We start from the raw sequence: 56,467 nt of genomic DNA, 5'->3' as shown, positions 1-56,467 counted from the left end.
GCGCCCTTGGCGCCGAGTTCGGTGTCGCCGGAGCGGGCGGTGGGCATGCCGGTGGCGTCGGCGATCAGGGCGCACCAGGCGTCGCTGTTGGCGCCGCCGCCGCACAGCCGCAGTTCGCTGATGTCCGTGCGGGCGGCGGCGAGCGAGTCCCGCAGGACCAGCGAGAGCCCGTCGAAGACCGCGCGGGCCAGGTCGGCGGGGGTGTGTTCCAGGGACAGGCCCCAGAACGAGCCGCGGGCGCCCGGGTCGAGGAACGGGGCGCGTTCGCCCGCCGGGGACAGGTAGGGCAGGAACATCAGCCCGCGCGCCCCCGGCTGCGACTCGAAGGCCAGCTGGGCCAGTTCCGGCGGGCCGGGGAGGTGGAGCAGCCGGGCCGCCCAGCCGAGGACCTCGGCGCCGTTGAGGGTGGGGAAGGCGCGCAGCACCCGTTCCCGGCCGCGGTAGGCGATGTGGATGCCGGACGGTTCGCCGGTGGTGTCGATTCCGGTGGTGACGATCTCGGTGCACAGGGTCGTGCCGAGGATGCTGCAGGCCTGGCCGGGGTTGACCACGCCGACCCCGCGGGCGGTGGCGGCGATGTCGTACGGCGCCATCACGACCGGGAGGCCGGCCGGCAGCCCGAGTTCGTCCGCGGCCGTGGTGGTGAGTTCGGCGATCCGCCGGTCCTCGGCCAGGACGGTGGGCAGCAGCCCCTCGTACGCGCCGAGGCCGAACAGGTCGATGATCTGCGGGTCGTAGGTGCCGGTGGCGTGGTCGAGGAAGGGGGCGGAGGCGTCGGACTCGTCGCTGGCGCGGACGCCGGTGAAGCGGAGGAAGAGCCAGCCGGCGGCGGTGAGCGAGGTGGCCGAGCGGGCGAGGCGGTCCGGGTCATGGGCGGCCAGCCAGCTGAAGATCGCGTTGGGCATGCCGGCGCAGGTCAGCGAGCCGTTGCGGCGGAACGCGGCTTCCAGGACGCCGTCCCGCTGCCAGGCGGTGAGGTGGTCCCCGGCGCGGCCGTCGGACCACAGGACGGCGGGTCCGGTGGGGCGGCCGCGGTCGTCGACGAGCCAGGCGCCGTCGCCCTGCGCGGTGAAGGACACCAGCCACACCGGGTCGGCCAGGCCGTCCAGCACGGTGCGGACGGTGTCGACGACCGCGCTCCAGACGCCGTCCATGTCCTGTTCGGCCCAGCCGGGGTGCGGGCGGAGGACCTCGGTGGCGCGGCGGGCGACGGCGATCTCGGTGCCCTGGTCGTCGAAGACCACGGACTTGATCACCGTGGTCCCGACGTCGATGGTCAGTACGGACATCAGTGCGTCCCTCTCATGCCGGGGCCGAGGCGGCGGCGGGCTCGGGGCCGCGCCGCGCGGTGTCGGCGGTGCCCGGCTCGTCCGGCAGCTTCAGGAAGTGGGCCAGTGCCCAGCTCACCGCGTACATCCCCGCGAAGATCCAGACCACCCCTTCGACGCCGAGCGGGCCGACGAAGAGCGCGACGACCGCGGGGCCGACGAAGGTACTGGCGCCCGCGCCGAGGTTCAGGGCGGCCAGTGCCTGGCCCTGGTGCCGCGGCTCAAGAGTGGGCACCAGCGCCGAAAGCGGTACATAACCCGCCAGCGTAGCGCCGTAGAACGCGGCGACCAGGAGGGCCAGCGAGAAGTTCGCGCCGGCGGCGTGCGGGACGTAGAAGAGCAGCAGGGTGCTGACCGTGCAGCCGGCGCCGCCGAACCAGGCGATGGTGCGGCGCCAGCCGAAGCGGTCCCCGACCACGCCGAACAGCAGGTTGGCGAAGATGTTGGTGGCGAACATCGCGCTGAGCAGGTGCAGCCACTGGGTGAGGGTGAAGCCGACGGTCCGGGTGAAGTGGATCGGCAGGATCACGAAGAAGCCGAACTGGGACGCGGTGTTGATGACCCGGACGACCGAGCCGACGCCGACCCGGGGGTTGCGCCACAGGATCGTGATGCTGCCGACGAGGGTGGCCACCGGTCCCTGGCCGTCCCCGTCCCCGCGCGGCCGTCTGCCGCCGCGGTCGTCGCGGACCAGCAGCAACGCGATCAGTCCGCCGGCGGCGACCAGCACGAGCGCGGCCCACAGGGTGGCGTAGGCGCCGATGTGCGGGATGAGGCCGCTGGCGACGAGCGAGCCGAGGGTGGGCAGCCCGCCGGTGAAGGCGAACCAGAACCAGCCCATGGCGGTGCCGAGCCGGGCCCGCGGCGCCACCCCGGCGATCCAGACCAGGAAGCCGTACGCGAACAGCGGATAGCCCAGCCCGCGCAGGCCGTAGCCGAACATCATCAGCGGATAGCTGCCCAGCGGGAGGGCGACGGTCAGGAAGAGCAGCTGGAAGACGCCCCAGATGCCCAGGCCGGCCCACATCACACGGCGCGGGCCCCACAGGTCGGAGAGCACTCCGGAGAGCCAGGCGGCGATGCCGGCCGCGATCCCGTAGACGGTGAACAGCAGGGCCACCCGGGACTCGGAGAGGTGCTGGTCCAGGAGGTACGGCGAGAGGTACCCGGACTCGACCCCGTCTCCGATCATGAAGAGCAGCAGTCCGAGGTAGCCCCAGGCGAGGGTCGGTGGAATGCCCAGGCGGGTGGTCAGTGAACGCGGCGGAGAGTTCGTCATCGGAATCTCCCTTTCTGCGGCGGCTGCGGCGGCTCAGCAGGGCGAAGGGGGGTGGACGCAGCGATGGAACCGCCGTGCGGAAAGCGCCGTCAATGGCCGCCGGAATCTTCGCACCACCGCTCCGACCAGCCGTGTTGCGTCGTTGCGGAACCGCATGTGGACACCGTGACGGGCGGGCGCGCAGTGTGAAATCCGTGCGAACATAACGCGGCGAATTCACCCGGCGGGTGCCCGCGGGGACGCCGCCGGCACAAAAGGGAGCTAAGCCATGGACCGGGTCGAGGCCCAGGAGGAGCGGCGCCGCCGGATGCGCGAGACCGTCATCGCCCGCGGATTCGTGCGCACCGCGGACCTCGCCGAGGAGTACGGCATCAGCCTGATGACCGCGCACCGCGATCTGGACGCGCTGCAGGCGCAGGGCTGGCTGCGCAAGGTCCGCGGCGGGGCGACCGGGCTGCCGTCCGCGCAGTTCCACGGCAGCGTCGCCGAGCGGATGGCGACCATGGCGCACACCAAGCAGCAGCTGGCGCGGGCCGCCGCGACGCTGCTGGTCCCTGGGCAGACGGTGCTGCTCGACGACAGCACGACCTGTCTGCTGCTGGCCCACCAGGTCGCCGAGCACACCCCGCTGACCGTGATCACCAACTCCCTGCCGGCCATCACCACCCTGGCCAAGGAGCCCGGGATCTCGCTGATCACCCTGGGCGGCGCCTACTTCCCCGCCTACGACGCGTTCATGGGCCCGTACACCGCCGACGCGGTACGGGCCTTCCGTGCCGATGTGCTCTTCCTGTCGACCACGGCGGTCACCAACGGCCGCTGCTACCACACCTCACCGGAGACCGTGCAGGTCAAGCGCGCCATGATGGAGAGCGCCGGCCGCCGCATCCTGGTCGCCGACCACACCAAGTTCGCCAAGGGCGGCCTGTACGCCCTCGCCCCGCTGACCGACTTCGACCTGCTGATCGTCGACGACGGCCTACCGACGGACGAGATCCGACGGGTCCGGGCGGCGGGCACGGAGGTGATGGTGGTGGAGGGGAGGGGATAACAGCCCCCGCACCGAGGGGCGCCCGTGCCGGGAATACCTCCCCAACTCCCTGCGTTGTGGGCCCAACAGGGGGCTCGCGTAACCCTTAGGGGATCCGTTCGACTCCCCCTTACGGGTAGCCTCACTCCCCGCGGCTCCCCGTTGCCGTCCTCCCTTTACGGGCCTCACCACCCGCGTGGCAGGCCGCCCCCGGCGTCCCGGATCACCACCTGGCCCGCCACGGCTGACCGGCCCCGGCGAGCCGGATGATCACCCGGCCAGGCCCATCAGCGACGGGTCCTCGGCCAGTTCGCGCAGGGCCGCCCGCGGATCCGGCAGCAGCTTGCGCTCCGCAAGGTCCAGTACTCCGCAGACCGCGCTGACCTCGGCGGCCACCGTCCCGTCCGTCCTGCGGACGGTCTGCTCGATCCGGAAGGTCCGGCCCTCGCCCCATACGAAGGCGCAGCTCACGTCGACCTCGTCGCCGGCCCGCAGCTCCCGCCGGTAGCGGATGGTGGTCTCCAGGGTCACGGGCCCGATGCGCCGGTCCACCATGGCGCTCTGCCGGATGCCGCTCGCCTGGAGCAGCGACCAGCGGGCGTGCTCGGCGTACTGGAGGTAGACACTCTGGTTGAGATGGCCCTGGGTGTCCGTCTCGTATCCCCGTACGGTGACCCGCACGGCGAACGGCTCCGCCGCCTCCGGCCCGGCCACCGGCTCCCCCGCTCCCGCCACCGTCACTCCCACTGCCACTCCCCGCGATTCCCTGGCCATGGCGATGACCGTCGGTGGCCCATCGTAGGCGCGGGTGATCGACGCCGGGGGGCTTTTGGTCCTGCCGGGGGCCGGGCGGGTCAGCCGGGCCGGGCCGTACCGGGCCGTGCGGTGCCGCGGGCCCGTCAGGGGCTCCCCGTCTTCAGGCGGAGGTTCCACTTGGTGAGGGGCTTGGTGATGGGCTGGAAGATGGTGACGGTGTCGCCGCCGAAGTTGCCGCAGGTCGCGGCGCCGCCGCCGGAGTGGACGCCGACCGCCATCGGGGCGTTGGGCTGGGTGACGTAGGAGCCGCCCGAATCCCCGGCCGCGGAACAGGCGTTGGTGTAGCCGAGCCCGTCGATGATCGTGGTGCCGTAGTCCACGGTCTGGTCGACCCGGGTGATCTCCCCGCAGTGCCAGCCGCTGGACTGCCCCGAGCGGCAGATCGACATGCCGGCCAGTCCCTCCTGCGAGCCGGTGACGGCGACGGGCGTGCCGCCCTGCCCGGCCACCGCCGAGCCGACGGTCCACCCCGGCTGATCGACCCGGACCAGCCCGAAGTCGCCCTCGTGGCCGTTGACGCTGTAGTTGCCGCCCGGATTGGAGGTTCCCATCCGGGTGCCGTCCTTGCCGAACGCGGCCTGATCGGGTGTCAGGGTGCAGTGGCCGGCCGTCAGGAAGCCCTGGAACCCCTGCGGGCCGGTCACCGAGAAGCCGATCGAGCAGATGCCCTCGTTGCCGGGCATCCAGCGCTCGCCGCCGACGACCGTGCCGCCCTGCTGGCGCGGCGTCTGGTTGCTGCGTTCGACGGTGATCCTCACCTTGGCGCGGGTGCCCAGGTCGCGGAGGCCCTTCTCGAAGGCGTCGGTCCGGGCGGTGTGCCTGGTGCGGTCGACGCGGACCACGAGACCGTTGGCCCGCTCGTCCACGCCCCAGCCGGTGACCCCGGGGACGCCCTTGCCGACCCGGCCGGCGACCTTGTGCACCAGCGCGGTCAGCACGGCGCGGCTGTGCCGTACGGTCTTGGGGATCGCGCCGGCCGCCTTCACCCGCTGGGCGTCGGCGGGGCCGGTCACCGCGACGACGAGCTTGCCGCTCGTCCTGTCGAACCACATCCCGGCGGGCGGCGTGGCGAGCGCCCGGCGGACCGCGGCCGCGGCGCGGTGCGCGTCGGCCTCCTGCGCGAGCCGGGTGCGCACCTGTTCCGCGGTCAGCCGGAGGTCCCGGCGCATCGCGTCGAGCAGACCGCGCGGGGCGGGCCGGTGCGTGGGCTTGGGGAGCGGTACGGAGTGCGCCGGGCCGAGCGGGCCGACGGTCGCCATGACGGCGGCGACGGCCGCGCACCGTAGTGCTGCCTTGCGGAAGCGGGGTTCCATCGGGGGTCTCCTCGCGGTGTCGGGTGCACGTCGGATCCGATGGGCCGAGCGTGCGGGACACCGGCGCGGGCGGCACGAGGAGATCCCCCGCATCATGGGGGAATGACCACCGATCGGAGCCGCCAAGTCCCCGCTGTGCACGGCCCGGTGGCCTTCGGGGACCTGCCGCCCGCGCTGCGCAACGTGACCTACTCGGGCGCCCGCCATCCGGGAGCGACGGCACCTGAATGCCCGTCAGGTGGGAACGGCCCGGGCGGCTTCGACGGCCTGGGCGGTCCGGGCGGTCCGGGTGATCCGGGCGGTTTCGGTGGTCCTGGTGGCCCGGGCGGTTTCGCCGAGCTGGCCGGGGGCGCCAACTGCCAGCGCTACGCGTACGCCGTGCTGCGCCACTTCGGGCTGGAGGTGCCGCCGTTGCGCTCGGCGGAGTTGTGGGCGGACACCCGGGCGACCCGGCGGGCCGGGCGTCCGCGGCCGCTGGACCTGGTGCTCTTCGACGCCGGGCCGAACGGTGACCGGCCCGAGGGGTACGGCGCCCATGTGGGCGTGCACCTGGGACCCGACGCGGTGCTGCATCTCTGCCGGGAGGTGGGCCGGCCCGCGGTCTGGTGCTACGCGGACTTCGCGGCGCGGACGCGGTACGCGCGGTTCCTCGGGGTCAAGCGGGTGCGGGGCGCGACGCCGGACCGGTGAGCACCCCGGGCGCCGGGCCCCTCAGAACCCTCCGTCGCCCCCGCCGCCGAAGCCGCCCCCGTCGAACCCGCCGCCGTCCCCGAAGCCACCGCCGTCGCCGAAACCGCCGCTGAAGTCGTCGGGGTTGAAGTCGGCGCCCGAGTAGTCGCCGCCGTCGACGCCCGCGGGCCCGCCGAAGTCGGCGCCGTAGGCGGAGGAGGACATCATGACGTTGCCGAGCAGCGTGCCGACGAGCAGGCCGGGCAGCAGGCCGCCGCCGAAGTAGCCGCCGGCCCAGGGGGCGTACGCCGGGCCCGCGTCCCAGTACGGGCGGTCGCCGCTCTCGGTGCGGACCGTGCGGGCCAGCGGCTCGCGGCCGTCGTCCAGCCGGCTCTTGTCCGCGGCGCAGACCGGGACGATGCGCTCGGCGCCGCCGGGCGGGGCCCAGGCGACGTCGACGACGGACGGGCCGTGCCGCGGGTCGAAGAAGCAGGGCAGCCGGCGCTCGGGCAGCGGCCGGCCCTCGCGGCGCGCGGCGAGCGTGGCCAGCGAGAACCGGCCGTCCTCCAGGGCCCGGGTCACCGCCTGGACGTCGCCGGGGTGCTGGGCCGCCGCCATCGCCGACTTCGCGTTCTCGTACGCGTCCAGCGCGTGGCTGTAGTCCGCACGCATCGCATCGTCGGCGCCGGGCTCGTCGGGCCGGAAGTCGAGCCGGTCGAGTTCCTCGCCGAAGGCGGTGATGTCCTCGTCGACGACGGTCCGCAGCTGCTCCAGCGCGGCCCGCTCCTCCTCCTGGCGCCGCCGGCGGTTGCGGCGGGCGATGGCGTACGCGCCGCCGCCCCCGACGACCAGCAGCACGCCGAGGCCGATCGCGGTCCCCGAGTCGAAGCCGGCGCCGCCGGTGCCGCCCCAGGAGTCGGGGGCGTGGCCGCGGGCCGACTGGTTGGCGGTGTCGACGAAGCTGTTCAGCCGCTCGCCGACGGTCGGGTAGGTGGTGCTCTTCACCGACGCGACGAGGTTCTGCACCGCGTTGCGGGACATCACCTGCGGGTCGGCGCCGGCGTTGAAGCCGTTGCCGAGTTCGACGGCGTAGACCCCGGCGATGCCGACCTTGGTGCGCAGGGCCCGCAGCAGGGTGCTGGGCGGGTAGTCCGCGGTGCGCGGCAGCACGGCCACGAAGACCGGCTTGTCGGCGTCCTTGATCTTCTTGGCCAGCGCGTCCGCGTCGGCCGTGGAGAACTGCCCCGCGGCGCGCGGATCGACGTAGACCGGGCCCTTCTTCAGGGCGGCCGCGGCATCGTCCAGACCGCCCGCGGCGTGCGCGCCGGGCGCCAGCACGGCGGCCACCGCCAGCAGCGCGGCCACCAGCAGCAGAACGGGTCCGATCAGCGCACGGCGAGTTGCGGTGTTCATGGGTTCGACGCTACCCGAACCGCACTTTCAGGACATCACCGGTCGGGTTCGGGACATCATCGGTCGGGTTCGGGACCCTCGCACGTCGGGTGCGGGACGTCTCCGGTCGAGGTGCCCTGACGGGTCCGGGTCGGGGGGATTCTCCTGCCCCGCCCGGGGTCTGTCGCGTCGGAAATGGCCATCGGGGTGGTCGCTCCGCGCGTCGTTTTTGGCGGTCGGAGTGCCGGGGATGCTCCGGCTCGTCCCTCCCCCGAGGAAACGAGGAGACGATGTCCAGGGCGATCTCGATAGCCACGAACCTCGCCGTCGCCGTTGCCGCCACCGCCGTCGGTTGCATGACGGTGGTCACCCTGGCGCCGGGGAATCCGGACGACGGAACGAGCCGGTTCCGGTCCGTGAGCGCGCCGGCCGCGGCGGCCGGGCCGGGCGGTCCGGCGGCGCGGGCCGCCACCTCCGCCCTCGGCGTGCGCGCCGGCCGCCCGGGCGCCTCCGGACCGGCCGGACCGGATGCGGGGGCGGGACCGGAGGCGATGACCGGGCCGGACGCGGTGGCCGGAGCGGACGCGATGACCGGGCCCGATGCGGTGGCCGTGGGCGGGCGGATCGAGGTGACCGCGCCGCCGGCCGGTCTCAGCTACCGCCCGCACGGCAGCCTCCCGGTCGCCTGGAAGAACAGCACCGGGCGGCAGGTGGACGTCTGGCTCAACGCCGGGATGGGCCACGGCCGGCCGCCGCAGCGGCTGGCCGTGGTGGCGCCCAAGGCGGGCGACGGGCCGACGGGCGAGGCGCTGGTGACACTGCCCCAGGTGCCGCCGGGACCGCACTACTTCCTGGAGGTGGCCACCGCCGGTGACGCCGCGGTCCACGCGTTCAGCAAGCCCTTCGCCGTCACCGGCTGACCGGGGGAATACCCTCCACCCGGCCGACGTTGGGGCCCCGAAGGGGGGCGTCCGTCCCCTACGGGATCTGTTCGACCACCCCCTACGGGCCCCTCGCCGCGCACCCCCTACGGCGCCCCCAGGTCGACCAGCGCCGCCAGCGCCTCCTGGTGGCGGCCCGGGGTGCCCAGGGTGAGCTCGTCGCTCTTGGCCCGCTTGAGGTAGAGGTGGGCCGGGTGTTCCCAGGTCATGCCGATCCCGCCGTGGAGTTGGATGCATTCCTCGGCGGCGCGGACCGCGACCGGCGCGCAGTACGCCTGGGCGACGGCCACCGCCACCGGGGCGTCCGGACTGCCGGTGGCCAGGGCGTCCGCGGCGTTGCGGGCCGCGGCGCGGGCCGAGGCGACCTCCAGCCAGAGGGCGGCCATCCGGTGCTTGAGCGCCTGGAACGAGCCCACCGGGCGGCCGAACTGGGTGCGCTCGGCCGTGTGGCGCACGGTTTCGGCCAGGCACCACTCGGCGATGCCGAGTTGTTCGGAGGCGAGCAGTCCGGCCCCGGTGAGCAGGGCCTTTCCGACGGCTTCCCGGGCCCGGTCGCCGGTGGCCAGCAGGCGGCCGCGGGCGCCGTCGAGGCCGACGTGGGCCAGCGGGCGGGTGAGGTCGAGCGGGGTGACGCGCTCGGTGCGTACGCCGTCCGCCGCGGCCTCGACCGCGAACAGGGCGGGGCCCTCGGGGCCCTGGGCGGGGACCAGCAGCAGGTCGGCGGCCGCGGCGTCGGCGACCGAGGTCACCCGGCCGGTCAGCGTGCCGTCCGCGGCGGCCCGTACGGTCGGTCCGGGCGCGCTGCCCGGCGCGGTGGTCAAGGGGACGGCGAGCGCGCCGACGGTGGTGCCGGCGGCGAGCGCGGTCAGTGCCCCGGCCACCTCGGCGTCCTCGTGGTCGCAGCCGAGCAGGGCGGTCACCGCGAGGACCGCGCTGGTCAGGTAGGGGACGGGCGCGACGGCGCGGCCCAGTTCCTCCAGGACGACGGCGGCCTCGCGGGTGCCGGCGCCCGCGCCGCCGAACTTCTCAGGGACCAGCAGGCCGGCGGTGCCGATCTCGGTGGCGAGCGACCGCCACAGCGCGGCGTCGTAGGGGACGTCCGACTCGATGGCGGCGAGCACGGTGGCCGGATCGCAGCGGTCGGTGAGCAGTGCCCGTACGGCGTCGCGCAGGGCTTCCTCGTCGTCGGAGTAGAGGAGGTCGGGGTCGGGTGCCGGGGCGTCGGCGGGGCGGGTCTCGGTGGTCATCGGGGGAGGTCCTTCCACGCGACGTCCTTGTCGGTGCGCGGCTCGGGCGGCAGGCCCAGTACGCGTTCGGCGACGATGTTGAGCAGCACTTCGGAGGTGCCTCCCTCGATGGAGTTCCCCTTGGCGCGCAGATAGCGGTAGCCGGCCTCGCGCCCGGTGAAATCGACGCCCTCGGGGCGGCGCATGGTCCAGTCGTCGTAGGTCAGTCCGTCCTCGCCGAGGAACTCCACCTCCCAGCCGCTGATCTGCTGGGCGAGCCGGGCGAAGGCCAGTTTCATGCCGCTGCCCTCGGGGCCGGGCTGGCCCTTGGTGAGCTGCTGGCGCAGCCGTTCGCCGGTGAGCCGGGCGACCTCGGCGTCCACCCAGAGGGTCAGCAGCCGCTGGTGCAGGTCGTGGGTGCGCAGTTCGGGGCGGGCGCGCCAGTCGGCGGCGGCGACGCCGATCATGCCGCCTTCGCGGGGGATCCGGTTGCCGCCGATGGCGACCCGTTCGTTCATCAGCGTGGTCTGGGCGACCTTCCAGCCCTCGCCCACCTCGCCGAGGCGGTGGGCGTCGGGGATGCGGACGCCGGTGAGGAAGACCTCGTTGAACTCGGCCTCGCCGGTGATCTGGCGCAGCGGCCGCACCTCGACGCCGGGGTCGGTCATATCGCAGACGAAGTAGCTGATGCCGCGGTGTTTGGGCAGGTCGGGGTCGGTGCGGGCGATGAGGATGGCCCAGCGGGCCAGGTGTGCACTGGAGGTCCACACCTTCTGGCCGTCGACCACCCAGTGGTCGCCCTCCCGGACCGCGCGGGTGGCGAGGGCCGCGAGGTCGGAGCCGGCGCCGGGTTCGCTGAACAGCTGGCACCAGACTTCCTCGCCGGTCCACAGGGGGCGCAGGAAGCGCTGTTTCTGTTCGTCGGTGCCGAACCGGAGGATGGTGGGGGCGGCCATGCCGAGGCCGATGCCGATCCGGCCGGGGTCGTTGCCGGGTGCGCCGGCGGCGGCCAGTTCGGCGTCCACGACGGCCTGCAGCGAGCGGGGCGCGTCCAGGCCGCCGAGGCCGGCGGGGAAGTGCACCCAGGCCAGTCCGGCGTCGAAGCGGGCGCGCAGGAAGTCCAGCCGGTCGGTGGTGGCGGGCGGGTGCGCGGCGAGGAGGGCGGCGGTGCGGCGGCGGAGGTCTGCGGCGTCGGTCATCGTGCCTCCTCGGGGGTGGGGACGACGACGAGGCGGCCGACGGAGGTGCCGTCGGCGACGCGCTGGACGGCGTCGGCGGCCTCCGCCAGCAGGACCCGGTCGCCGATCAGTGGCTTGATCGCGCCCTGGGTGGCGAGTTCGGTGAGTTCCTTGTGGCAGGCGTCGACCGCGGCCGGGTCCTTGGTGTTGTAGAGGCCCCAGTGCAGACCGAGGATGGCGTAGTTCTTCACCAGGGCGTGGTTGAGGGCCGGGGAGGGGATGGTGCCGCCGGCGAAGCCGACGACGAGGAGGCGGCCTTCGAAGGCGATGCACTTGGTGGACTTGGTGTAGGCGTCGCCGCCCACGGGGTCGTAGACGACGTCGGCGCCGCGGCCGCCGGTGGCGTCCTTCACGGCGGCGACGATGTCGTCGGTGTGCCGGTCGAGGACCAGGTCGCAGCCGAGTTCCCGGGCGGTGCGGGCCTTGTCGGCGCCGCCGACCACGCCGATGACCCGGGCGCCGGCGGCCTTGCCGAGCTGTACGGCGGCGCTGCCGACGCCGCCGGCCGCGGCGTGCACCAGCAGGGTTTCGCCGGCCTGGAGGCGGGCGCGGCGGTGCAGGCCGAACCAGCCGGTCTGGTAGCCGATGTGGAGTGCGGCGGCCTCGGCGTCGTCCAGGGCCTCGGGTGCGGGGCGTACGGTCGCGGCGTCGGCCACCGCGAGTTCGGCGAAGCCGCCGGCCGGCAGCGGCGGCTGGGCCAGGACGCGGGTGCCGGGTTCCGCGTCGGCGCCCTCGCCGGCGGCGAGCACCTCGCCGCAGATCTCCACGCCGGGGGTGAACGGCAGTGGCGGCCGCACCTGGTAGTGGCCGCGGCAGAGCAGTGCGTCGGGGAAGTTGACGTTGGCGGCCCGTACCCGCAGCAGCAGCTGCCCCGGCCCCGGCTGGGGGTCCGGTACCTCCTCCAGCCGCATCACTTCACGCGGCTCGCCGTTCGCGTGTACACGCCATGCCTTCACCTGGTGCCTCCGAAAGATGTGGGTACGCCGGTGGGGCGGGGGCCGCGCCGGCTCCTCGCCATGGGCATACTAAGCGGTCGGTATCTCGGGGGGAACAGGAAATCGGCCCGGTGAGGGAACGGTCTCAGCCTGGTACTCACAGGGTCAGGCTGCGGCCCGCGCGATGGCGGAGACTGGCGGGCATGGACGTACCCGCGAGCGACGCACCCGCCATGGACCGGCCCACCGAGTTGGGGGATTTCCTGCGCACCCGCCGGGCCCGGCTCCGCCCGGAGGACGTCGGCCTGGTCTCCTACGGCGGGCGGCGCCGGGTCCCGGGCCTGCGCCGTGAGGAGCTGGCGCAGCTGGCCGGGGTCAGCGTCGCGTACTACACGCGGCTGGAGCAGGGGCAGAGCCACCAGGCCTCGGAGGGGGTGCTGGAGGCGCTGGCCCGTGCGCTGCGGTTGTGCCCCGACGAGCAGGCGTATCTGCGGGAGCTGGCCCGGCCGGCCCGGGCGCGCCGGCGGCCGGCGGTCCGCCACGACAAGGTCCGTCCGGGGGTGCGGCGGCTGCTCGCGGCCATGGCGGACGTACCGGCGGTGGCGCTCGGGCCGCGCTTCGAGATCCTGGCCTGGAACCGCCTCGGGCACGCGCTGATCGCCGGGCATCTGGAGGTGACGAGTCCCGACCGTCCGCTGGACCGCCCCAATGCGCAGCGGTTGCTCTTCCTCGACCCGCACACCCGTGAGCTGTACCCGGACCGGGAGGAGGAGCTGCGGCGCGCGGTCTCGGCGCTGCGGGTGGCCGCCGGGCAGCGGCCGGACGATCCCCAACTGACCGCGCTGATCGGTGAGTTGTCGATGAAGAGCACGGAGTTCAGCGCGCTGTGGTCCCGGCACGCCGTGCGCAACTGCACCTTCGGCTGCAAGCGGTTCCACCATCCGCTGGTGGGTGAGCTGGTGCTGGACTTCGAGATGATGCGGACACCGGACGGTTCCGGGCAGGGCGTGCTGATGTACACGGCCGAGGAGGGGTCGCCGTCCGAGGCGGCGCTGCGGCTGCTCGCGGCGGAGTGCGGGCCGGACGTCCGGGTCCTCGAACCCGAGCGTCCATAGGGCTGGTCCGTGCCCCATAGCGGCACCCGACGGCTCCCCTGACGCACCGTCAGCGCGGCCGGACGGGCGGGGCGGGGAGCCGGTGGGGTGGGTCCCACCGCTGCCGTCAGGTGCGTCCCGCGCGCTGCTGGGCGTCCCGGAGGGCGGCGGACGGGGTGGCCCACCTGGCCCGGACGACCGTGAAGCCGGCCGCTTCGAAGGCGTCGCAGACCTGCTCGTCGTCGTCGACGACCTGGCGGATCTCGCGGTGCCGGGCGATCCGGCGCAGCGTCTCCAGCTTGGTGTGCCGGGCCGGGCGCCGGTCGTGGTCGGGCCGCATCCACACCTCGCCCGTCGGCAGGCCGTGCCGGGCCAGCCAGTCCAGGGTGTCGCGGCGGCAGCGCTCGGGGCGGCCGGTGAGGTAGCCGACCTCGCTGTCCTCGGCGCTGCGCAGCGCCAGCGCCACACCCTCGCCGAGCGGGGGGTCGTCGGCGGCCGCGGCGAAGAAGGCCGGCCAGTCGCGTGGGGTGCGCCGCAGCCAGTGCTGCCGGTGGCCGGTGTCGGCAAGGGTGTTGTCGAGGTCGAAGAGGGCGAGGGGTCGCTGCGTCATGCCGTGGTCGCCTTCCGTCGGTGGGTTTCGCCGGACCCGTGGGCCCCGTCGTCCCCGTTGGCCGCGCCGGTTTCGGGGCGGGTGACCGCGATCCGGCCGGAGGCGATGGCCTGGGCGACGGAGAGGCGGTCGTGGGCGAGGTCGGCGCAGGTCGCGGTGTCGGTCCGGAGCCGGACGTCGGGGTGCTCGGCGGGGCCGTCGGCGTAGCCGGGGCCGGTGTCGCCGGAGAGCAGGACGTGGAACCGGCCCTCGTCGAGGGTGATGTCGACGACGTCGGTGCCGTCGGTGAAGTGCCCGGCGAGCCGGGTGAGGAGGGGGACCGCGAACCAGTGGGCGCGCACCGCGTCGGTCGGGCGCTTCGTGTCGAGGGCGGGGGCGCCCCAGTCGGCGAGGGCGGTGAGCGCGGGCAGCAGGGCCCGGCCGCGGTCGGTGAGGGCGTAGACGGAGGCGGCGCCGGGCGGGGCGAGCCGGCGGCGGGTGACCAGGCCGTCGCGTTCCATGTCCTTCAGGCGGGAGGCGAGCATGTCCGTGCTGACGCCGGGGAGATCGGCGTGCAGGTCGGTGTAGCGCCGGGAGCCGCCGAGGAGTTCCCGGACGATCAGGAGGGTCCAGCGGTCGCCCACGGCGTCCAGGGCCCGGGCGACGGCACAGTACTGGTCATAGCTTCGGCGCGGCATGGCTCCAGCATAGACAGAGGTTGGACTTTCCAAGTCGCGACTTGGTAAAACCAAGTACGGTGTGATGACGACGAGTGCTGCCGCGCCGCGCGGCGGGCGAGGACCGGGAGGCCGCCGCATGCAGTTCAAGCAGTCCAGCAAGATGGCCGACGTCTGCTACGAGATCCGCGGGCCGGTGATCGAGCACGCGGACGCGCTGGAGGAGGCCGGGCACAGCGTGCTGCGGCTGAACACCGGCAATCCGGCGCTGTTCGGCTTCGAGTGCCCCGAGGAGATCCTGCAGGACGTGATGCGCAACCTCTCCCGCGCACACGGCTACACCGAGTCCCGGGGCATCCTCTCGGCCCGCCGCGCGGTGGCCCAGCACTACCAGGAGAACGGCCTGCCGGACGTCGGCGTCGACGACATCTACCTCGGCAACGGTGTCTCCGAACTCGTCTCGATGGCGGTCCAGGCGCTGCTCGACGACGGTGACGAGGTCCTCATCCCGGCCCCCGACTTCCCGCTCTGGACGGCCGTCACCACCCTCGCCGGCGGCAAGGCCGTGCACTACCTCTGCGACGAGTCCGCAGACTGGCTGCCGGACCTCGACGACCTCGCCTCGAAGATCACCGACCGGACCCGGGCGATGGTCATCATCAACCCCAACAACCCGACCGGCGCGGTCTATCCGCGCGAGCTGCTGGAGGGCATGCTCGACCTCGCCCGGCGCCACCAGCTGATGGTCTTCGCCGACGAGATCTACGACCGGATCCTCTACGACGACGAGGTCCACCACCACGCCGCGGTGCTCGCCCCCGACCTGGTCTGCCTGACCTTCAGCGGCCTGTCCAAGTCCTACCGGGTGGCCGGCTTCCGCTCCGGCTGGCTGGTGGTCTCCGGCCCCAAGCAGCACGCCGCCGACTACCTGGAGGGCCTGGGCACCCTCGCCTCGATGCGGCTGTGCCCGAACGCGCCCGCGCAGTACGCCATCCAGGCGGCGCTGGGCGGCCGGCAGTCCATCAAGGACCTGGTGCTGCCGGGCGGCCGGCTGCGCGAGCAGCGCGACGTGGCCTGGGAGCGGCTCAACGAGATCCCGGGCGTCTCCTGCGTCAAGCCCAGGGGCGCCCTCTACGCCTTCCCGCGCCTCGACCCGGCCGTCCACAGGATCCACGACGACGAGAAGTTCGTGCTGGACCTCCTGCTGCGGGAGAAGATCCAGGTCGTCCAGGGCACCGGCTTCAACTGGCCGCGCCCGGACCACTTCCGCATCCTCACCCTGCCGCACGCCGACGACCTCGACGCCGCCATCCGCCGGATCGGCCGTTTCCTGGCCGGATACCGTCAGTGACGCCCGGGGGCCGGCAGCGGCCCCCGGTTCACCCGAACGGCGGCACCCCTCCCCCGCCGCCGTCCGCCGCCCGCCGGTCCGGCCCACGGCCGTGGCCGGCGGCGGGAAGGGCCTCCCGGCGCCGCCCGGGCGGCCCGGCACCGTCCGGCGGCCCCTCGGTCCGGACGGCCCGGCCGCCCGGTGACGGGCCGTCCTGCCCCGCGGGACATCCGCACGGAATCGAACGCGCTCTTGAGCCCGTCGGCCGCAGCCGATTAGGTGGAGGGCGGCACATCACGCCGCCACCCGACAAGGGAGGGGATTCCATGCCCGTTCGGCCCGCACCATCGGAAGCGGAGCTTGAAGCGCATCTGCACGGCATTTGCTTCAAGACGGGTCCGCCACGCCGTCTCGGCGTCGAGCTGGAGTGGCTGGTCCACGACGCGTACCACCCCCGATGTCCGGTCGAACCCGACCGGCTGCGGCACGCGGCCACCGTCCTGCGACAGCTCCCCCTCTCCTCGCTCCTGACCTTCGAACCCGGCGGCCAGCTGGAGCTCAGCTCGCTGCCCGCCACCTCCCTGCGCGCCTGCATCGAGGCCGTGTCGGCCGACCTCGCGCTGGTCCGCCCGGCCGTACGGGCCCTGGGCCTGGGTCTGGCCGGCCACGGCCACAACCCCTGGCACCCCCCGCGCCGGGTCCTGACCGACCCCCGCTACGACGCCATGGAGGCGTACTTCGACCGCTGGGGCCCGGCCGGGCGCGCCATGATGTGCGGCACCGCCTCCGTGCAGGTGTGTGTGGACGCCGGCCACGAGGAGCCGGGCCCGCTCGGGCTCGGCCGGCGCTGGCTGCTGGCCCATCTGCTGGGCGCCGTGCTGACCGCGGCGTTCGCCAACTCACCGACCAGCGAGGGGTGTCCCACGGGCTACCGCACCACCCGCCAGGTCGTGTGGTCCCAGCTCGACCCGGCACGCACCCTCGCCCCACCGCCGGGCCCCGACCCGCGCACCGCGTGGGCGGCGTACGTCCTGGACGCACCGGTGATGTGCATCCGCGCCGAGCACGGGCCCTGGGATGCACCGGAGGGGCTCACCTTCCGCGAATGGGTCCGCACCGGCGCCCCCAGACCCCCGACACAGGAGGACCTCGACTACCACGTCACCACCCTCTTCCCGCCCGTCCGGCCGCGCGGCCACCTGGAGCTGCGCATGATCGACGCCCAGCCGGGCGAGACCGGGTGGACCGTCCCGCTGGCCGTCACGGCCGCGCTGTTCGACGACCCGGAGGCCGCCGAGCGCGCCTACCGCATCGTCAAACCGCTGGCGGAGACCGCCGGTCCGCGTCCGGCGCCGCGCAATCCGCTGTGGCGGCGGGCCGCCCGCGCGGGACTGACCGACCCGGAGCTGCACGCCGCGGCGGTGGCCTGTTTCGCCGCCGCGCAGGAGGCGCTGCCCCGGATCGGCGCGCCGCCCGAGGTGTGTGCCGCGGTCGCGGCGTTCACCGAGCGGTACGTGGCCCGCGGGCGCTGCCCCGCGGACGACCATCTCGACGCCCTGTACGCCGCGGAGGGCGAACTCCTCCTGGGGAAGGAAGGCCGGCAGTGACCACCGATCCCGAGCTCCTTCGCGAACGGGCGGCCTCCGCGCTGCTCGCCGCACGCGACCGCACCCGTCTGCTCACCACCTGCGTCGAGCACCCCGACCTCGTCGCCCAGCACTCCCCGCTGATGTCCCCGCTGGTGTGGGACCTGGCCCACATCGGCAATCAGGAGGAGCAGTGGCTGCTGCGCACCGTCGGCGGCCGGGAGGCGCTGCGGCCGGACATCGACTCCGTCTACGACGCCTTCGAGCATCCGCGGGCCACCCGCCCCTCGCTGCCGCTGCTGCCGCCCGACGAGGCGCACGGCTATGTCGCCGAGGTCCGCGGCCGGGTGCTGGACGTCCTGGAGCGCACCCCGCTGCACGGCGGTCCGCTGCTGGACGCGGGGTTCGCGTTCGGCATGATCGCCCAGCACGAGCAGCAGCACGACGAGACCATGCTCATCACCCACCAGCTGCGCCGCGGCCCCGCCGTGCTCACCGCGCCCGAACCGCCGCCCGCCCCCGACGACCTGCTGCCGTCCGAAGTCCTCGTGCCCGCCGGGCCGTTCACCATGGGCACCTCCGCCGAGCCCTGGGCGCTGGACAACGAGCGGCCCGCGCACCACCGCCTCGTGCCGGCGTTCCTGATCGACACCACACCGGTCAGCAACGGTGCCTACCAGCGGTTCATCGAGGACGGCGGCTATCAGGAGCCGCGCTGGTGGGCGGCCGACGGCTGGGCCCAGGTCAAGCAGCACAAGCTGCGCGCCCCGCTGTTCTGGAAGCGGGACGGCGGACAGTGGCTGCGCCGCAGGTTCGGGGTGACCGAGCCGGTCCCGCCGGACGAGCCGGTGCTGCACGTCAGCTGGTACGAGGCGGACGCCTACGCCCGCTGGGCCGGACGGCGGCTGCCGACCGAGGCCGAGTGGGAGAAGGCCGCCCGGTTCGACCCGGCCACCGGCCGCTCGATGCGCTACCCGTGGGGAGACGAGGACCCCACGCCGGAGCGTGCCAACCTCGGCCAGCGGCATCTGCGCCCCGCCTCCGTGGGCAGCTATCCGGAAGGTGCGTCACCGCTCGGTGTCCGGCAGCTGATCGGCGATGTGTGGGAGTGGACGGCGAGCGACTTCCTGCCCTACCCGGGCTTCGCCGCCTTCCCCTACCGGGAGTACTCGGAGGTGTTCTTCGGGGACGGGCACAAGGTGCTGCGCGGCGGTTCCTTCGCCGTCGACCCGGTCGCCTGCCGGGGCACGTTCCGCAACTGGGACCTGCCGGTCCGGCGGCAGATCTTCGCCGGGTTCCGCACCGCCCGGGACGCCGGCCTGGAGGGGGACGCATGAGGCCGGCGCCACCGGTGTCCGGGGAGGCGGATTGCTGATGTGCCGTCATATCGCTTACGTGGGGCCGCCGGTGCCCTTCGGGCAGATCGTGCTGGACCCGCCGCACGGCCTGTACCGGCAGTCGTGGGCGCCGCGCCACCAGAAGTACGGCACCGTCAACGCGGACGGGTTCGGCGTCGGCTGGTACGCACCGGGCGACCCGGTCCCGGCGCGCTACCGCCGGGCCGGGCCGATCTGGGCCGACGACCAACTGCCCGACCTGGCCCGGGTGGTGCGCACCGGCGCGCTGCTGGCCGCCGTACGGGACGCCACCGTGGCCGGGCCGGACGCCGAGGCGGCGGCCGCGCCGTTCGCCGGGGAGGGCCACCTGTTCAGCCACAACGGTGCGGTGGCCGGCTGGCCGGACTCCCTCGCACCGCTGGCCGCCGGGCTGCCGCCCAAGGAGCTGCTGCGCCTCCAGGCGCGCTGTGACGCGGCGTTCGTCTGGGCGCTGGTGCGGCACCGGCTGACCCGCGGCGACGAACTCGGGGACGCGCTGGCCGACACCGTCGCGGCGGTCGCCGGGGCCGCGCCCGGCTCCCGGCTCAATCTGCTGCTGACCGACGGCACCACCATCGCCGCCACCGCCTGGGGCGACACCCTCTACCACCTGGCCATTCCGGGCGGCGGCCGGGTGGTCGCCGCCGAACCCTACGACGATTCCCCCCACTGGACCGAGGTCCCCGACCGCACCCTGCTGCGCGCCACCCGGACCGACGTCCACCTCACCCCGCTCAAGGAGCCCGCCACGTGAGCCCCCTCAGCATCACCCGCAACCTCCCTGTCGACGCCACCGCGGCCGCGCTGCGCGCCGATGTCGCCCAGGGCCTGTCCGCCACGCCCAAACAGCTGCCGCCCAAGTGGTTCTACGACGCCCGCGGCAGCGACCTCTTCGAAGAGATCACCACCCTGCCCGACTACTACCCGACCCGCGCCGAACGGGAGATCCTGCTCACCCGCGCCGACCACATCGCCGCGGCCACCAACGCCCGCACCCTGATCGAGCTGGGCTCCGGGTCGTCCGACAAGACCCGCCACCTCATCGGCGCGCTGACCGGACTGCACACCTACGTACCGGTCGACGTCAGCGAGTCCGCGCTGACCGCGGCGGGCGAGGCGCTGCTCGCCGGGCATCCCGGCCTGACCGTGCACGCCCTGGTCGCCGACTTCCAGCAGGGCATGGCGCTGCCCGGGACGCCCGGCCCGCGGCTGCTGGCGTTCCTCGGCGGCACCATCGGCAACCTCCTCCCCGAGGAGCGGGCCGCGTTCCTCACGTCCGTGCACGACCTGCTGTCCCCGGGCGACGCCCTGCTGCTCGGCACCGACCTGGTCAAGGACGAGGCGACGCTGGTCGCCGCGTACGACGATCCGCAGGGCGTCACGGCCGCCTTCAACAAGAACGTCCTCCAGGTCATCAACCGCGAGCTCGACGGCGACTTCGATCCGGCGGACTTCGACCACGTCGCGGTGTGGAACGCCACGGAGGAGTGGATCGAGATGCGGCTGCGGGCGCGCCGGGACCTGACCGTGAAGATCCCCGGCGTGGACCTGGCCGTGCCCTTCGCGGCCGGTGAGGACATCCGCACGGAGATCTCGGCCAAGTTCCGCCAGGAGGGCGTCCGGGCCGAACTCGCCGCCGCCCGGCTGGAGTTGACCAACTGGTGGACGGACAGCGCGGACCGCTTCGCGCTGTCGCTCGCGTTCCGTGCCTGATACCGCCCGGTAGGGACGGATACGTACGAGGACGGTTCCGGCCGGTGCGCCCTTGGGTGCGCCGGCCGGGTGCCGTCCGCGCGGGCGGTGTGGTTCCATGCCGCGGGCGCACGTTCGCATTCGACGGGCAGGGGTGGCGGCATGGGGCTGGGGCTCGATCGGCGGGGGTTTCTCAGGGGCGCGGCCGGGCTGTCGGCCGCCGGGGTGCTGGCGGGCGCCGGCAGCGGGCGGTTCACGGCCGGTGCGGCCGGGCGCAGGACGGCCGGACGCCGCGCGCTGTCCGTGCAGGACTGGATGTCCGCGCTGCCGGACGCCACTCCCCTGACGCGCCTGACGATCCCCGGCACGCACGACTCCGGGGCCCGGTACGGCGGGCCCTGGGTGGCCTGCCAGAACACTGCCGTCGATGCCCAGCTGGCGGCCGGGATCCGCTTCCTGGACGTCCGCTGCCGGGCCGTCGACAACGTCTTCGCCATCCACCACGGCGCGTTCTACCAGCAGCTGATGTTCGGCGACGTGCTGGGCGCCTGCCGGGCGTTCCTCGCGGCCCACCCGTCCGAGACGGTGCTGATGCGGGTCAAGCAGGAGTACTCGGAGGTCCCGGCCGAGGAGTTCCGCCGGATCTTCGGCATCTACCTGGACGACAAGGGCTACCGCTCACTGTTCCGGCTGGACGCCGGGCTGCCCGCGCTGGGCGAGGCGCGCGGCAGGGTCGTCCTGCTGGCGGACTCCGACGGCCTCGGCGGGGTCCGCTACGGCGATCCCCAGGTCTTCGACATCCAGGACGACTACATGGCGGAGCCGTTCGGGAAGTGGCCGAAGATCGAGGCGCAGTTCCGCAAGGCCGTCGCGCAGCCCGGCAAGCTCTTCGTCAACTACGTCAGCACCGCCGCGCTGCTCCCCCCGCGCTCCACCGCCGACCGGCTCAACCCGCAGGTCAAGACGCTGCTGGCGGGTGCGGAGGGCAGCGGCTGGACGGGCCTGGGCATCGTCCCGATGGACTTCCCGAACGAGTTCGACCTGGCCGGGGCGCTGATCCGGCACAACCCGGGCCTGCGGTTCACCCGACCGGCCCCGCGGTAGGCGTCCGGACGGCCGTCCTGCCGCAGACTGAGGGACATGTCCCGTTCCGGACGGCCCGGTGTCCCGCAGCGGCTGCCGGTGGCTCTCGGGCTGCTCACCGTGGTCGTGGGCAGTACGGCGCTGACGCTGGGCCTGCCCGCCCGGGACCCGTACCTGGCCGCGGGGGACAGCACGACCGGCTCGTACCTGGCCACCCGCGCGGACGGCGACCAGGCCGCCGCCGCGCTGCTCGCCGGGCCGTACCGGGAGCGGCCGGGCCCGCCGGTGGCCGCCTTGCGCGGCGGCCCGACCGGCGGCGGGGCGACGGCCGCACCGCCGGCGGCCCGGCCGAGGGTGGCCGTCCCGGCGGCCCCGTCCCCGGCGATCGGTGCGCTGTTCTCGCCCGGCGACGACGGCGATCCGGCGCACCACTGCACGGCGAGCGTGGTGCACTCCCCCGACGCCGATCTGATCGCCACCGCCGCGCACTGCGTGCACGACGGCGGATTCCGCACCCGGCTGGTGTTCGTGCCCGGCCTGCACGACCAGATCGCGCCGTACGGGCTGTGGGTGCCCACCCGCATCCACGTCGACCCCCGCTGGATCAGCGACCGGGACCCGGACCACGACGTGGCGTTCCTGCGGGTGCGCCGGGCCGGGCAGGGCGGCGGCCGGATAGAGGACCTCACCGGCGCCGAACGGATCCGGTTCGGCGCGCCGGCCGGGCGCCCGGCGCTGCTGACCGGCTACCCCGCCGACCGGGACGCCCCGGTCAGCTGCCGGCGCACCGCCGAGGCCCAGGGCCCGACCCAACTGCGCTTCGACTGCCCCGGATTCCCGAACGGCACCAGCGGCGGCCCTTGGCTCACCGATCTCGATCCGGCCACCGGCACCGGGGCACTGATCGGGGTGATCGGCGGGCTCGACGAGGGCGGCGACGACTTCGTCTCGTACAGCAGCCGGTTCGGTGCGGACGTGGCCGGGCTCTACCGGCGGGCCACCGCGGAGCCGGGCCCCACGCCGGGCGTCAGGCCCCGCGCGACACCACGGTCTTGAGGACGGACGGCAGCGGGTACCAGTCGGCGGTGGCGAAACTGGCGTGGGCGGCGGCGAGTTGGCCGACCCGGGCGAGGGCCTGTGCCTCGGTGGGGTGGGTGGCGTCGATGGCCGGCGGCACGTTGTGCGCGTCGGTCATGATGAGGAGGTAGTGCCGGCGGTCGTACCAGGCGGTGTCGATGGTGCCGTTGAGGTAGGTCGCGGCGTCGCCGTCGAAGACCACGAACCAGGGGCGCAGCGCCGGGTCCTGGTAGCGCTCGCGCGGGTCGCCGGCGGCCGCGCCGTGCACCGCCGGGAAGGCCACCGACTGCCCGAGCTTGCCCTGGGCGGCGAGGTCCTTGAGGTGGGTGGCGTACTCGACGTCGGTCCAGAGCTTGTCGAGCGGGTTGTTCTCCTCGACGGTGCCCGGTATCAGCTCGAACAGGAACTTCCCGGCCAGGGCGTCGCGCCCGGGCCAGCCGCCGGCCCGGACCGCCTCGTCGGGCGTGCCGTGGCCCGCGGTGAGGTCACCGGGGCCGTAGACGGCGTCACCGAGCTTCTGCCGCACCAGGGCGTCGAACTCGGCCGGGCCGCGACCGCCCTTGGCGTTGAAGCCGTCCTTCAGCTCGACCTTGAAGAGGATGGGGCGGTGACCGGGGTGGGCGTCGTGCCAGGCCTTCATGTCGGCGAGGCAGCCGGCGAAGTCCTTGTTGACGCTCCCGGTGCGCAGTTGGGAGGCGCTCGCCGCGCCCGCGCAGTTGCTGTTGTTGCCGATCGGGTTGCTGTGGCTGACCCGCCAGGACCGGCCGAACCCGTTGGTCCAGAGGTCGAGTTCGAGCAGCGCGGCGCCGGAGTCCAGCGCGTCCGCGAAGTAGGGGTACTTCTCCTTGTCGTAGGCGTTGTGGACGCCCACGGACGTGCTGGTGCCGTACGTCAGGCCGGCCGGCTCGGCGCCCGCCGGCGCGGACACCGCCACCACCGCGGCCGCCGCCGCGGCGACCGTCCCCACACACCGCTTCCCGTTCATGTTCCCCGCTTTCCGTGGTCCCTGGGCGCCCGTCCGGTCAGCCCGGACGCCGTTCGGCCGGCCGGTCGGCCGGTCGATCGGGGAGCAGCGTACGGGGAGTTGGGACGGGTGGGGAGCACGGGGTGGGTGACGATGAGGGAAACTCCCCTTACTTGACCGACTTGGGGAGGGCCCATGGCCGACAATCACGCAACCGGCCGGCTGCCGCGTACCGGACAGCCACTCGTCGCGACGGTGCTCACGGGCACGGTCGCGCTCTATCTGGCGCTCGTCGCCTTCGGCAACATCACCGACTTCGGCACCAATCAGCAGTTCGTCCAGCACGTCCTGGCGATGGACACCACGTTCAAGGACCCGGACCTGATGTGGCGGGCCATCACCTCGAAGGGCCTGCAGAACGCCGCGTACGTGGCGATCATCGCCTGGGAGAGCGTCACCGCGCTGGTGCTGATAGTGGCCACCGTGCTCTGGCCGATCGGTCTGCGGCGCGGCGACGTGGCCCGGGCCCGGATGCTGAGCACCGTCGGTCTGCTGATGATGCTGCTGCTGTTCGGCGCGGGCTTCCTGGCGATCGGCGGTGAGTGGTTCTCGATGTGGCAGTCCAAGACCTGGAACGGTCTGGAGGCGGCGACCCGCAACGTCACCCTCGCAGGGGTCGCGCTGCTGGCCGTCCGGCTGCCGTCGGCGCCCTGAACCGTCCTGCGGGCGACGGGCGGGCGCCGGTGGGTCACCACTCGATGCGGTAGTCCGTGAGCCAGTTGCTGCCGTCCGCGCCGCCGCCTCCGGGCCCGGGGGCGGGGCGGCCGGGGCCACCGGGGCCGGTGCGGGCGGCCAGGCCGGCGCTGGTCGCGACGACCTTCTCCACCCGTTCGCGGCGCAGCTCTTCGTACGCCGCGAAGGCGGTGCGCGGTTCGGTGTGGTCGCGCAGGCAGCGGGCCAGCACGATGCCGTCCTCGATGGCCATCGAGGCGCCCTGGGCGGCGTTGGGCGCGGCCGCGTGGGCGGCGTCGCCGAGGACGACCTTGGTGTCGTCGTACCAGGTGGGTGTGGTCGCGATGTCGTAGGCGCTGGAGGCGATGATCCGGTCGCCGGTGGCCCGGACGAGGGCGGCGGCCGGGGTGGCGTCGCCGGGGAACCGCGCGGCGACCCGGTCGCGCCACTCGTCGGGGCCGACGGCCTGCAGGGCGGTGCGGTCGCCTTCGGCGCCGGGGATGTTGGCGAACCACCAGATCTCCCCGTCGGGGGCGCGGGTGCAGCCGAAGACGGCGCGGTCGCCGCGGATCATGGTGTAGGTCTCCGCGGCCGGCTCGGCGCCGGGGCCGCCGGCGTCGCGGAGGTAGCCGCAGACCGTGTGCTGGCCGGTGTGGCGCGGCCGGGGTGCGGCCGGGTCGATGAGGGCGCGGGTGACGGAGTGCAGTCCGTCCGCGCCGATCAGCAGATCGCCCTCGGCGCGGCTGCCGTCGGCGAAGGCGGCGACCACCCGCGGCCCGCCGGCCGGGGCCACCGTCTCGGCGCCGACCAGCCGTTTCCCGTGGTGCACGGGGATTCCCCGGCGGGCCGCCTCGGCGTGCAGCACCTGGTAGAGGGTGGCCCGCCGCAGGGTGCGGGGGCCGGGGCCGGTGCCGCTGCTGGCGAGGGGCCGCTCGCCGACCTTGCTGCCGTCGTGGCCGAACACCGCGATCCGCCGGGCCGGGAAGGAGTGTGCGGCGACCGGGTCGTGGGCGTCGATCACCCGGAGCGCTTCCAGCCCGTTGGCGAAGACGACGAGGAAGGCCCCGACGTCGTCCGCGCCGGTCGGGTACGCCTCGAAGACCTCCGCCTCGATGCCCGCCTTGTGCAGCGCCAGGGCGGTCACCGCGCCCGCGATGCCGCCGCCGATGATCAGGGCCTTGCTCATGCCGTGGTCCCCCCGGGTGTGCCCCCGCTCGGTCCGCCGGCCGGGTCGTGGCCGGCGGTGCGGCCACCTTGCCGCACCGCCCACCTTGCCTCCGGCGGGCCGGAAGATCCAGCCCGCCGCAGGACGGACGGCCGGGCCGCCGGGCGTTCTCAGCCCGCCGCGTACACGTCCTCGATGTACCGCCCGGCTGCGGTGAGTTCGCGCAGCCAGGCCTCGGACTCCTGGGCCGAGGCGCCGGTGTGCGCGGCGTGCACCTCCCGGAAGGCGGCCCGTACGCCCGGGGCCATCCGGCTGCCGTCGCCGCAGACGTACACCCGGGCCCCGGCCTGGAGGAGTTCCCAGACCTCGGCGGCCTCGGCTTCGATGCGGTGCTGGACGAAGCGGTGGCCGTTCTCGGGGCGCTCGCTGAAGACGGGGCGGACCGAGAGCACCCCGGCCTCTTCGGCGGCGGCGAACTCCGCGGCGTGCAGGAAGTCGGCCGTGGGGTCGTCGCAGCCGAAGTACAGCCGGGCGGGCGCCTGCTGCCCGGCCGCGACCCGGTCCGCCACGGCGCCCCGGAACGGAGCGAGGCCGGTGCCGGCGGCGACCAGGATGACCGGGGTGACGTCGGCCGGGTCGAGGCGGAAGGCCTCGCGGCAGGGCTGGACCCGGGCCAGGACCGTGTCACCGGGGCGCAGTCCGTGCAGATAGGTCGAGCCGGTGCCGCCGGGCAGCAGCGAGACCATCAATTCGGCGTGCCGGGCGTCGGTGGCGGGCGAGGACGAGATCGAGTAGTGCCGGGTGCGCAGCGGCGGCAGCAGGTCCAGGACCACCGGCCAGGGCAGCGCTCCGCGCAGCGCCGGGTGGGTCTCGATCAGCTCGATCAGGGTCCGCGGGTCGTCCTCGGCGAGGTGTTCCAGGGCCTGCCGCTCGGGCGGGCACGGGTTGTGCGCGGCCAGCACCGCGATCTGCTCCGCGGTCGGCCGTGCCCCCAACTCCAGGTGGCGGGTGAGGAGTTGGCGTACGGTCAGGGGCCGGTCGACGGGCAGGGTGTCGCGGGCCGGGTGGCGGCCGGGGTGCACGGCGAGCACGGTGTCGAGGTCGGCGCCGAGGGCGCGGGCGGCCCGCTCGACGGCGGCCGGCGCGTTGGCCGGCAGCACGGCGAGGTGGTCGGCGGTGCGGTAGGTGACGCCGTCCGGCAGGGCGAGCCGCAGGAACCGCTTGGGGCGCGGCCAGCCCTCCGCGGTGAGGTCGTGGGCCTCGGTGACGGTCAGTTCGGTCAGCCCGTGCCGGGCCGCCAGGGCGTCGAGCGGTCCGCCGGTGAGCTCGGTGACGGTCCAGCCGGTGTCCTCGGCGGCCGGGGCGCCCGCGCCGGTGCCGGCCGGGTCGCCGTAGCGGGTCAGCAGTTCGATGCGCAGCGCAGCGGTGAACTCCTTGACGGTGCCGGTGAGATCGCCGGAGGCGTCGGCCTCGGCGCGCGGCAGCATCCGGTCGCCGCCGAGCGCGGCCAGCCGGTCGTCGATGAGGGTGGGGACGTGCTGGTAGGTGGCGGCCCAGTTGCGGTCGCCGACGCCGAGGACGGCGAACGGGCGGTCCGCGGCGGCGCCGTCCCCGGCGGTGCGCAGCCAGCGGACGAAGGCGGCCGCGTCGTCGGTGGGCTGTCCGTTGTAGGAGGCGGCAACGATGACGACGGGCCGGTCCGTGGGCAGTCCGTCGGCGCAGGCGTCCAGCGGGGCGACCTCGGTCGCGCAGCCCAGGCCGGTGGCCTCGTCGGCGAGCCGCTCGGCGAACTCGCGGCAGGTGCCGTAGTTGCTGCCGTGCAACAGCAGCAGCCCGGTGCCCTGGACGACGCGGGTGGGCAGGGCGTCGTCGGTGGTGGCGTCGGCTGCGGAGCCGGATCCCGCGGTGCCGCCGGGCAGCACGCCCAGGGCGGCGCGCACCGCGGCCCGGTCGGCGGGCGTGCGGGCGGCCAGCTTCAGGGTGAACCCGTCGGGCTTGAGGGTGAGGGTCTCCTTGATGCGCAGCCGGTAGTCGGCGTGGTCGATCAGCCGGTAGCGGTGGGCGAGCAGGGCGAGCAGCATGGTCGCCTCGTGCAGCGCGAACTGCCGCCCGATGCAGGCGCGTTCACCGGTCCCGAAGGGCTTGTAGGCGTGCGGTGAGCGGGCCGCCTCGGCCTCGGGGCTGAAGCGGGACGGGTCGAACAGCTCGGGGTTGTCGCCCCAGCACGGGTCGCGGTGCAGCATCGGGGTGAGCACGGTGACCAACTGGCCGGCCTTGACCGGGTAACGGCCGCCGAGCACGGTGTCCTCGCGGGCCTGGCGGGTGAAAGCGGCGGCGGTGGGCCACAGCCGCAGCGCCTCGTTGAGGACCTGCCGGGTGAACGGCAGGTGGCCGATGTCCTCGAAGGTCGGGTCCGGGTCGGCCTGGTCGCCCCACAGCTCGTCGGCCTCGCGCTGGACCATGCGCAGCGCCAGCGGGTCCTTGAGCAGGTGGTAGAGGGCGAAGGAGAGGGCGCCCGAGGTGGTTTCGTGGCCGGCGATCAGGAAGGTGATGACCTGGTTGCGGATGTTGGCGAGGTCGAGGGAGGGGCCGCCGGTCCCGGTGCCGTCCTCCTGCGCGCGGGCGCCGAGCATCAGGCCGAGCAGGTCGTCCTCACCGGTCTCGCCGCTCGCCGTGCGCGCGGCGATGACCTCGTCGACGACGGAGGCGAGGTAATCCGCGTCGGCGCGGAACGCCGCGTCCTCCGCAAAGTGGTCGGCGTGCGGGTCCCGGGCGAACTTCCGCATGCTCCATTCGAGGCAGCGCACCATCGCCTCGACGAACGGGTGCTGCGAGTCGCCGCGGGAGAACGACTCGAAGTCGAAACCGAAGCCGGCCAGCCCGATGGTGTCCAGCGTCATCCGGGTCATGTCCTCGGCTATCCGCACCGGCGTGCCGTCGGCCACCCGCCGGTCCCAGCTCGCCATGACCCGGCGGGCCACCTTCAGCATCGCCGGGTGGTACGTCCGCATCGAGCCCAGCGCGAACGCCGGCATCAGGACCTCGTGCGCCTTGGCCCAGTTCGGCTCGTCGTTGTAGGCGGTGAACAGACCGTCCCCGGCGAACTCCCGGACGTTCTCCAGGACGACCGACACCCCCTTGGCGAAGCGGGTCTCGTCGGCGGCCTCGGTGACCAGGTCCAGCGAGGTGAGGAAGAGCGTCTCGCGCTCGCCGAGCCTGCGCTTGAAGACCGGCCCGTGGGTGCGGGCGAGGTCCATGGACTGCTGGATGGGTGTCGAGGTCATCCCGTCGGCCGTGATGTCGACGACCGGGATGCCGTCATCGGCGGCGCGTTCGCCACTGTGGAGCGCGATGGTGTCGGTCATGTCTCCAGCGTGAGGGGGCCGGTGGGCAACTGCGGCCCGGGCAACTGCATGATTGTGCAGTGGTTTTTCGCTGCTGGCTCTTGCGCGCGGACCGGAGATGGGGCAATGAACATCGGGCACGCCGACAGTGCGCCGGACGGTGACTCCGCCGGCGCCCACCCGCCGTCCTCCGGGCCCGCCCCGGTCGATCCGGCGGGGCCGTACGCGGACGGTCCCTGGCGCAACTACTTCCTGATCCTGCTGGACCGCATCCCGACGCCGATCGCGGTGTGCCGGGCCGACGGCGAGGTGCTGATCGCCAATCCGGCGATGGCCACGCTGTGGGGGGTGGCGCCGGGCCAGTTGCGCGGCCGCAATCTGCTGGACCTGTTCCGGCCCCGGGCGAAGGAGCAGCTGCGGCGGATCGAGGAGGCGGTGCGGCTCGGGCGCCGGTCGCGCTATCCGGTCGAGGTGCACTGGCGGTCCGCGGCCGACGGCGCGGAGCGCGAGGGGGAACTGACGGTGGACCCGGTCGGCGACGCGTCCGTCCAGCCGCCGGCCCTGCTGGCGCTGCTGCGGGTCACGGAGGGCGCTTCGCCGCCGGCCCCGCGGGCCACGGCGAGCCCGGTGGAGACACGGATCCTGGCCCTGGCCGCCGGCGGCGCGACGACGGCGGCGATCGGCGCGGCCCTGGGGCTGACCGTTGACGGGGTGAACTACCACCTGACCCGGCTGTCCCGCCGCTGGCGGGTGCAGGGCCGGACCGCGCTGGTGGCCAAGGCGTACGTGCTGGGCGTGCTGGCGGCGGACAGCTGGCCACCGGCCCCGGCCTGACCATCAGCACGCGTGTGCGGTTAACCTCCGTGGTGTGGAGGAGAACGCAGCCGCGCAGTTCGAGCGCGGAACGGACGGCCCGAAGGTCATCGTCGTCGGCGTGGACGGCTCCGACTCGTCCTGGCGCGCCGCCGCGTACGCGGCCGGACTCGCCCGGCGGCAGGGCGCGAAGCTCGTCCTGGTCTACGTCCAGCCGGTGCTGCCGGCCGGGGCGTCGATGGGCGCGCCGGTCGTGGACGCCACCAACGAGGTGGCCGAGGAGCTGATGGCCGAGATCCGCAAGGCCACCGACCGGCTGCAGGGGATCTACGACGTGCGCTGGGAGTTCCACACGCTGCGTGGCGACCCGTACAGCGGCATGGTGCAGATGGCCGACGAGCTCAAGGCGGACGCCGTGGTGGTGGGCGCCTCGGAGTCGGCCGGGCACCGCATCATGGGCTCGGTCGCCGTCCGCCTGGTCAAGGCGGGACGCTGGCCGGTCACCGTCGTCCCGTAGCGGCCCCGCGGCGCTCCGCTGGTGGGGTCGGCCGCGCTGAGGCACGGTGGGAGATGGACGGGCGGAGCGCCGCCCCGGCCGAGGGAGACCACCGTGACCGACCGCACGTACCGCGTGACCGATATCGTCGGAACGTCCCAGCAGAGCGTGGACGCGGCGATCAAGAACGGCATCAAGCGCGCCTCGCAGACCCTCCGCAATCTCGACTGGTTCGAGATCACCGAAGTGCGCGGACACCTCGTCGACGGCGAAATCGACCACTACCAGGTCGGCATGAAGGTCGGATTCCGGCTGGAGGACGCCGATTGACACCCCGATGACACCCCTCCCGGGTACGTCTCCCGGCGAGTCGCCGCCGTACTAGGGAGTCGCCTTCCTCCGGGGCCCTTGAGGGTCCATGATGATCCGCCGTCGGACCACGACGGAGCGAGCCTACGGAGGGATCCCAGATGGGCCTGCGCGCGGGACAGGGCGTATTGCGCCGCAAACCGATCGAACACATCGAAGAGGCGGAGGGCCCGGCGAGCCAGCAGCTCACCCGGGTGCTGGGGCTGTGGCAGCTGACCGCCATCGGCATCGGCGGCATCATCGGCGCCGGCATCTTCACGCTCGCCGGCACCGTCGCGAACGAGAAGGCCGGACCCGCGGTCCTGATCTCCTTCCTCGTCGCGGGGATCGCGAGCGCCGCGGCCGCCTTCTCGTACGCCGAATTCGCCGGGCTGATCCCGAAGGCGGGGTCGGCCTACACCTACGGCTATGCGGTGCTCGGCGAGGTGGCCGGGTGGTTCATCGGCTGGGACCTGCTGCTGGAGTACACCGCGATCGTCGCGGTCGTCGCGATCGGCATCTCCGGATATTTCAGCTTCCTCCTCGGTGAGCTGGGAGTCCATCTGCCGGCCTGGATGCTCGGCGCACCGGGGACCGGGCCGGGGCACCGCGTGGACCTCTTCGCGGCGGCACTCTGCCTCCTGATCGCCTTTCTGCTGACCCTGGGCATCAAGAACGCCGCGCGCTTCGAGACGATCGTGGTGGGCCTGAAGGTCCTGGTCGTCCTGGTCGTGATCGCGGTCGGCTTCTTCCACATCGACACCGCGAACTACCGGCCGTTCTTCCCGTTCGGGGTGAGCGGCGCCTTCACCGGTGCGGCCACCGTCTTCTTCGCGGTCTTCGGCTATGACGCGATGAGCACCGCCGCCGAGGAGTCCACCGACGCCCAGCGCCACATGCCGAAGGCGATCATGTACTCGCTGGCGATCTCGATGGTGCTGTACGTGCTGGCCTGCCTGGTGCTGACAGGCATGCAGAACTACAAGGACATCGACCCGGAGAGCGGCTTCTCCTCGGCGTTCAAGTCGGTGGGCCTGCACGGCCTCGCGGACGTCATCGCGGTCGGCGCGATCATCGGCATCCTGACCGTCATGTTCACCTTCATGCTCGGGGTGACCCGGGTGTGGTTCTCGATGAGCCGGGACGGTCTGCTGCCGAAGTGGTTCGCCAAGACCAGCCCCACGCACCACGTACCGACCCGGGTGACCTGGATCGTCGGGGCGGCCTCCGCGGCCATCGCCGGATTCCTGCCGATCGGCGAGGCCGCCGAGCTGACGAACATCGGGATCCTGCTGGCGTTCGTGGTGGTCTGCGTGGCGGTCATCGTGCTCCGCTACAAGCGCCCCGAACTCCCGCGCACCTTCCGCACGCCGGGGATGCCGTGGGTGCCGGCGCTCGGGGTGGTGTTCTCCCTCTGGCTGATCACGTTCCTGGCGTGGCAGACCTGGGTGCGGTTCGTGGTCTGGTTCCTCGTCGGCATGGTCATCTACTTCAGCTACTCCTACCGCCACTCGAACCTGGAACGCGCGGAGCGGGAGGGTTCCGGGGGCGAGGTGCGCTGAACCGGCAGGGGCGGCGGCCACGGCGGCCACCGCCCCCCGGCCCGGCCAGGCAGGTCAGGTCAGGTCAGGTCAGGTCAGAAGACGAACGGTCCGGGTGACTGCGGGGACGTGGCCTTGCAGGTGGCCGTGATCCCGAGGACGACGACCTTCAGGGAGCTGGCCTGCAGGCTGTCACCGGAGGCGACGGTGCCCTTGAGGGGCCCGGTGGTGACCGGGCCGCCGGCCGGGATGGCCGGGTTGGCGTTGCCGGTGAACCGGGTCGTTCCGGAACCGTTCTTGGTGAGCGTCAGTGTGGACCGCACCGAGTTCGCGCCGATGTTGATGGGCGAGCTGATCGCGGACGTCGACACGCTGATGGTGGCGGCGGTGCCGTCCTGGGTGGCGGTGAGCGTGGCCGTACCGGAACCGTACGAGCCGCAGTCGAAGGCGAGGGTGGCGGTGCCGGGGGTCACCGCGGTCGATGCGGGTGCCATCGCGAGGGTCCCGGCTGCGGCGATCGCGAGGCCGACGGCGGTACGTATGCCGACGCGTATGCCTGTGCGTGTACCTGTGCCTATGCCTGTGACCATGCCTAATGTGCCAGATCTGTGCTGCTTCATGGGGGAACCGCCTTTGTGAGGGGGGTGACAGGCCGTCCCCGCACGCGCCGGCCGGGGAACTGACGGGTGGTCAGCGACCTGCAATCGCCGACCATTGAGGCACGCGGCCCCGAAGAGAGCAAGGCACGCACCCCGTGATTTTTGACGTGCCCTCAACAGGCGCGCCCCCGCCCCTCACCCGCCCGGCAGCACCCTCCGCGGCCACGCCCCCAGCCGGTGCCGCCACAGCCACCACGGCAGCCGGCGACGGGGCACGTACGCCCACAGGTCGTCGTCCGCCTCGTTCCCCCGCGGACAACGTCGCAGCAGGTCGAGACAGCGGCGGTCGACCGTGCCGTGCAGCCGGGCGGTGTGCGCCAGGGCGACGAGGCCCTGGTGGCGCAGCCTGTCGTCCGACGATTCCAGGGCGCACTCCAGGGCCCGGGCGACCCTGGGCAGGATCGCCGCCGGGTCGGGGTGGGTCAGCGCGAGCCCGATCACCGCCACGCCCAGCAGTTCCTCCCCGCGCTCGAAGGCGGCGTCCACCTCCTCCGGCCGGTCGGTGCCGAGCAGCGCCCCGCTCTCCCGCCAGTTCATACCCCGGCCCGACGCGGCGCGGGCGAGCAGGAACTCCGTGCGTCCGGCGGCCAGTTGGCGCGCCACCGGTCCCGTACCCGTACCGCCGGCCCCCTCGGACGCACTCCGCCCGACCAGTGCGAGGTAGTCCCAGATCCGTCCGGCGGCGTCGGTCTCCGCACCCGGGATCTCCCGGCAGAACGCGTCCAGTTGGGGCTCCGACGGGCCCTGGGCATGGATCCGGGCGAACACCTCACCAGCGGCCCCCAGGTCGCAGCGGCGGAGGAAGGCGAGCCGGACGGTGTCGGCGGCGGTCAGCCGGCCGTGCAGCCGGCCCCAGGCGAGTTCGGACGGTTCGATGGCCGCCGCGTAGCGGACGACGTCGGCGGGGAGGAGGTGCACCGGGTGAGCCTAACGAGAGGCGTGTGCCGTGCGACGGCCGCCCTCGTGATGCGTGCGCCGCACCGTAATCGCCCTCGTGACGCCTGCGCCGCGCCGTAGTTGCCCTCGCCATGCCTTCGTCGCACCGCAGGTGCCCTCATGTCGCCTGCGCCGCACCGTAGTTGTGCTCGTGGCGCGCTCTTGACGCGGACCTGACGCGCCCCAAGAATGAGCGCGCCCTGACAACGTTGTCGGCGAACCGGAGGTCCGGATTCATGCCATGGCCCAGTCGCAACCGGCTGCGTACCGCGGGCGCGGTGCTGGCGGCCGCGCTGGTCGGAGGCGGACTCACCGCCCCCGCCGCACAGGCCGCACCGCCCGGCGGCACGCTCACCGACCTGGTCAATCCCTTCATCGGCAGCCAGAAGGACGGCAACACCTACCCGGGCGCCGCGGTGCCGTTCGGCATGGTGCAGCTCTCCCCCGACACCGGTCACTACAGCGGCTACAGCTACGACGACGACCACATCCGGGGTTTCAGCTCGGTGCACATCTCCGGCGTCGGCTGCGGGCTCGGCGGTGACCTGCCGGTGCTGCCCACCACGGGCGACCTCACCGAGACCGACGACGCCAGGTACGCGGCCGCCTTCCGCCATGACGACGAGTCGGCCCGGCCCGGCTACTACCGGGTCGGCCTGACCTCGTACGGCGGGATCACCGCCGAGCTGACCGCCACCGCCCGCACCGGCCGGCAGCGCTACACCTTCCCGGCCACCGACAAGGCCAATGTGCTGCTCAACGCCGGGCAGTCGCTGCACCGGACGGTCGTGACGAAGGTCGAGGTGCTGGACTCCCGCACCGTCCGCACCGCCCTCACCGGCCGCGGCTTCTGCCAGGACACCGAGCCGTACACCGTCTACACGATCACCCGCTTCGACCGGCCGTTCACCTCGTACGGCACCTGGGAGGGCGACACCGTCACGCCCGGGTCGCGCGGGTCCACGGCGGGCGGCCGGCACGGCGCGTACGTCCGCTTCGACACCCGCGAGGACCGTACGGTCGAGGCGACCACGGCCCTCAGTTACGTCGACGCGGCGGGCGCGGCCCGCAATCTGCGCGCGGAGGGCGGGGGTTCGTTCGACCGGGTCCGGGCCGCGGCCGATGCCGCGTGGGAGCGGCGGCTGGCCCTGGTGCGGGTGCAGGGCGGCAGCCGGACGCTGCGCCGGACGTTCTACTCCTCGCTGTACCGGTCGTTCCTGGCGCCGAACCTCGGCAGCGACGCGGACGGCCGCTACACCGGCTGGGACCGGAAGGTGCACCGGACCGCCGAGTTCGGCGGCTCCGCCTACTACCAGAACTGGTCGCTGTGGGACACCTACCGCACCCAGGCGCAGCTGCTCGCGCTGCTGGCGCCGCACGAGTCGCGCGACATGGCGCTGTCGGTGCTGCGGATCGACAAGGAGGGCGGCTGGCTGCCCAAGTGGGGCTACGGCACGGTCGAGACGAACATCATGACCGGCGACCCGGTCACCCCGTTCCTCACCAACGCCTACCGGCAGGGCCTGCTGAAGGGCCATGAGGAGGAGGCGTACGCGGCGCTCGCGAAGAACGCCGACGGGGTGCCGCCGGCCGGGTCCCCGGCCGTCGGTCGGGAGGCGAACGCGGAGTACCTGAGGGACGGTTTCGCGCCGTACGTCAAGGGCCGCCCGCACCGCAAGCCCGGCGACTCGGACTTCGACCACGGCGCCTCGGCGACCCTCGAATACGCCCTGTCCGACGCGATGCTGGCGCAGATGGCACGGGATCTGGGGCACACCGCGGACGCCGACCGCTACGCGGCCCGGGCGCAGAACTACCGGAAGATCTTCGACCCGTCGACCGGCTTCTTCCGGGCCCGGGACGGGCACGGCGCGTTCACCGGTCCGGCCGATCCGGCCAGGAGCGAGGGATTCCACGAGGGCACGGCCTGGCAGTACCAGTGGCTGGTGCCGCAGGACCTGCCCGGGATGCTGCGGCTGATCGGCGGCCGGGAGGCGGCGGACGAGCGGCTCGATGCGTTCTTCGCGTACCGGAAGCTGCTGGCGGACCCGGCGAAGACCGCCCGTGAGGTGTGGGTCAACGGGCCGTACGACTACTACAACGCGGACAAGTACAACCCGCAGAACGAGCCGGACCTGATCGCTCCGTACACGTATCTGTCCACCGGCCGGCCGTGGAAGACGACGGACGTGGTGCATGCGGCGCTGACGCTGTTCACCGACACGCCCAGCGGGATGACCGGTAACGACGACCTGGGGACGATGTCGGCATGGATGGTGCTGTCGTCGGTCGGGATGTTCCCCGTGCAGCCGGGCACCGACACCTGGGGGCTGAGCACGCCGGTCTTCGACCGGGTCGAGCTGACACTGGACCGGCGCTACTACCCGGCGGGGCACTTCACCCTCACCGCGCCCGGTACGTCCGCGGCCAACCGGTATGTCCAGTCGGTGCGTCTGGACGGTGCCATCCGTGACCGTACGTACCTGACCACCGGTGAGCTGCGGAAGGGCCGGGAACTGGCCTTCACGGTCGGCACGGAGCCGTCCGGCTGGGGCACCGGCGAACGGGCCGCGCCGCCGCCGGTGGGCACCGCGGCGGCGGGTGGTGCGGCCGGCCGGCGGTGACGGCACTCCGTTCGCCCGCGGCCGGCGGCACGGCGCGCGGTCGCGGGCGAACGGGCGGCGAAGGGGGTGTGCGGGCAGCGGCGGGGCGGGCGTCAGCCCTGCAGGGCCTGCCAGAACTCGTCGAAGGACATGGTGCCGTCCTGGTCGGTGTCCTTGGCCTTGATGACGGCCTCGGCGACCGGGCCGGTGACGAACGGGTCGCCCATCTCCGCCATCGCGTGCTTGAACTCGTCCGGCGTGACCTGGCCGTCGCCGTCCGCGTCGTACCGGTCGAACGTCGCCCTGGCCTCGTTGATGTCTGCCATGAGAGGTGCCCCCTTCGTGGTGCTGCGCAGGCTTGCGCGGTGGTGTTGCCTGGTGATCTGACCTGCGTACATTAGCGGACCCTCAGGACCGGCCCGGGTGCCCCCTCCGCCGGGCCAGATAGCGGGCGGTGCGGCTGCCCGGGGCGGCGGCGACCGCGGCGGGCGGGCCCTCGGCCACGATCCGGCCGCCGTCCGCGCCGCCGCCCGGACCGAGGTCGATGACGTGGTCGGCGCCGGCGACCACGCCCATGTCGTGCTCGACGACCACGACCGTGTGGCCGGCGTCGACCAGGCCGTGCAGCTGGCGCAGCAGCACCTCGGTGTCGGCGGGGTGCAGCCCGGTGGTGGGCTCGTCGAGCAGGTAGAGGGTGTGGCCGCGGCGGGTGCGCTGGAGTTCGGTGGCGAGTTTGATGCGCTGGGCCTCGCCGCCGGACAGTTCGGTCGCGGGCTGGCCGAGCCGGAGGTAGCCGAGGCCGACGTCCTGGAGGGTGCGCAGGCTGCGGGCGGCGGCCGGGACGTCGGCGAGGAAGTCCGCGGCGGTGTCCACGGTCATGTCCAGGACGTCGGCGATCGTCCGGTTCCGGTAGGTGACCTGGAGGGTTTCGGGGTGGTAGCGGGCGCCGTGGCAGGCGGTGCACGGCGCGTACGTGCCGGGGAGGAAGAGGAGTTCCACGGCGACGAAGCCCTCGCCCTGGCAGGTCTCGCAGCGGCCGGCGGCGACGTTGAAGGAGAACCGTCCCGCGGTGTAGCCGCGGGCCCGGGCCTCGTCGGTGGCGGCGAAGACCTTCCGCACCGCGTCGAACAGCCCGGTGTACGTGGCGAGGTTGGAGCGCGGGGTGCGGCCGATCGGCTTCTGGTCGACGCGGACCAGCCGGTCGATCGCCGCGAGGCCGTCGGCGCCGGCGAGCCGGGCGCGGGCCATCGGCCCGGCCTCGGTCCCGGCCTCCGTCCCGTCCTCGGTGCCGTCCTCCGCGGCGTCGGGCCGGCCGGCGCCGAGGTGGTCCCGTACGGTCTCCGCGAGGACCCGGGTGACCAGCGTCGATTTGCCCGATCCGGAGACGCCGGTGACGGCCGTGAAGACGCCGAGCGGGAAGGCCGCGTCCAGTCCGCGCAGGTTGTGCAGGGTGACGCCGCGCAGGGTCAGGGTCCCGGAAGGGGTGCGCGGGGTGCGCTCGGGGGGCGGTTCGGTGGCGAAGAGGTAGCGGCGGGTGGCGGAGGCCGCGGCGTCGGCGAGGGCGGCGACCGGGCCGCTGTGCAGGACCTGGCCGCCGTGTTCCCCGGCGCGCGGTCCGATGTCCACGATCCAGTCGGCGTGCCGCACCACGTCCATGTCGTGCTCGACCACGAACAGCGTGTTCCCGGCGTCCTTGAGCCGGCCGAGGACGGTGAGCAGGGCCTCGGTGTCGGCCGGGTGGAGTCCGGCGGACGGCTCGTCGAGGACGTAGACGACGCCGAACAGGCCGGAGCGCAGCTGGGTGGCGAGCCGCAGCCGCTGGAGCTCGCCCGCGGACAGGGTGGGTGCGGGCCGGTCCATGCTGAGGTAGCCGAGGCCGAGTTCGGTGAGGACCTCGATGCGGGCCACGAGGTCGCGGGCGAGCGCCGGGGCGACCTCGTCGTCGGTGCGGGCGGCGGTGGGGCGGAGCAGCTCGGCGAGGGCGCCGAGCGGCAGGCCGGCGAGGGTGGCGATGTCCCGGCCCTCGAAGGTGACGGCGAGCGCCTCGGGGCGCAGCCGTCGTCCGGCGCACCGCGGGCAGGGCTCGGCGACCATGAAGCCCTGGACGCGCCGCCGGAGCGTCTCGCTCTTGGAGTCGGCGAAGGTGTGCAGGACGTAGCGGCGGGCGCTCATGTACCGGCCCTTGTAGGGGCGCTGGATGCGGCCGGCCTCGCGGACCGGGTGGACGGTGACGACGGGCTCTTCGTCGGTGAACAGGATCCAGTCGCGGTCGGCCTGCGGGAGTTCGCGCCAGGGCCGGTCGATGTCGTGGCCGAGGGCGGCGAGGATGTCGCGGAGGTTCTTGCCCTGCCAGGCGCCGGGCCAGGCGGCGATGGCGCCCTCGCGGACGGACCGTGCGGGGTCGGGTACCAGGGATTGTTCGGTGACCCGGTGGACGGTGCCCAGGCCGTGGCATTCGGGGCAGGCGCCGGCCGCGGTGTTGGGCGAGAAGGCGTCGGAGTCCAGCCGTTCGGTCGTGCCTTCCGGGTAGTCGCCGGCGCGGGAGAAGAGCATCCGCAGGGTGTTGGAGAGGGTGGTGACGGTGCCGACGGAGGAGCGGGAGGTGGGCGCGGAGCGCCGCTGTTCCAGTGCGACGGCCGGCGGCAGTCCGGTGATGTCCTCGACCTTGGGCGCGCCGACCTGGTGGATCAGCCGCCGGGCGTAGGGGGCCACGGACTCGAAGTAGCGGCGCTGGGCCTCGGCGTAGAGGGTGCCGAAGGCGAGCGAGGACTTGCCCGAGCCGGACACCCCGGTGAACGCGACCAGCGCGTCCCTCGGGATGTCCACGTCGATGGTGCGGAGGTTGTGCTCACGGGCGCCGCGCACCCGTACGTACGAGTCGGCCATCCGTCCATGATCGGGCACGGGCCGCGGTGCTCGGCGACGCGTCAGCCGGTGGCCGTCGCGGTGTCGATGCGTGCGCGGGCCTCGTCCCAGGGCAGCGGGGTGGCGACGACGGCCCGCAGCGCCCGGATCTGGCGCGGCGCCAGGCCGGCGGCGAGCACGGCGACCGCACGGCCCTCCCGGCCGTAGAGCGCGAGGATCCGGCGTCCGGCCCGGTCGAGCACCGGGGTCTCGACCCGGTCGGCCCCCGCGGTCGGCCCGTACGCCTGGATCTTGAGGTCGTACTGGTCCGACCAGAAGTACGGGACCGGGGCGAACGGGCGGCGTTCCTGGGCGTCGGCGCCGTCCGCGGCCAGTTCGGCGAGCAGGTTGCGGGCGGCGGCCATGCCCTGTTCGGTGGCGTTCATCCGGTGCTCGATGCGCAGCGGCCGGCCGTGCACCGGGTGCTCCCAGCGGGCCACGTCGCCGGCGGCGTAGATACCGGTGGCGGCGGCGCAGTACGCGTCGCAGCGCAGCCCGTCGGTGGTGTCCAGGGCCGGGTCGCCGGCCAGCCAGCCGATGGCGGGGGTGGACCCGATGGCGAGCAGCACGGTGTCGGCGGGCAGCCGGGCCCCTTCCCCACCCCCGGTGCCCGCATCGGCCAGCCGGACGGCGCTGACCGCGTCCCCGTCGCTGTCGAAGCCGTCGACCGTGCCGGTGCGCAGGGTGACGCCGCGGGCCCGGTGCTCCTCGGCGAGCAGTTGTCCGACCGCGGTGCCGACGGCGGCGGCCATGGGTACCGGGTCGTGGCCGACGAGGGTCACCTCGTGCCCCAACTCCCGTGCCACCGCGGCCGCTTCACATCCCAGCACCCCGTTGCCGACGATCACCAGGCGCCGGCCACCGTCGGCGAGCCGGCCGCGCAGGGCCAGTGCGTCGTCGAGGGTGCGCAGGGTGTGTACGCCGGTGAGCGCGTCGGCGCCGGGCAGCGTACGGGCCGCGACCCCGGTGGCGATGATCACGCCGGCGCAGTCGAGCCGTTCACCGTTGTCCAGCGTGAGGGTGCGGGCGGCCACGTCGAGTCCGGTGGCCCGGGTCCCGAGCCGCAGGTCGAGGCCGAGCGGGTCGAGCTGGTCCTTGGTGCGCAGCAGCAGCCGCTCCGGCTCCCAGGCGCCGTGCAGCAGCTGTTTGGACAACGGCGGCCGGTCGTACGGGAGATGGGGCTCGTCGCCGATGAGGACGAGCGGGCCGGTCCAGCCGGAGCGGCGCAGCGCCTCGGCCGCGGCGAGGCCGGCCGCGGAGGCGCCGACGACGGCTATCGGGCGGGTGGTCACGCCTGGACCTCGATGACGGCGGCCGGGCAGATGGCGGCGGCCTCGCGGACCACGTCGTGCTGGTCGGCCGGCGGTTCGGCGTCGAGCAGCACCACGACGCCGTCCTCGTCACGCTGGTCGAAGACCTCGGGGGCGATGAGTACGCACTGGCCGGCGGCGCAGCACTTGTCGGCGACGAGGGTGATCTTCATCGTGATTCTCCGTGGGGGTGGGTGAGGTTCGGGATGAGCGAGGTCGTGGGATGAGTGAGGTTGCGGGGCGGCCGGGTTGCCGGCCTACCAGGTGACGGGCAAGGCGTGGCAGCCATAGATCGACATGTCGGTACGGAACGGGATCTCCTCCACCGGCACCGCGGGGCGCATCGCCGGGAACCGGCGCAGCAATGTGCCGAGGACGACCTGGAGTTCGACCCGGGCCAGGGCCTGACCGAGGCACTGGTGGATGCCGTACCCGAAGGCGACGTGGTGCTGGGCGTTGGGACGGGCGATGTCGAGCCGGTCGGGTTCGGGGAAGACGGTCTCGTCGCGGTTGCCGGAGGGGACGGCCACCACGACGCCCTCGCCGGCCCGGATGAGGTGCCCGCCGATCTCGACGTCCTCGGTGGCGACCCGTCGGGGGCCGTTGCGGATGATGCTGTGGAACCGCAGCAGTTCCTCGACGGCACCGCGGATCAGGGCGGGGTCCTGCCGCAGCCGCTCGGCGGACTCCGGGTCGCGCATCAGGGTCAGCGCGCTCAGCCCGATCATGTTGGCGGTGGTCTCGTGCCCGGCGATCAGCAGCAGGGCGGCGAAGGCGGCCACCTCGTCGTGGGAGATCTCGCCGGTCCGCTGCTGCTCGACGATCAGCCGGCCCAGGATGTCGTCGCCCGGGTCGGCCTCCTTGGCGGTGACCAACCGGTCGAGGTAGTCGCGCAGTTCGGTCCGGGCGGCCTCGCGTTCGTCGTCGGTGACGGTGCGGGAGAGCAGGGTGCCGGTGAGCCGCTGGAAGATCTCGTGGTCGTCGTAGGGCACGCCCAGCAGCAGGCTGATGACGAGGGACGGGACCGGCAGCGCCAGCGCCTCGACCAGGTCCACGCCGCCCTCCTCGCGCCCTTCGGCGCGCTCCATGGCGTCGCAGAGTTCGTCGGTGAGGCGCTGGATCTCCGGGCGCAGCGCCTCGACCCGCTTGACCATGAACTCGCGGGTCACCATGCGCCGCAGCCTGGTGTGCTCCGGCGGGTCCATGCGGATGAAGCCGCGGTTCTGCGTACTGCCGCCGCCGGTCATCCCGCTCCGCGGGTAGCCGTGCACGGTGGTGTCGGAGCTGAAGCGGAGGTCACCGAGGACGGCCCGGATGTCGGCGTAACGCGTCACGAGCCAGGCCCAACTTCCGTCCGGCAGCCCGATCTTGGAGATCGGCCGGGCGGTACGCAGCGCACCGAACTCGGCCGGCGGGTCGAAGGGGCAGCCGCTCGGAGGCTCGACGGGCAGCGGCGCCGGGGCGGTGGACAGTGTCATTGCGCTCATCTCCTTCATCGTGCGTGTGCGCGCACGCCGGCAGGGGGCGGCGTCACGATCCGCACGCTCACCTAACGACTGTAAACTTACATGTGTAATACACGGGTAAACGCGTCGGGGGTCGGATGGGAGAGGAGACATGACAGTGCCTCAGGGGAGGGTGACCCGGCACGGAGAAGCCGCCACGGCCGGCAACGGCCACACAGCCGGTACGACCGCAACAGCGGCTGAGGGAGTGTGCTCAGCGCTCCAACAACAACTGCAGCATCTCGTCGACGAAGCGGTCCAGCCGACGCGTGTCCTTGCGGCTCGGCATGACCTGCCAGAGCATCACCCGGCCGTGCACCGCCGACCACAGCACGTACGGCGCCTCGGAGCGCGCGCCCCGCACCCGCCAGCCGGCGTCCTCGCAGGCGGTCAGCGCCCGCTGCCAGCTGCGCACCAGCAGCCCGGCGGGGTGGCCGGCCAGCCGCTCGGGGCCGACCGGGGTCTGCCGGGTCTCGTACAGCAGGCGGTAGGTGGCCGGGTGGGCGACGGCGTAACGGCAGTAGGCCCGCAGCTGGGCGCGCAGCCGCGCCACCGGGTCGTCCGCGGCGGCCCGTGCGGCGGCCTCGGCCATCGCCGCCGCCAGCCGCTCGTAGCTGACCTCAAGGGTCGCCCAGACCAGCTCGGTCTTGTCGGAGAAGTGCCGGTAGATGCTCGGGGCGGCGACACCGGCCTCCCGGGCGACCGCCCGCAGCGACAACGCGTCCTCGCTGCCGACCTCCTCCAGGAGCCGCTCGGTGGCCCGCAGCAGTTCCTCCCGCAGCCGCTCGCCCTGCCCGCGGGGGTTACGGGCCCGGACGGCCGCACTCTCGCTCACTGCCCTCCGGTCCCTTCCCTGAGCCTGCCGACGGATAGGCGACCAGGGTTTCACACCGCGGCAGGGCGGCCTCACCGCCCCATCGTCAGCCCGTCCTCCGCGGCGCCCCGGCTCAGCACCGCCGCGCCGATCCGGTCCCGGACGTCGCGGTGCGCGCCGGTCCGTGCGAGGTTCCGCACCCGCACCCGCGTGCCCTGCTCGGCGAGCTGCGGGACGTAGGCGGCCTCGGTGACCCGCCAGCGCCCGCCGGGCCGCTCGGGCGGCGCGAACCGGAAGCGGGCGAGCGTGCCCCAGTTCCCGCGCGGCTGCCTCATCGCACCGGAGAGCTGGTCGCCGAGTCCGTAGACGACCCAGGTGCCGTTGACCTTCTCGTACGGCTGCGGGGTGTGCGCGTGGGTGCCGACGATCAGGTCGACGTCGGGCCGGCCGTCGGTCTCGGCGGCGGTGAGCGCCCGGGCCAGGGCGAGCTGCTCCTCGTCCGGGGCGGTCCGGTACTCGGTGCCCCACGCGGGACTGACCACCACGACGTCCGCACCGGCCCGGCGGGCCGCCCGGGCATCCTCGATGATCTTCTCCTCGTCGAGCAGGTTCACCGCCCGGTCCGCACCGTCCGGCAGGCCGACGCCCTCGATGCCGTCGGTGTACGACAGATGGGCGACCCGCGCCCCACCGGGGGCCCGTAGCAGCGCCGGGCGGGCGGCCTCGGTGTCGTCCCGGGCCGTCCCGGAATGCCGCAGCCCGACCGTGTCCAGCGCGTCCAGGGTCCGGCGGATTCCTGGCAGCCCCTGGTCGAGGGCGTGATTCGACGCGGTCCCGCAGGAGTCGTAACCGACCGCCTTGAGCGCGGTGGCGATCTGCGGCGGCGACTGGAGGAGCGGGTACCCGGTGAACGGTCCGTCGAGCGGGCCGAGCGGCGCGTCCAGGTGACACAGCGCCACATCGGCCCCGGAGACGACGGGGGCCACGCCCTTGAGCATCGGCCGGAAGTCGTAGCCGTAGCCGTCGAGGGGCGCGTCGTCCTGCGCGGTGTCGAGCACTTCGGGGTGGGTCGGGATCACGTCCCCCGCGGCGACGAGCGTGAAGGCCCGCCGGACCGCGGGCTCGGCAACCCGCGCCCGCCCGTGCGCAGGCGAACGGGCTTCCGCGCCCGCCCCCGATCGCGAGCCCGCCGCCTCCGCGCCGAGGCTGGGCCGCGCCACCGGGCGCCCACCCCCACACCCCGCGGCCAGCGCGACGGCCAGTACGCCGACCAGCCCTCTCCGGCCGACTACCCAATACCTCCCATACATGCCCATACCAGACAGATATCACGCGTTGCGCTGCGCTTTGCGATGCCCCGTACGTACCTGGCCGTCCCGCCATCGGGGGTGCTCGCCGTTGCGCGCTTTGCGGCGCCCCGTACGTACGTGGCCGTCCCGCCGCCGGGGTTGCTCGCCGTCGCGCCTGGCGGCGGGCGTGGTGTTTTCGGGTGCGGTGACAGCCCTACAGACTTCGTCCTCCGGTCTGTCCCCTCCCGTTGGTGGGGGTAAGAGGCCGGTGGGGGTGGGCGCTGTCGTTCTGGGTGCACCTCACGTCCTGGGGTGGGGTGTCGGGAATACCTCCCCGGCCGGTCGAGTTGAGGCCCTGCAGGGGGCCCTCGCAACCCTTACGGGATCTGTTCGACCATCCCGTAGGGGTACCCAGGCCCCCTTGCATGCCCCAACGCCCGCCCCCACGCACCACATTCCTATCCCCTCACGGGAGGGGACGGGCCGGAGGGGCCGGTTGTGTGGACGTAAAGCGTCAGCAGTCCACACAACCGGCCCCGGAGGCCCGTCATCGCACCCACCACAAACCCAGCCCGCCGCAGGCGCAACGGAGAACGAGCCCCGCGGCGGGAAGGCGGGTACGCGCGGGGCGCCGCAAGCGCGCAACGGCGAGACGACCCGCGGCGGGAGAGACACGTACGTACGCGGCGCCGCAAAGCGCAACGGCGAGCAACCTCGACGGCGGGACAGCCAGGTACGTGGGAAGAATGCCAAGCGCAGCGAACGGCTCAGGCAACCTCGATCCCGTACTCCTGTACCAAGGCCGTGAGGCCGCCTGGGTAGCCCTTGCCGCCGATGACGAAGTCCCAGTCGCCGCCGGGGCGTTGGCGGAAGGAGCCGAGGACGAGGGCGGTCTCGCCCTGTCGCCCGTCGGAGACCGTCAGCTGGCCCTGCTCCTCCCCCGCGGCGTCCAGCAGTCGGATCCGGGCGTCGGTGAAGCCGGAGAGGTCGGCGTCGGGGTTGGTCTGGGGGTCGATGGCGGCGACCAGGACCAGCCGGTCGGCGTCGGGTGGCAGCCCCTCGAAGTGCACCTGTACGGCGGCCCGGTCGGGGGCGGTGGCGGGCCGCATCCGTACCGAACCGTCCGGCGTGTGCGGGTTGTTGTAGAAGACGAAGTGGTCGTCGCTGAGCACGGTGGTCCCCTTGCAGACCAGGGCGCAGACGTCGAGGGCCACGTCCCCGGACCAGGTCATGCCGAGGATGTTGTGCTCCGGCGTCCCGGAGGAGGTGTCGGCGGCGGTGGCGGCGCCGGGAGCGGGTGTGCCGAGGCGGCCACTGAGACCGTAGCGGCCGAGCAGGTCGACGAGTTCGGGGCCGGCGATCAGGCTGAGCGGTTTGCCGTTGGCGAAGGTGTGCGCGCCGGGGCCGAAGCGGGAGGTGGTCACCAGCACGCCCTTGTTGGCGCCTTCGGCCTGGACGGTGCCGTACAGGTCGCGGACCGCGGTGGGCGGGACGGTGTTGCGGTAGCGCTTGACCTGTACGACGATCTTGCCGCCGCGGATCGGGTCGGGGTCCAGCGCGTCCACGTCCACCCCGCCGTCGCCGGACCGCTGGGTGGTGACGGCCTGCATGCCCATCGCGCGGAACAGTTCGGCGATCAGGTTCTCGAAGGCGATCGGGTCCATCTCGTAGAGGTCCGGCTCGGTCTCGCCGCCGTGCGAGACGACCGTGCCCGCACCGCCGACGTCGCCCGGCAGCCGTCCGGGCCGTACCGCCGTGCGCTGGTCCGGTCGGGCGGCGAGCTGTCCGCGCAGGCCGTCGGTCAGACACTCCACCGCGCTGACCCGGTCGAGGTGGAGGGCGTCGAAGGCGCTGCGCGGGGCCATGACGGTGGCGAGGTACACCTGCGCGGGGCGGCCGGTCGCCGGGTCGACGTCGTCCACGAAGCCGTTGAGCGCCACCGAGTCCAGCGCACCGTAGGTGTCGGCGGCGAAGAGGTCCCGCAGGACCAGCAGCATGCTCTGGGCCAGGACGTCGCGGTAGAGCGCCCGGCGCTGGGCGGCCGGCCGGGCGGTTTCCTTCTCCTGGTCGGTGCCGGCCTGGTACCGGACGGCCTTGGTCTCCGGGACGACGGTGTAGCCGGGCAGTTCCCAGTCCAGGACGAGCTGGCGGGCGGTCGGCTCGTAGGCGGCGGTGACCCGGCGGGGGAACCCCTCGGGCCAGGCGGTGGAGGCGTAGAGCGCGGCGGAGAAGTACTCGACGGCGGCCTCGGCGTCACCGTTGCGCAGCCCGGTCAGCAGCTCCGCTATGCCGGCGTTGTGCTGCCGGATCTCGGCCAGCGCACCGGCGGCCCATTGGTCGTACTGCCGCCGGTAGGCGGCGAGTTGGTTCTGCCGCTGGTGTTCGGCGGCCTGGGCGGCGTACCAGTCCTGTTCGTACCGGGCGCGGGCCTCCTCCTGGGCGCGGTCGCGGCGGACCGCGCCCAGGTGCCGGCCGCCGGTGGGCGCCTGATAGCGGGCCGGATCCGGCATGGGTACGGGGGTGGCGAGGGCGCCCGGCGAGAACTCCTCGATGCGCTCGGGGCGCAGCAGCGCGGCGGCGGTGAACGCCGGGGCCCGGCAGCCGTCGGCGAGCAGGCCGGTGAGCGCGGCGACCCGCGCGTCCAGCTCCTCGGTCCGGCGGCGGGCGTCCGCCTCGCGCTGCTGACGGTAGGCGGCCTGGCGTTCCCGGTGCAGCCGCGCCATGGCCCGTTCGGCGTCGCGGGCCTGCCGTTCCTGGTCGCGCTGCGCCTGGGCGTACGCGCGGCGCTGGGCTTCCTCCCGGCGCTGCTGCTGGCGCTGCGCCTCGGCCCAGACGGCCATTAATCCATGGGAACGGCGGCTCATGTCGACTCTTCGTCCTCCCCCCGGGGCGGCGGCCCCCGGAACCCTGTGGAAGCGGTTTCACCAGCGCTGTTGCGGCTGACCGTCGCAGTCGACTCTAGCGGGAGCGCGTGCCGGGACGGTGGGGGACGAGACGTTTCCGACGGACGTTTCCCACGGACCTTAACGACGCGGGGAGGCCGCCGACGCGGGATGGTCCCGTCAGGCGGCGGCCGCCCTCCGCGCGGCGGCGGTCCCCGAGACGTCGTAGTCGGCGCCGACTCCGGGCACCAGGACGCAGTCGCCCTCGATGTGCCGGGTGCGCAGCGGCAGAATCTCCTGGTACGCGGGAGAGTCGTACCAGGCCCGGGCCTCGTCGATGCCGGGGAATTCGATGACGACGACGAAGCCCGGCCACTCGCCCTCGCGCACCTCGACCTGCGCGTTGTGCACCCGGAACCGTCCGCCGAAGGGGTCCAGGGGCGGCTGGATCCGGTCCAGGTACACGGCGATGTCCGGGTGCGGGGCGGTGGGGCGGAGGTGGGCGATGGCGAACGCGCTCATGGGACTGCCTTTCCGTGGGGCTTCGGTGCCCGTGGGGACTCCGGGGGGGGTGCTGCCGTCCACGGTTCCAGGCCACCGTCACGGGGGCGATTACCTCCGGGGTCATCCGCCCGACCTTCCCCGGACCGTCGTGGGAAGACGGCACGGGGACGTCATTGCCGCCAACTCGCTTTCCACAGCCGCGAGTTGCGGGGCGACCGGGTTCCTCAGATCGCTCCCCCGCGCTCCGCCCAGTACGGGTCCCGCAGCCTTCGTTTGAAGAGCTTGCCGGACTCGTCGCGCGGGAGCCGCTGCTCGAAGACGACGGCCCGCGGGACCTTGTAGCCGGCGAGCCGTTCGGCGACGTGGCCGCGTACCGCTTCCGCGGTGAGGCGTACGCCGGGCTCGGTCTCCAGGTGCGCGGCGAGGACCTCGCCGAACTCCTCGTCGGGGATGCCGAACACCGCGGCGTCCCGCACTCCGTCCAGGGCCAGCAGTGCGGCCTCGATCTCCGCGGGGTAGATGTTGACGCCGCCGGAGATGACCATGTCGTTGCGGCGGTCGCTGAGGTAGAGGTAGCCGTCCGCGTCGAGATGGCCGATGTCGCCGATGGTGACGTACCCGGGCAGGCCCGGCGCCTCCATGGCGGCGCGTTTGGCGTGGTCGCCGAGATAGGTGAACTGCGGCCAGTCCTCGGACGGTTTGAGGTAGACGTCACCGGTGGCGCCGGTCGGCAGCGGCTGTCCGTCGGGGCCGAGGACGGCGACCTCGCCGGTCCCGCTCGCCCGGCCGACGGTGCCGGGGTGGGCCAGCCACTCCGCGCTGTCGCACCACGTCACCGCGCCGGTCTCGCTGCCGCCGTAGTACTCCCGGAGGACCGGCCCCAGCCAGTCGATCATGGCGTGTTTCACATGCGGCGGACAGGGCGCGGCGGCGTGCACCACGGAGGTGAGCGACGACAGGTCGTAGCGCTCGCGGACGTCCTTGGGGAGCCGCAGCAGCCGTACGAACATCGTCGGGACGACCTGTACCTGCTCGATGCGGTGCCGCTCGATGAGGCGCAGGAACTCCTCGGCGTCGAAGCGCGGCATCAGGGTGATGTCGAGGCCGGCGGCGAGCGCGAGGACGGCGTGCTGGCTGGGGGACGCGTGGTAGAGCGGCGCGGGGATCAGCGTACGGCCGCCGGGGGCCACCGCGAAGTACTCCAGGAACCGCTGTACGGCTTGGTCGAGCCGGTCCGGTGTGACGGGGGCGCGCAGAACTCCCTTGGGGCGTCCGGTGGTTCCGGAGCTGTAGATGACGGTGGGCGGGCGTTCCGCGGCGGGCCGGCCGAGCGGCTCGTGGCCGGCCAGCCAGTCGTCGAGCAGCGGGTGCGCACCGGTGGGCGGGGGTGCGGCGATGCCGCAGGCGGCCGCCACCCCGGCCGGTACCGCCGCCTCGACGAGGCGTACGCCCTCCGGCAGCACGGCGGCCACCCGGTCCAGCAGGTCGGTGTGGACGAAGACCAGCTTGCTGCCGCTGTCGGTGAGGACGTGCCGCAGGTCGTCGTGGCGGAAGTGCCAGTTGACCGGGACCGCACAGGCGCCGAGCAGGGCGGCGCCGGCGGTGATCTCCAGATGCGCGGGCTCGTTGCGGAGGACCACGGCGATCCGGTCGCCCGGGTCGACTCCCGCCTCTCGTAAGCCGCTTGCGATCCGCGCCGCGCGGTCGGCGAACTCCCGGTAGCCGCGCTCCTGCCCCGCGCAGCGGATGGCGGGGGCGCCGGCGGCGGGCGGGGCGACGGCTTCCATGGGACCTCCAGTGGCTGCGGCCGGGCGGCTCATTGAACAGCCAACCGCGGCGGTCCACCAGGTTGCGGGGCGCCCGAGGGGGCGGCGGAGAGCCCGACCGTATGCATCTCGGCCAACCAACGACGGCCACTTTGCTCCGATCAATGAGTGGCCAGTGCGCCCATCCGGCCTCGTGGGACCACTGGCGGGCGCCCACTTCGCTTCAGGTGCTCCGATGTTTGTCGTGTCCCGGGGGTTCCGGTCGCGGGGTCGGGCCTGCACCATGCGGGAGGACACGGGAGGCGCGCGCCCGGTTCGCCGACGGGACCATCCGACCCGAGGGAGCGAGCGATGCACAGCCGCACGAGACCGTTCCGGAGACCGGGAGTCGTGGTGGCGCTGGCTGCGCTGCTGCTGGCGGCGGGCGGCCCGGGGTTCGCCGCCGCGCCTTCACCGCGGCCCGCCGAGGGGCCCGCCGAGGGGCCCGCCGAGGGGCCCGGCACCAACCGTGCGACCGACGACCCGTTCACCGCGCCGCGCACCGCGTGGTGGCGCACGGCCCGCTTCGGGATGTTCCTCCACTTCGGCGCGTACTCGAACCTGGAGGGCGAGTACCCGCGGCCCGACGGCACGGTCTGCCGCAACGCGGAGTGGATCGAGCGCGAGTGCGGCATTCCGCGGGCGGAGTACGAGAAGCAGGCCGCGGCCTTCGACCCGTCCGGCTTCGACGCCGAGGCGATCGTCCGGGCGGCCAAGGAGGCCGGGCAGCGCTACCTCGTCATCACCGCCAAGCACCATGACGGCTATGCGATGTGGCCGACCCGGCAGAACACCTGGAACCTGCGCGACCACTCCGCGTTCGACAAGCGCCGCGACATCCTCGCCGAGCTGAAGCGGGCCGCCGCCGCCGCCGGCCTCAGGCTCGGCTTCTCCTACTCGATCTGGGACTGGCACGACCCGGACTTCGCCGGCCCGGCGACCTTCCCGCGGTACAAGAAACGGATGTACGGCCAGCTCAAGGAGCTCATCGAGAACTACGACCCGGCGCTGCTGTGGTTCGACGGCGAGTGGGACGCGGACCGCCCCACCAACCGGTGGTCCCGGCAGGACGGCGCCGAGCTCCAGACGTATCTGCACCGTCTGAAGCCGGACCTGATCGTCAACAACCGCGTCGGCAAGCGCGAGGTGGTCGACGGGGACTTCGGCACGCCGGAGCAGGAGATCCCCGCCGAGCCGGTGGACGGCCAGCTGTGGGAAAGCTGTATGACGCTCAACGACCATTGGGGGCACGCCCGTTACGACAGCAACTGGAAGTCGCCGACGACCGTCGTCCGCAATCTGCTGGCCGTGGCGAGCCGGGGCGGCAACTACCTGCTGAACGTGGGACCCGACCGGCTCGGCCGGATCCCGCAGCCGTCCGTGGACCGGCTGCGGGAGACCGGACGCTGGCTGGCCGCGCACGGGCAGGGCGCCGCGGTGTACGGCGCCGGGTACACCGGGCTGGTCGCCGCCCCGCCGTGGGGCACGGTCTCCCGGCGCGGCGACGAGCTGTACGCCTCGGTCACGTCGTGGCCCGCGGCCGGTGAGTCCCTCCATCTGACCGCGCGGGCACCCTTCCGGGTCACCGCGGCCCGGGTGCTGGGCAGCGACCGGCGGGTGACGGTGGTCCGGGCCGGCGACGGCTACGACCTCACGCCGTCCGGCCCGGCCCCCGATCCGCGGGCGAGCGTCCTCCGGCTGGCGATCGAGCCGCCGCCCGGGGCACCCGCCGGCACCGGCACCGGGCTGACCGCGCAGAGCTGGGCGAACGACTCCTTCACCGGCCCGCCCGCGGTGACCGGCGTCGATCCGACGGTGAACACGTCCTACCGCTTCGACGGCTCACCGGACCCCGGCATTCCTGCCGATCACTTCAGCACCCGCTGGACCGGCTTCCTCCAGCCGCGCTTCGACGAGACGTACACCCTCACCACCGTCTCGGACGACACCGTGCGGCTGTGGCTGGACGGCAGGCTGCTGATCGACAGCGCGCTCCCGCACGGCCCGAAGGTGGACAAGGCCACGGTCACCTTGCGGGCCGGCCATCGGCACCGCATCCGGATCGACCACACGGAGCGGACCGGTGAGGCGCATATGAAGCTGCTGTGGTCGAGCCCGAGCCAGTGCCAGCAGATCGTGCCGCAGCGCCGGCTCTACCCGGGCTGATCCTGGTCGGGCGTCGGCCCTGACCCTGGAGGGTGCTACCCCAAGGGTCAGGGCCGACGTCCGAGCGGTCAGTCGATGCCGCGGAAGATGTGCGGCTCGCCGGGATCGTCGTCACAGCCGGCCAGCCGCACCGGCCCGCAGCGGTCCCAGAATTCGAGGTTACGGACTTCCTTGATCCGACCTGGTCGCTCGCCCCCCTGCTTCAGCCGGGGTTGCTTGGGTTGAACCTTGTGCACAGCCACCACGCACTCCTTCATCGAGGTATTGGTCCGACGCGGTGGCGCCTTGTTCACAGAGCGGGAAGTCGGCCAAGGTTTGTGGCGTTCCCGCGACGGGCCAATGGTGTTGGCGTCTCCCAGATAGGTCGTCCGTCGACCCTCAGGGTAACTACGGCGCTCGCGCCGCGCTCGACGTTTTCCGGCGAGATGGTCATGTCGCCGGAAGGCGGGAATAGCACCCCCTTGGGAGAGCGGGTCACCAAAGCCGTAATGTGATGCACATCACACACTCGAACGGCTCTCAGGTTGCTGCAATTGCCCGGATCCGTACGCTGGAGGGTGACTGGCGGGTGACCGCGCGGACGGAGTGTTCCCGGGTGCGCGGCGGCAGTGCTACCCATGGGCGGGTGGCATGGTTCTCGGATTCCGGTTACTGGCTCGGCCGGCTGGTTTTCCAGCGGCTGCTGGCCGTTCTCTATCTGCTCGCGTTCCTCGCGGCGCTACGGCAGTTCCGGGCGCTCATGGGGGCGCGCGGAATGCTCCCGGTGCCCGAGTTCGTGGCGCGGGTACCGTTCCGTTTGGCCCCCTCGGTGTTCCACTGGCGCTATTCGGACCGCTTCTTCGCGGGCTGGTGCCGGGCCGGGATGGTGCTGTCGGCGGCGGTCGCGGCGGGTGTCGCGGACGCCGTGCCGCTCTGGGCGTCGATGGTGCTGTGGGCCGTGCTCTGGGCGCTGTACCTGTCCATCGTGAATGTCGGGCAGACCTGGTACAGCTTCGGCTGGGAGTCGCTGCTGCTGGAGTCGGGCTGCCTGGCGGTGTTCCTCGGCAACGCCGACACCGCGCCGCCGGTGCTGATCATGTGGCTGCTGCGCTGGGTGCTGTTCCGGGTGGAATTCGGTGCCGGGCTGATCAAGATGCGCGGTGACCGCTGCTGGCGGGATCTGACCTGCCTCTACTACCACCACGAGACCCAGCCGATGCCCGGCCCGCTCAGCTGGTTCTTCCACCATCTGCCCAAACCCCTGCACAAGGTCGAGGTGGCCGCCAACCACGTCGCCCAACTCGTCCTGCCCGTACTGCTCTTCACCCCGCAGCCGATCGCCGGCTGGGCCGCCGCCGCGATGGTGGTCACCCAGCTGTGGCTGGTGCTGTCCGGCAACTTCGCCTGGCTGAACTGGGTGACCATCGCGCTCGCCGCGTCCGTCGCCGCACCCCTGTGGGCGCAGCCCGATACGCCGCTGCCCGCCCCTCCCCTCTGGTTCGAGGTCCTGGTCCTGCTCGCCACCGCCGGCGTCGCCTGGCTCAGCTACCGCCCGGCCCGCAACCTGCTCACCCGGCAGCAGATGATGAACACCTCCTACGAGGCACTGCACCTGGTCAATTCCTACGGCGCCTTCGGCAGCATCACCCGGGTGCGCCGGGAGATCGTCATCGAGGGCACGGCGGACGCGGTGACCGGGCCCGGGACGACCTGGCAGGCGTACGAATTCCACGGCAAGCCGGGCGACGTGCGCCGGGTGCCGCGGCAGTTCGCGCCGTATCACCTGCGGCTGGACTGGCTGATGTGGTTCGCCGCACTGTCCCCCGCCTACGCACGGTCCTGGTTCGTACCGCTCGTGGCGCGGCTGCTGGAGAACGACCGGGACACGCTGCGGCTGCTGCGCACCAATCCGTTCCCCGACCTGCCGCCGGCCCGGATCCGGGCCCGGGTCTTCCGCTACCGCTTCACGACCTGGCAGGAACTGCGGGAGACCGGAGCGTGGTGGCATCGCACCGAGGAGCGGGAGTTCCTGGCGCCGATCGGTCGGTCAGCTCTGTCCGGAAGGCGCTGACCATGGCGCGCGCATGGCGCAACCCTATTCGGGTGAACTCCTTCTCCAGCAGGGCGAGTTCGGCCAGTGTCTCGTCCAGGTCGCGGCCGAGCCGGGCGCGGGACTTGGCCAGCCCCAGCCGGGACAGCGCCTCCCCGCGCGGCTCTTCCATCGCGCGGAACTCCCCCAGCGAGAGGGTGTAGGTGTCCCGGGCCGCGGCGTAACGGCCCGCCCGGTACAGCACATTGCCGCGCATCTTGTGGTTGTAGGCGAGCGCGCTGGCCAGGTCCATCCGGCGGCAGACCGCCTCCGCCTCGGACAGCAGCGCCAGCGCCCGCTCGGTCTCGCCCCGCACGGACAGCACATCGGCGATCCCCCGCAGCGACCAGGCGCGGCCCCGCGCGTCATCGCCCTCCTCGGCTATCCGGGCGGACTCCTCGAACAGCTCCAGGGCCTTGTCGTACTCGCCGGTGTTGCGGTGCATCTGGGCGATGCCGGACATCGCCCAGACCGTGTGCCGGGCCTCGCCGTGCGCCCGCGCCTGGGCGAGCAACTGCTCGTGGAGCTCGGCGACCGCGGCGTAATCGCCCTGTATGCGGCCGGTCTCGGCGAGCCCGGCGAGGGCGTAGCCGTGCGCGAGGCGGTCGCCGCCCTGGTCGGCCAGCGCGACGGCGTGCGTGAGCAGCCGGCGGGCCAGCGGCAGCGTGCCGCACTGGCGGGCCAGTGTGCCGCCGCTCCACAGCGCCCAGGCCATGGCACCGGCGTCACCCGCGCTCCGCCCACTGCGGTAGCTCTCCCGCCAGGCGTCACCGGCCGCCGCGACCCGGCCGAGCCGCCGGTTGGCCTCGGCGACCGCGAGCCCGGCCCGGGCCCGCTCCAGCGCCGTACCCGCCTCGGCGTGCGCCCGGCTCGCCGTGGCCAGCACCTCCTCGTAGGACGAGTTCACGCCCAGTGCCGCGCCCAGCTCGCCCTGATACTCCGGTGCGAACGCCTTGCCGTACATCAATCCCGGACCTCTCGATCATTTCCGTGCTTGATCACGAAAGTACGAGCGATCGGGGGTCCGGCGAATCAACCCACGTATGGGTCCTTCCGTACAACTGGAGTGCTACGCCGGGGGTGCTTGGTCATCTTGGGGATGTAGGGGTCTCTCAGGGTCGAACCCCGAGGGGGCAAGGCGCGGACGCGTTCCCGGCCGTTGCACGCTCTGCAATTCGGGTTGCAGCTCTTGCCGACGCGGGCGGGGCGGGCCACCCTGCTCCCATGACGGAAGCGCGCACGGATTCGCGTACGGGGGCGGCGGACGGGCCCGGGATCGGCCGCCGCCGGTTCCTCGGAACCGTGGCGGCGGGGGTGGCCACGGCCGCCGGGGCGGGCGTGCTCGCCGTCGGCGACGCGGCGCCCGCCCGGGCCGGACGCGTCGCCGGCCGCCGCCCGCACGGTACCCGCCCGCTCTTCCTGGGCACCTACACCTCGAAGGAGGGCGGCGGCACCGGTATCGGCCTCGCCGCGTACGACACCGCGACCGGCCGGATCACCGCCACCGGCGTGGTCACCGGCGTGCCCGACCCGTCCTACCTCGCCCTCGCGCCGTCCGGCCGCACCCTCTACGCGGTCGACGAGCAGCAGGAGGGCCAGGTGACCGCCCTCGCGATGCCCCCGGGCGGCCCGCCCATCGTGCTGGGCGCCCGGTCCACCGGCGGGGCCGGCCCCTGCCACCTGTCGGTGCATCCCGGCGGCCGCTGGCTGCTGAGCGCCAACTACCTCTCGGGCAGCGTGGCCGTCCACCCCATCGACCGGGCCACCGGTGCCCTCGGCCCGCGCACGGATTTGGTCACCCACAGCGTTCCCCCGCCCGGCCCCGGCCAGGACGGACCGCACGCCCACCAGATCATCACCGGTCCCGACGGCCGCCACGTGCTGGCCGTCGACCTCGGCAACGACACCGTCTACAGCTACCGGCTCGATCCCACGGCCGGGAAACTCACCCAGGTGTCGGCCGCGTCACTGCGCCCCGGCGCCGGCCCCCGGCATCTCACCTTCCATCCCACCGGAGACTTCGCCTACTTGGCCAACGAGGTGGACAACACGGTGGTCGTCTGCGGTTACGACCGCCGGACCGGACGCCTGACACCCGGCGCACCGCAGTCCACCGGGACCGGTCCCGGCACCAGCTATCCGGCCCAGATCCTGGTCACCGCCAACGGCCGCTACGCGTTCCTCGCCAATCGTGGCCACAACAGCCTCACCCGTTACGCCGTGGCGGCGGGCGGGGCGCGGCTCGTACTGCTGGACACCGTGCCGGTGGGCGGCGACTTCCCCCGGCACATCGCCTTCTCCCCGGACGAGCGGTGGCTGTTCGCGGCGAACCAGAAGTCGGGCACGGTCACGGTCTTCGCCGTCACGGCCCGCACCGGAACCCTGACCCCCGCCGGGGAGCCCTTCGCCGCACCGCTCCCCGTCTGCACCCTCCCCCTCTGAACGCCGGGCCCTGCCCCGGCTTTCCGAGCGGTTGTCAGCACCGCGTCGCACCCACCGGGCGGCCCCCGGCAGTTGGTCGCCTGAGCCCGGGCCGGGATTCCTTCCTTACCGTCGGTTTACCACTCATTTGCGCAGGATGGGTGCGACGAGGCAACTGCCCCGCACTGTGGGGCATCTGAGGGAGGACCAGTCGTGCGCGCACCCGCCGCCGAGCACCCCCGCCGGCCGGGGCCGTGGCTGCGGCCGACGATCCGGGTACGGCTGACGCTGCTGTACGGCGGGATGTTCCTGGTGGCCGGGGTCGTGATCGATGCGCTGATCGGCGACTGCCTCCGGGTGCACGGCGGGCCGGCGCTGGACGACTTCGTGAACCGTTCGTTGCTGGCGTTGCTGGGGCTGACGGTGGTGGCGTTCGCGTTCGGTTATGCGATGGCGGGGCGGGTGTTGTCGCCGTTGGGGCGGATCACGCGGACCGCGCAGCGGGTGGCCGGGTCGGATCTGCACCG

The 56,467-nt window shown here is 73.4% G+C and carries 47 protein-coding genes and 1 pseudogene (1 of these 48 cut by a window edge); 21 read left to right on the top strand and 27 right to left on the bottom strand.

The genetic code is table 11. The features are described from left to right. Both ACZ7MX_RS18580 and ACZ7MX_RS18575 read right to left on the bottom strand, forming a co-directional pair. A protein-coding gene (locus tag ACZ7MX_RS18580; protein WP_472133385.1) for an FGGY family carbohydrate kinase crosses the window boundary here: on the bottom strand, positions 1-1,289 show its 5' portion. 295 nt of this gene lie to the left of the window's left edge; 1,289 of the gene's 1,584 nt are visible here — the first part of the coding sequence; the start codon lies at positions 1,287-1,289; its stop codon lies off the left edge, out of view. 13 nt (positions 1,290-1,302) lie between these two features. Further along, positions 1,303-2,607 (bottom strand): MFS transporter, encoded by a 1,305-nt coding sequence (locus ACZ7MX_RS18575; RefSeq protein WP_472133383.1) that lies wholly within the window; start codon positions 2,605-2,607, stop codon positions 1,303-1,305. Between the two features lie 268 nt (positions 2,608-2,875). On the opposite strand from ACZ7MX_RS18575, the gene ACZ7MX_RS18570 reads away from it, so the two are divergent. After that, positions 2,876-3,658 (top strand): DeoR/GlpR family DNA-binding transcription regulator, encoded by a 783-nt coding sequence (locus tag ACZ7MX_RS18570; protein ID WP_472133381.1) that lies wholly within the window; start codon positions 2,876-2,878, stop codon positions 3,656-3,658. A gap of 249 nt (positions 3,659-3,907) precedes the next feature. Here ACZ7MX_RS18570 and ACZ7MX_RS18565 read toward each other — a convergent pair whose 3' ends face one another. Beyond that, positions 3,908-4,411 (bottom strand): acyl-CoA thioesterase, encoded by a 504-nt coding sequence (locus tag ACZ7MX_RS18565; RefSeq protein ID WP_472133379.1) that lies wholly within the window; start codon positions 4,409-4,411, stop codon positions 3,908-3,910. Between the two features lie 125 nt (positions 4,412-4,536). Further along, positions 4,537-5,766, bottom strand: coding sequence for a S1 family peptidase (locus ACZ7MX_RS18560; protein ID WP_472133377.1), 1,230 nt, complete (start codon positions 5,764-5,766; stop codon positions 4,537-4,539). A gap of 102 nt (positions 5,767-5,868) precedes the next feature. Between ACZ7MX_RS18560 and ACZ7MX_RS18555 the strand changes: the two genes are divergently transcribed. Beyond that, positions 5,869-6,456 carry a cell wall hydrolase gene (locus ACZ7MX_RS18555; RefSeq protein ID WP_472133375.1) on the top strand — a complete coding sequence of 196 codons (588 nt, stop codon included), beginning with the start codon at positions 5,869-5,871 and terminating at the stop codon, positions 6,454-6,456. A 21-nt stretch (positions 6,457-6,477) separates the two neighbouring features. On the opposite strand, the gene ACZ7MX_RS18550 is transcribed toward ACZ7MX_RS18555, so the two are convergent. Then, entirely contained in the window at positions 6,478-7,848 is a 1,371-nt protein-coding gene (locus tag ACZ7MX_RS18550; RefSeq protein WP_472133373.1) for a hypothetical protein, read from the bottom strand. Positions 7,849-8,117: 269 nt separating this feature from the next. Here ACZ7MX_RS18550 and ACZ7MX_RS18545 point away from each other — a divergent pair, with 269 nt between their 5' ends. Beyond that, entirely contained in the window at positions 8,118-8,747 is a 630-nt protein-coding gene (locus tag ACZ7MX_RS18545; RefSeq protein ID WP_472133371.1) for a hypothetical protein, read from the top strand. Between the two features lie 107 nt (positions 8,748-8,854). On the opposite strand, the gene ACZ7MX_RS18540 is transcribed toward ACZ7MX_RS18545, so the two are convergent. From ACZ7MX_RS18540 to ACZ7MX_RS18530, 3 genes are read right to left on the bottom strand one after another with little or no spacing between them, the layout of a single operon-like run. After that, a complete protein-coding gene (locus ACZ7MX_RS18540) occupies positions 8,855-10,015 on the bottom strand; it encodes an acyl-CoA dehydrogenase family protein (RefSeq protein WP_472133369.1) in 1,161 nt (386 codons plus the stop codon). Then, positions 10,012-11,193, bottom strand: coding sequence for an acyl-CoA dehydrogenase family protein (locus ACZ7MX_RS18535; protein WP_472133367.1), 1,182 nt, complete (start codon positions 11,191-11,193; stop codon positions 10,012-10,014). The genes ACZ7MX_RS18540 and ACZ7MX_RS18535 overlap by 4 nt, the downstream gene beginning before the upstream one ends. Next, the gene (locus ACZ7MX_RS18530; protein ID WP_472133365.1) at positions 11,190-12,188 is read right to left on the bottom strand and encodes an NADPH:quinone oxidoreductase family protein; all 999 of its coding nucleotides are present in this window, start codon (positions 12,186-12,188) and stop codon (positions 11,190-11,192) included. The genes ACZ7MX_RS18535 and ACZ7MX_RS18530 overlap by 4 nt, the downstream gene beginning before the upstream one ends. Before the next feature lie 212 nt (positions 12,189-12,400). Here ACZ7MX_RS18530 and ACZ7MX_RS18525 point away from each other — a divergent pair, with 212 nt between their 5' ends. After that, positions 12,401-13,282, top strand: coding sequence for a helix-turn-helix transcriptional regulator (locus tag ACZ7MX_RS18525; RefSeq protein ID WP_472133967.1), 882 nt, complete (start codon positions 12,401-12,403; stop codon positions 13,280-13,282). Between the two features lie 106 nt (positions 13,283-13,388). On the opposite strand, the gene ACZ7MX_RS18520 is transcribed toward ACZ7MX_RS18525, so the two are convergent. Together ACZ7MX_RS18520 and ACZ7MX_RS18515 are read right to left on the bottom strand one after the other, a co-directional pair. Beyond that, positions 13,389-13,871 carry a phosphatase domain-containing protein gene (locus ACZ7MX_RS18520; RefSeq protein ID WP_472133363.1) on the bottom strand — a complete coding sequence of 161 codons (483 nt, stop codon included), beginning with the start codon at positions 13,869-13,871 and terminating at the stop codon, positions 13,389-13,391. Further along, entirely contained in the window at positions 13,868-14,548 is a 681-nt protein-coding gene (locus ACZ7MX_RS18515) for a winged helix-turn-helix transcriptional regulator (RefSeq protein WP_472133361.1), read from the bottom strand. Before ACZ7MX_RS18515 ends, ACZ7MX_RS18520 begins: the two co-directional genes overlap by 4 nt. A gap of 118 nt (positions 14,549-14,666) precedes the next feature. Between ACZ7MX_RS18515 and ACZ7MX_RS18510 the strand changes: the two genes are divergently transcribed. The 7 genes from ACZ7MX_RS18510 to ACZ7MX_RS18480 all read left to right on the top strand — a co-directional run bounded on the left by ACZ7MX_RS18510 (position 14,667) and on the right by ACZ7MX_RS18480 (position 22,650). Further along, the gene (locus ACZ7MX_RS18510) at positions 14,667-15,878 is read left to right on the top strand and encodes a pyridoxal phosphate-dependent aminotransferase (protein WP_472133359.1); all 1,212 of its coding nucleotides are present in this window, start codon (positions 14,667-14,669) and stop codon (positions 15,876-15,878) included. A gap of 305 nt (positions 15,879-16,183) precedes the next feature. Beyond that, positions 16,184-17,464: an ergothioneine biosynthesis glutamate--cysteine ligase EgtA gene (egtA, locus tag ACZ7MX_RS18505; RefSeq protein ID WP_472133357.1), complete on the top strand. Its 1,281-nt coding sequence runs from the start codon at positions 16,184-16,186 to the stop codon at positions 17,462-17,464. Further along, entirely contained in the window at positions 17,461-18,780 is a 1,320-nt protein-coding gene (egtB, locus tag ACZ7MX_RS18500; protein WP_472133355.1) for an ergothioneine biosynthesis protein EgtB, read from the top strand. The genes egtA and egtB overlap by 4 nt, the downstream gene beginning before the upstream one ends. Positions 18,781-18,817: 37 nt before the next feature. Then, positions 18,818-19,573, top strand: coding sequence for an ergothioneine biosynthesis protein EgtC (gene egtC / locus ACZ7MX_RS18495; RefSeq protein ID WP_472133353.1), 756 nt, complete (start codon positions 18,818-18,820; stop codon positions 19,571-19,573). Next, the gene (gene egtD / locus ACZ7MX_RS18490) at positions 19,570-20,532 is read left to right on the top strand and encodes an L-histidine N(alpha)-methyltransferase (RefSeq protein WP_472133351.1); all 963 of its coding nucleotides are present in this window, start codon (positions 19,570-19,572) and stop codon (positions 20,530-20,532) included. The genes egtC and egtD overlap by 4 nt, the downstream gene beginning before the upstream one ends. 141 nt (positions 20,533-20,673) lie before the next feature. Continuing rightward, positions 20,674-21,615: a phosphatidylinositol-specific phospholipase C gene (locus tag ACZ7MX_RS18485; protein ID WP_472133349.1), complete on the top strand. Its 942-nt coding sequence runs from the start codon at positions 20,674-20,676 to the stop codon at positions 21,613-21,615. A gap of 36 nt (positions 21,616-21,651) precedes the next feature. Next, positions 21,652-22,650, top strand: coding sequence for a trypsin-like serine peptidase (locus tag ACZ7MX_RS18480; RefSeq protein ID WP_472133347.1), 999 nt, complete (start codon positions 21,652-21,654; stop codon positions 22,648-22,650). On the opposite strand, the gene ACZ7MX_RS18475 is transcribed toward ACZ7MX_RS18480, so the two are convergent. Further along, positions 22,622-23,656, bottom strand: coding sequence for a phosphatidylinositol-specific phospholipase C domain-containing protein (locus ACZ7MX_RS18475; protein ID WP_472133345.1), 1,035 nt, complete (start codon positions 23,654-23,656; stop codon positions 22,622-22,624). The genes ACZ7MX_RS18480 and ACZ7MX_RS18475 overlap by 29 nt on opposite strands. A 174-nt stretch (positions 23,657-23,830) precedes the next feature. Here ACZ7MX_RS18475 and ACZ7MX_RS18470 point away from each other — a divergent pair, with 174 nt between their 5' ends. Continuing rightward, complete coding sequence (locus tag ACZ7MX_RS18470; RefSeq protein WP_472133343.1) at positions 23,831-24,349, top strand: DUF2165 domain-containing protein; 519 nt, start codon at positions 23,831-23,833, stop codon at positions 24,347-24,349. A gap of 34 nt (positions 24,350-24,383) precedes the next feature. On the opposite strand, the gene ACZ7MX_RS18465 is transcribed toward ACZ7MX_RS18470, so the two are convergent. Further along, entirely contained in the window at positions 24,384-25,553 is a 1,170-nt protein-coding gene (locus ACZ7MX_RS18465; RefSeq protein ID WP_472133341.1) for an FAD-dependent monooxygenase, read from the bottom strand. A gap of 149 nt (positions 25,554-25,702) precedes the next feature. Continuing rightward, on the bottom strand, positions 25,703-28,897 hold the full coding sequence (locus tag ACZ7MX_RS18460; RefSeq protein WP_472133339.1) for a cytochrome P450: 3,195 nt from the start codon (positions 28,895-28,897) through the stop codon (positions 25,703-25,705). 105 nt (positions 28,898-29,002) lie between these two features. Between ACZ7MX_RS18460 and ACZ7MX_RS18455 the strand changes: the two genes are divergently transcribed. The 4 genes from ACZ7MX_RS18455 (at position 29,003) to ACZ7MX_RS18440 (ending at position 32,095) form a co-directional block, all read left to right on the top strand. Next, complete coding sequence (locus tag ACZ7MX_RS18455; protein WP_472133337.1) at positions 29,003-29,710, top strand: PAS domain-containing protein; 708 nt, start codon at positions 29,003-29,005, stop codon at positions 29,708-29,710. A gap of 34 nt (positions 29,711-29,744) precedes the next feature. Further along, complete coding sequence (locus tag ACZ7MX_RS18450; RefSeq protein WP_472133335.1) at positions 29,745-30,206, top strand: universal stress protein; 462 nt, start codon at positions 29,745-29,747, stop codon at positions 30,204-30,206. Between the two features lie 93 nt (positions 30,207-30,299). Next, on the top strand, positions 30,300-30,515 hold the full coding sequence (locus ACZ7MX_RS18445) for a dodecin (protein WP_030808935.1): 216 nt from the start codon (positions 30,300-30,302) through the stop codon (positions 30,513-30,515). Between the two features lie 140 nt (positions 30,516-30,655). Beyond that, positions 30,656-32,095, top strand: a complete 1,440-nt coding sequence (locus ACZ7MX_RS18440) for an amino acid permease (RefSeq protein WP_472133333.1) — start codon at positions 30,656-30,658, stop codon at positions 32,093-32,095. Positions 32,096-32,169: 74 nt separating this feature from the next. On the opposite strand, the gene ACZ7MX_RS18435 is transcribed toward ACZ7MX_RS18440, so the two are convergent. Then, the gene (locus ACZ7MX_RS18435) at positions 32,170-32,664 is read right to left on the bottom strand and encodes a hypothetical protein (RefSeq protein ID WP_472133331.1); all 495 of its coding nucleotides are present in this window, start codon (positions 32,662-32,664) and stop codon (positions 32,170-32,172) included. A 204-nt stretch (positions 32,665-32,868) separates the two neighbouring features. Further along, complete coding sequence (locus ACZ7MX_RS18430) at positions 32,869-33,651, bottom strand: hypothetical protein (RefSeq protein ID WP_472133329.1); 783 nt, start codon at positions 33,649-33,651, stop codon at positions 32,869-32,871. A gap of 254 nt (positions 33,652-33,905) precedes the next feature. On the opposite strand from ACZ7MX_RS18430, the gene ACZ7MX_RS18425 reads away from it, so the two are divergent. Next, positions 33,906-36,293: a GH92 family glycosyl hydrolase gene (locus ACZ7MX_RS18425; RefSeq protein ID WP_472133327.1), complete on the top strand. Its 2,388-nt coding sequence runs from the start codon at positions 33,906-33,908 to the stop codon at positions 36,291-36,293. 92 nt (positions 36,294-36,385) lie between these two features. Here ACZ7MX_RS18425 and ACZ7MX_RS18420 read toward each other — a convergent pair whose 3' ends face one another. The 10 genes from ACZ7MX_RS18420 to ACZ7MX_RS18375 all read right to left on the bottom strand — a co-directional run bounded on the left by ACZ7MX_RS18420 (position 36,386) and on the right by ACZ7MX_RS18375 (position 49,267). Continuing rightward, positions 36,386-36,598, bottom strand: coding sequence for an EF-hand domain-containing protein (locus ACZ7MX_RS18420; RefSeq protein WP_472133325.1), 213 nt, complete (start codon positions 36,596-36,598; stop codon positions 36,386-36,388). Between the two features lie 82 nt (positions 36,599-36,680). After that, complete coding sequence (uvrA, locus tag ACZ7MX_RS18415) at positions 36,681-39,158, bottom strand: excinuclease ABC subunit UvrA (protein ID WP_472133323.1); 2,478 nt, start codon at positions 39,156-39,158, stop codon at positions 36,681-36,683. A 41-nt stretch (positions 39,159-39,199) separates the two neighbouring features. After that, entirely contained in the window at positions 39,200-40,468 is a 1,269-nt protein-coding gene (locus ACZ7MX_RS18410; RefSeq protein WP_472133321.1) for an NAD(P)/FAD-dependent oxidoreductase, read from the bottom strand. Further along, positions 40,465-40,659, bottom strand: a complete 195-nt coding sequence (locus tag ACZ7MX_RS18405; RefSeq protein WP_472133319.1) for a ferredoxin — start codon at positions 40,657-40,659, stop codon at positions 40,465-40,467. The genes ACZ7MX_RS18410 and ACZ7MX_RS18405 overlap by 4 nt, the downstream gene beginning before the upstream one ends. An 84-nt stretch (positions 40,660-40,743) precedes the next feature. Beyond that, a complete protein-coding gene (locus tag ACZ7MX_RS18400) occupies positions 40,744-41,964 on the bottom strand; it encodes a cytochrome P450 (RefSeq protein ID WP_472133966.1) in 1,221 nt (406 codons plus the stop codon). A 241-nt stretch (positions 41,965-42,205) separates the two neighbouring features. Continuing rightward, a complete protein-coding gene (locus ACZ7MX_RS18395) occupies positions 42,206-42,826 on the bottom strand; it encodes a TetR/AcrR family transcriptional regulator (RefSeq protein WP_030412149.1) in 621 nt (206 codons plus the stop codon). A gap of 71 nt (positions 42,827-42,897) precedes the next feature. After that, positions 42,898-44,121, bottom strand: coding sequence for a CapA family protein (locus tag ACZ7MX_RS18390; protein WP_472133317.1), 1,224 nt, complete (start codon positions 44,119-44,121; stop codon positions 42,898-42,900). A gap of 740 nt (positions 44,122-44,861) precedes the next feature. Further along, positions 44,862-46,958, bottom strand: a complete 2,097-nt coding sequence (locus tag ACZ7MX_RS18385) for a restriction endonuclease (RefSeq protein WP_472133316.1) — start codon at positions 46,956-46,958, stop codon at positions 44,862-44,864. A gap of 198 nt (positions 46,959-47,156) precedes the next feature. Then, a complete protein-coding gene (locus ACZ7MX_RS18380; RefSeq protein WP_472133314.1) occupies positions 47,157-47,498 on the bottom strand; it encodes a DUF1330 domain-containing protein in 342 nt (113 codons plus the stop codon). Between the two features lie 206 nt (positions 47,499-47,704). Next, positions 47,705-49,267, bottom strand: a complete 1,563-nt coding sequence (locus ACZ7MX_RS18375) for an AMP-binding protein (protein ID WP_472133312.1) — start codon at positions 49,265-49,267, stop codon at positions 47,705-47,707. 330 nt (positions 49,268-49,597) lie between these two features. Here ACZ7MX_RS18375 and ACZ7MX_RS18370 point away from each other — a divergent pair, with 330 nt between their 5' ends. Beyond that, entirely contained in the window at positions 49,598-51,451 is a 1,854-nt protein-coding gene (locus ACZ7MX_RS18370) for an alpha-L-fucosidase (RefSeq protein WP_472133310.1), read from the top strand. A gap of 68 nt (positions 51,452-51,519) precedes the next feature. On the opposite strand, the gene ACZ7MX_RS18365 is transcribed toward ACZ7MX_RS18370, so the two are convergent. Then, entirely contained in the window at positions 51,520-51,693 is a 174-nt protein-coding gene (locus ACZ7MX_RS18365) for a hypothetical protein (protein ID WP_472133308.1), read from the bottom strand. A gap of 383 nt (positions 51,694-52,076) precedes the next feature. Between ACZ7MX_RS18365 and ACZ7MX_RS18360 the strand changes: the two genes are divergently transcribed. Beyond that, positions 52,077-53,501, top strand: coding sequence for a lipase maturation factor family protein (locus ACZ7MX_RS18360; RefSeq protein WP_472133306.1), 1,425 nt, complete (start codon positions 52,077-52,079; stop codon positions 53,499-53,501). On the opposite strand, the gene ACZ7MX_RS18355 is transcribed toward ACZ7MX_RS18360, so the two are convergent. Then, positions 53,395-54,483, bottom strand: coding sequence for a tetratricopeptide repeat protein (locus ACZ7MX_RS18355; RefSeq protein ID WP_472133304.1), 1,089 nt, complete (start codon positions 54,481-54,483; stop codon positions 53,395-53,397). The two genes, ACZ7MX_RS18360 and ACZ7MX_RS18355, sit on opposite strands and share 107 nt — an antisense overlap. Before the next feature lie 260 nt (positions 54,484-54,743). On the opposite strand from ACZ7MX_RS18355, the gene ACZ7MX_RS18350 reads away from it, so the two are divergent. Then, entirely contained in the window at positions 54,744-55,961 is a 1,218-nt protein-coding gene (locus ACZ7MX_RS18350; RefSeq protein ID WP_472133302.1) for a lactonase family protein, read from the top strand. A 192-nt stretch (positions 55,962-56,153) separates the two neighbouring features. Continuing rightward, positions 56,154-56,467: pseudogene (locus ACZ7MX_RS18345) on the top strand (two-component sensor histidine kinase); the annotation flags it as partial.

It is taken from the genome of Streptomyces sp. NPDC107765, assembly GCF_055657085.1.
Note: the sequence above shows the minus strand (reverse complement) of the source record. Positions and strands in the feature narration are given on the sequence as shown.

Coding starts and splice junctions, on each gene's coding strand:
- ACZ7MX_RS18435 (WP_472133331.1), bottom strand. CDS start 32,664: ATGGTCACAGGCATAGGCACAGGTACACGCACAGGCATACGCGTCGGC.
- ACZ7MX_RS18355 (WP_472133304.1), bottom strand. CDS start 54,483: ATGTACGGCAAGGCGTTCGCACCGGAGTATCAGGGCGAGCTGGGCGCG.
- egtC (WP_472133353.1), top strand. CDS start 18,818: ATGTGCCGTCATATCGCTTACGTGGGGCCGCCGGTGCCCTTCGGGCAG.
- ACZ7MX_RS18515 (WP_472133361.1), bottom strand. CDS start 14,548: ATGCCGCGCCGAAGCTATGACCAGTACTGTGCCGTCGCCCGGGCCCTG.
- ACZ7MX_RS18475 (WP_472133345.1), bottom strand. CDS start 23,656: ATGAACGGGAAGCGGTGTGTGGGGACGGTCGCCGCGGCGGCGGCCGCG.
- ACZ7MX_RS18535 (WP_472133367.1), bottom strand. CDS start 11,193: ATGACCGACGCCGCAGACCTCCGCCGCCGCACCGCCGCCCTCCTCGCC.
- ACZ7MX_RS18385 (WP_472133316.1), bottom strand. CDS start 46,958: ATGAGCCGCCGTTCCCATGGATTAATGGCCGTCTGGGCCGAGGCGCAG.
- ACZ7MX_RS18380 (WP_472133314.1), bottom strand. CDS start 47,498: ATGAGCGCGTTCGCCATCGCCCACCTCCGCCCCACCGCCCCGCACCCG.
- ACZ7MX_RS18545 (WP_472133371.1), top strand. CDS start 8,118: ATGTCCAGGGCGATCTCGATAGCCACGAACCTCGCCGTCGCCGTTGCC.
- ACZ7MX_RS18400 (WP_472133966.1), bottom strand. CDS start 41,964: ATGACACTGTCCACCGCCCCGGCGCCGCTGCCCGTCGAGCCTCCGAGC.
- ACZ7MX_RS18405 (WP_472133319.1), bottom strand. CDS start 40,659: ATGAAGATCACCCTCGTCGCCGACAAGTGCTGCGCCGCCGGCCAGTGC.
- ACZ7MX_RS18465 (WP_472133341.1), bottom strand. CDS start 25,553: ATGAGCAAGGCCCTGATCATCGGCGGCGGCATCGCGGGCGCGGTGACC.
- ACZ7MX_RS18520 (WP_472133363.1), bottom strand. CDS start 13,871: ATGACGCAGCGACCCCTCGCCCTCTTCGACCTCGACAACACCCTTGCC.
- ACZ7MX_RS18420 (WP_472133325.1), bottom strand. CDS start 36,598: ATGGCAGACATCAACGAGGCCAGGGCGACGTTCGACCGGTACGACGCG.
- ACZ7MX_RS18375 (WP_472133312.1), bottom strand. CDS start 49,267: ATGGAAGCCGTCGCCCCGCCCGCCGCCGGCGCCCCCGCCATCCGCTGC.
- ACZ7MX_RS18370 (WP_472133310.1), top strand. CDS start 49,598: ATGCACAGCCGCACGAGACCGTTCCGGAGACCGGGAGTCGTGGTGGCG.
- ACZ7MX_RS18510 (WP_472133359.1), top strand. CDS start 14,667: ATGCAGTTCAAGCAGTCCAGCAAGATGGCCGACGTCTGCTACGAGATC.
- uvrA (WP_472133323.1), bottom strand. CDS start 39,158: ATGGCCGACTCGTACGTACGGGTGCGCGGCGCCCGTGAGCACAACCTC.
- ACZ7MX_RS18560 (WP_472133377.1), bottom strand. CDS start 5,766: ATGGAACCCCGCTTCCGCAAGGCAGCACTACGGTGCGCGGCCGTCGCC.
- egtA (WP_472133357.1), top strand. CDS start 16,184: ATGCCCGTTCGGCCCGCACCATCGGAAGCGGAGCTTGAAGCGCATCTG.
- ACZ7MX_RS18425 (WP_472133327.1), top strand. CDS start 33,906: ATGCCATGGCCCAGTCGCAACCGGCTGCGTACCGCGGGCGCGGTGCTG.
- ACZ7MX_RS18460 (WP_472133339.1), bottom strand. CDS start 28,897: ATGACCGACACCATCGCGCTCCACAGTGGCGAACGCGCCGCCGATGAC.
- ACZ7MX_RS18525 (WP_472133967.1), top strand. CDS start 12,401: ATGGACCGGCCCACCGAGTTGGGGGATTTCCTGCGCACCCGCCGGGCC.
- ACZ7MX_RS18455 (WP_472133337.1), top strand. CDS start 29,003: ATGAACATCGGGCACGCCGACAGTGCGCCGGACGGTGACTCCGCCGGC.
- ACZ7MX_RS18485 (WP_472133349.1), top strand. CDS start 20,674: ATGGGGCTGGGGCTCGATCGGCGGGGGTTTCTCAGGGGCGCGGCCGGG.
- ACZ7MX_RS18350 (WP_472133302.1), top strand. CDS start 54,744: ATGACGGAAGCGCGCACGGATTCGCGTACGGGGGCGGCGGACGGGCCC.
- ACZ7MX_RS18440 (WP_472133333.1), top strand. CDS start 30,656: ATGGGCCTGCGCGCGGGACAGGGCGTATTGCGCCGCAAACCGATCGAA.
- ACZ7MX_RS18555 (WP_472133375.1), top strand. CDS start 5,869: ATGACCACCGATCGGAGCCGCCAAGTCCCCGCTGTGCACGGCCCGGTG.
- ACZ7MX_RS18570 (WP_472133381.1), top strand. CDS start 2,876: ATGGACCGGGTCGAGGCCCAGGAGGAGCGGCGCCGCCGGATGCGCGAG.
- ACZ7MX_RS18565 (WP_472133379.1), bottom strand. CDS start 4,411: ATGGCCAGGGAATCGCGGGGAGTGGCAGTGGGAGTGACGGTGGCGGGA.
- ACZ7MX_RS18480 (WP_472133347.1), top strand. CDS start 21,652: ATGTCCCGTTCCGGACGGCCCGGTGTCCCGCAGCGGCTGCCGGTGGCT.
- ACZ7MX_RS18390 (WP_472133317.1), bottom strand. CDS start 44,121: ATGGGCATGTATGGGAGGTATTGGGTAGTCGGCCGGAGAGGGCTGGTC.
- ACZ7MX_RS18540 (WP_472133369.1), bottom strand. CDS start 10,015: ATGACCACCGAGACCCGCCCCGCCGACGCCCCGGCACCCGACCCCGAC.
- ACZ7MX_RS18470 (WP_472133343.1), top strand. CDS start 23,831: ATGGCCGACAATCACGCAACCGGCCGGCTGCCGCGTACCGGACAGCCA.
- ACZ7MX_RS18550 (WP_472133373.1), bottom strand. CDS start 7,848: ATGAACACCGCAACTCGCCGTGCGCTGATCGGACCCGTTCTGCTGCTG.
- ACZ7MX_RS18575 (WP_472133383.1), bottom strand. CDS start 2,607: ATGACGAACTCTCCGCCGCGTTCACTGACCACCCGCCTGGGCATTCCA.